Below are 56,713 nucleotides of genomic sequence, written 5' to 3' on the forward strand. Positions count from 1 at the left end.
ACCGTTCGGAGGCGCCAAGCTGATCGCATTCCCGCTGATCTGGCTGGCGCTGATTGTTTACACGACGTCTCTGTTTCGTCAAATTCGGCGCAAGCGGTGACTTGCAGCGGGGGGTCTCAGCCGCTATCCCGCGCCCATGTCGTCTGATTACAACCCGCCCAATGATCCGCTTGTGATCCTGCATCATGACCACGAACTTCTGTTCGTGGACAAGCCTTCGGGCCTGTTGTCGGTTCCGGGCAAGGGCGAACATCTGGCCGATTGCCTGATTGCCCGCGTTCAAGCGGTGTTTCCCGAAGCGCTTCTGGTGCATCGATTGGACCGCGATACCTCGGGCGTGATGGTCTTTGCACTGACACCCCACGCGCAACGGCATCTGGGGCTTCAGTTTGAAAAACGGCAAACCAAGAAAACCTATCTGGCGCGCGTCTTTGGACGGGTCGAAGGCCGCGAAGGCACCGTCGATCTGCCCCTGATCGTCGACTGGCCCAACCGGCCCAAGCAGCATGTAGATTTCGAGAACGGCAAGCCAGCCGTGACCGATTGGAAAGTGCTGAGATATGAAGAAAACGCCACCCGGATGCGGCTGTTTCCGCAGACCGGCCGCAGCCACCAATTGCGTGTGCATATGCTGGAATTGGGCCATCCCATTCTGGGCGATCCCTTCTATGCCGAGGGCCCGGCCCGTAATGCCCCACGCCTGATGCTACATGCCGAAAGTCTGCGTTTGCGTCACCCGGACGGTGGAAAAGGGATCACCATCAAGGCTAAATGCCCGTTTTGACCCGGGTGACCTAGGGGCAATGACCCTTGCCCGTCGGCGTTGATCCTGATTGATTGTAACGATCAGCGAGGAGCCCATCATGCATCAACCTGTCATCTCAGGAACGGGGGTTTTTACCCCTACGGTAACGATCACAAACGCCGAGCTTGTGGTCGCCTTCAACGCCTATGCCGACAAGTTCAATGCAGCGAACGCGGATGCGATTGCCGCGGGTGAAGTGGATGCGATGGGCCATTCTTCCGAGGACTTCATCGTCTCGGCTTCGGGCATTCATCAACGCTATGTGATGGACAAAACCGGCGTTTTGGATCCCGATGTAATGCATCCGATCCTGCGGGAACGGGCCGATGATGAGCCGGGGATCATGACCGAAATGGGCGTTGATGCTTGCCGCAAAGCACTTGCGCAGGCGGGGTGCGATGCCGGTGATGTCGATCTGGTGATCTGCGCCGCTTCGAACCACGAACGCGCTTATCCCGCAATTGCGATTGAGATCCAACAGGCCTTGGGCGCGGGTGGGTTTGCCTTTGACATGAACGTGGCCTGTTCATCGGCCACCTTTGGTATTCAGGCTGCTGCCGATATGATCCGGTCCGGGTCTGTCAAACGCGCATTGGTGGTGAACCCCGAGATCTGCTCGGCCCATTTGGAATGGCGCGACCGGGATTGCCATTTCATCTTCGGTGACGTTGCCACTGCGACCCTGATCGAACGCAAAGAGGACACACAAGGCGAGTGTTTCGAGATCTTGTCGACCCGTTGCCTGACGCAGTTTTCGAACAACATTCGTAACAACAATGGTTTCCTGCGCCGCACGCGTGAAGACTCTGCCGATCTGCCGGACAGGCGCGACATGCAATTCATGCAGAATGGACGCAAGGTGTTTAAAGAGGTTTTGCCGATTGTGTCGAAACACATCTTAGAGCACATCGCCGAAATCGGTGTGGGGCAGGATGATCTAAAGCGTCTGTGGCTGCATCAAGCGAACAAATCCATGAATGATTTCATCGGGAAAAAGGTGTTGGGGCGTACTCCTGAGGACGGCGAGCAACCCAACATTCTTCAGGATTATGCCAACACCTCGTCCGCCGGGTCGATCATTGCGTTCTCGAAATACTCGAGCGATCTGGCACCCGGAGATACCGGTGTGATTTGTTCTTTCGGGGCAGGCTATTCGGTCGGGTCAGTCGTGGTGCGTCGGGCCTAAAGACCGCGCCGTTAGCGCACGATGAACTCGGCATGAAGTGCGCCGGCCGCCTTGATGCTTTTCAAAATGTCGATCATGTCGCGCGGAGCGACGCCAAGTGCGTTTAGTCCGGCTAGCAACTCTGACAAGGACGCCCCGCCACTGACCTCGGCCAGCCCAATCCCTGGTTCTTCCTCGATTGCGGCATTGGTGCGCGGGACCACGATGGCTTCGCCTTCCGAAAACGGATTGGGTTGCACGACGATGGGTTGCTCTTGAATGCGCAGGGTCAGATTGCCCTGCGACACGGCCACCCGGCTGATCCGCACATCTTCGCCCATTACGATTGTACCGGACCGCTGATCGACCACCACCCTAGCGCGTCGTTCGGGTTCCACTCCGATATTCTCGATCGTACCCAATGCGTGCGCCGGAGAAATCGCGCGCGTGGCCGTGATGTCGACCACAACCGTTCCACTGTCCAGCATGCGCGACACGACCCGGCCATATTTTCCATTGATGGCGCGCTCGATCCGTTCAGCTGTTGTGAAATCCGGAGTGCGCAAGGCCAATCTGATGGATTTCAGCTTGGTGAAATCGAAGTCGATCTCACGCTCGACTCGCGCACCGCTGGGAATTACGCCGCTGGTCGGTACGCCTTTGGTCACCGATGCGCCGTCACCTTCCGCGCTTGCTCCGCCCGCAATGATCGTGCCTTGCCCAACGGCATAGATCTCGCCATCTGCTGCGTTTAGGGGGGTCATGATCAGCGTTCCGCCCAACAGACTTTTTGCGTCCCCAATCGCAGAGACCGTCACGTCAATCCGCGATCCTGCCCGTGCAAATGGGGGCAGCGAGGCAGTGACGAACACAGCCGCCACGTTCTTGGGGCGGAATTGTTCGCCCGTGATGTTCACACCCAGACGTTCCAGAATGTTCGACATGATATCTTCTGTGAAGGGCGCGTTCCGGATGCCGTCACCTGTGCCGTTTAACCCGACGACCAGCCCATAGCCCACAAGGTCATTGCCGCGCACACCATCAAATTCGACCAAATCCTTGATGCGGATCGAGTTCGCATGGGCGATGCTGGTCAGCGCGAACAACGCCATCAAGAACGCAAACAGGTGTCTCATCGCATGTAATCCGCGAAGCTGAGTTTCGACAGGCGCGCGGTGGTGACATAAAGCGCTTCCATCTGACCATAGAGCTCTTCTAGTCGCGCGGCGGTTTCGTACGGGTCAGCGGCGGTTAAATCGTTATACGAAAGCTCTAATACGTGTTGTTCAGCGGTGTTGTGTGCCACCGCGTTCTCAATTCGTGCCTCGACTGCGCCGACGCGTGCCTGCAACATCGTTGTTTGGTCAATCGCAGTTAGAAGACTGTTTGATGACATTTCGGCCAGCGCCTTCTGTTCGTCCAAGTTCCCGGCCAATGCACCTTCGGCCAGCACCATCGTTTTTGCCACTGCAGACAAAAGGTTGCGGATTTCGGTATCATTGGCGCGGACGGGCAACGTGGCAGTTTCGCCATTGCCCAGCCGGATTGGGCCGTTGCTTTCATCTGCCCCCAGATAGCCAAGCGTCTCGAACCCACCGCCGGACGTATTGAACCAGTCATCAATTGCGGTCGAGATACCCGCCGCCGTAACCTCGCTCGAGATTGCGGTCATCAGCTCTGTGATAATCGTTTGTACGTTCGCCAAAGCTGGCTGATCGGTGGCGGACCCTGCAAAGAGTGATCGCCCACCAGCATCCGCGTTGAGTTTCGAGATGATCGAACCGAGTTTCTGTTCGGCATCCAGCGCTGTGGTTTGCAACAGCGTCGTGTTGTTCGAGCTGCGCGCCGCGATTAGCCCGTTTGACAGCTCCTGCGCCTGAGTGTGGATCGTGGTTAAAGCGACCTGCGTGGTGCCCGCCATCAGCTGTGCTTCGTTGGTGGCCTGCGCGTGGGCGGACAGAAGCTTCAGGCTGTGCTCGAGGCCTGCGACCGCACCATACTCTCCGTTCGTGTTTGCACCCAGATCGGATTTCCGACCCGTGGACATTTCCGTGCTAAGCCGCGTCAGCTCCTGTCTAAGCTGGGTGTTTTGCCGCCTTGTCATGAAGGTGCTGGCCATATCTCCAAATGTTGAAATGCTCATATCAGCGCCCCTAGATGCCCAATAGAAGTTGCATCATTTCATCGGCGGCGGAGACGACTTGCGCATTTGCAGCGAAGGCTTGCTCGATCACCATCAGCTTTTGCATCTCTGCATCAGTATCAACGCCCTGTGCCAATTCCATCTGTCGCAAGCTGTCATTCTGGGCCGTGTCGAAGCTGAGCCGCGCCTGGGTCTGATCAAGGTTAACCGTAATTTTGTTCAATAGGTCGGCAGCAAGGCCAGAAGCTGAACGTGCAGCACCAGAAAACCCGCCCGAGGCAGCAACTTTGGGGGCTTCCAGAGCGTCGATCATTTCGCCAAGAAGAGTCGCATTTCCGACATTTCCGGGGACCGTCGCCCCCAGCCCGTCACGCAAACGCCAGAGCGCGCCAGCTTGAGTTGGATCCACCGCTGAATTCAGTGAGAGGCGCGTGCTGAGCGCGACCTCGTCAGATGGATCAAAGGCCGCGCCTGCATCGGTGAAAAGACCTGGTGTACCGGGCGCGCGAGTGGCGTCTAGTGCGGGGTCTTGGAACCGTTCAACCAGATCGCGTGCGAATGCGTCCAATTGTTCCTGTGCCATCACCGCCAATTCGTCGCGAACCTGAAAATGTGCGGCCAATGAACCGCCCGCGATCGCGTTTCGTTCGGTGCTTGTGTCGATAGGTTTCCCATTGATGGTTAGCCCAGAGAGCGCGCCGCTGCCCTGTGTCATCTCTGGCACGATCATGTTGACGGTCGAGAAACCAAGCTGTGCGGGTTGGCCGTCCAGAAGGATTGCCCCCCCGCTTGAGATCAGCGCCACCTGCCCACCGTCACGCGGAACTTGCTTGATCGGAATGATCGACGACAGTCCGTCGATCACCTGCTGCCGTTGATCCATCAGCCCTGAGGGGTCGGCTCCGCGTGCTGCTGCGACTTGGATCTTGGTATTCAGCTCATGGATGTCTTGCAGGCCCTGATTGAGCTGAGAGACCTCATCCGCGATGGCCCCGTCAGCATTCAGGCGTTCGGTTTGAATGTGATCCGAGGTGGCCTTTAGATGCGTCACGATATCACGCGCCGCATACAGGCTGGCATTCAGCGCGGCCTCGCTTTCCGGGCGTGCTGCGGCCTCGGTCAGGGCGGCTTCGAACTGGGCCATGCGACCGGAAAGTGAGCCGGGTTTATCCGGAGTTCCAACCACATTTTCCAAGCCGGCCAGAAAGCTGGATCGCGTGTTTCCATGCCCTAGGGCGGCATCCGACAGGCGACGATCCCCTAAAAGCTGTTCGTCCACGTGGCGGTGGATCCCATCGACCTTGACGCCGGATGACGTGCCGCCCAGCGTCCGCGATGACAGTTCCAAAGTACGAGCGCCATAGCCTTCGGTCATCGCATTTGCGACGTTGGACGACACCAGCTGGGCTGCGCGCGAATTTGCGTTCAGGCCGGTTAGTGCATTGTGAAGGGCGCCCGAAATGGTCATGAGAAGCTACTTTGCGATACCGGATCAGCGTTTGATGTTGGTGGTTTCTTGAAGCATCTCATCGACGGTCTGAATAACCTTCGCGTTCGAGCTATAGGCACGCTGCGTTTGGATCAGGTTGGTCAACTCACCTGCGACGTCGGTGGTCGATCCTTCGCGGGCAAAGCCGACGACTTCGCCTGTGGGACCGTCACCGGCATCCCACATGAAGAAGGATCCGCTTTCAGGCGACACCTGATAGGCTTGGTTCGAAATCGAGGTCAGGCCGTTGGGGTTTGATACATCCACCAGCGGCACCTGATAAATTGTGCGGATAAACCCGGTGTCATAGGTGGCTTTTAGGAAGCCGTGCTCGTCGATTTGGACCGCCGTAAGGTTGCCAACCGGAGAGCCGTTCTTGGTAATCGCGACCGGTGCAAAGCTGTCGGACAGCTGCGTCAGGCCATTGGGGTCACCGATCCCACCGATGGTCAGGGACAGGGGGCCGCCCGCAACGGTCAGATCCAATGTGCCGTCAGTCGCGTTGTAAGCGCCGCCAGACACAACAGAAACCGAGGCCAACGTACCGCCATCAGCGCGGCTGTCGTCAAATACCAGCGTATACTCGCCAATCACTGCCCCGCCCGAGGCGCTGTCGGTGATTTGCATGGTCCATGTGTTCGATGAACCGGTGCCGGGTACGGTGGGCGTAAAGCTGAAATCCAATGTCTCGGACGTGCCCAAGTTGCCGAAATACTCGACCGATAGAGGCAGAGCGGCGCCGCCGGCGCCAGCCTCGGTTTCGATCGCGGGCAGGTTAACGCCCAGCTTCATGCTGGTGGTTGGGTCACCTGCGGTTTGGTTGGCGTTGATGACGACAGGTTCAAGCCCGACGCCGGTATCGCGCGGATAGGTTCCGACATTGCCGTCGGCGTCTGCGGGCCAGCCTAACAGAACAAGCCCGGTTTCGGTTTTCAGAACGCCTTCGGAATCGGTGCGAAATGACCCGGTAGTGGTCATCATCATCGGTCGTTCGCCGGGGTTGGAATCGGCATAGACCTCTTGCGTGACAGGAAGCATACCGCGTCCGCCAACCGCAATGTCCATCGGGTTTGACGTCGAAATCAGTGGCCCGTGTTCGTCGATCAGACGCTGCGTCGTGGTGCGCACGCCCCCTGCTGAATAGGTTCCCGATCCGGCATTGCCACCGATCACAAGACTTTGGAAATCTGCCGTAGCCCGCTTGTACCCGAAGGTCGACGAGTTCGCGATGTTGTCCGAAATCGTCGCAAGTTTCGTGGCATGAGCATTCAGTCCGGCCACGCCGGCACTTAGAGAAGAGGAAATCGTCATGGTGCGCCTTTCTGCTGCATCTACCTCTGGTCGCAATCAGATTGGACCGGGCGTCCTTAACAGCCGCCTAATAGGCGCAATTTCCAAGGTAATTTCCTGTTGTGTGTTGATTTAACTACCTTTTTGAGCGCAGTAAGATCAGTTCAATCCGGTTGTTTCGCGCGGTCATCGCGTTCGTCACAGCCGGTTCACGGTCCGCATGGCCCGTTACGCGCTGCACTTTCTTGGGCGTTTCCGTTTGCGATTCGTACAGCATCCGCACCCGATCAGCGCGCGACGAGGACAGCTGCCATGCTGTGTTTTCCGCGATCACAACTGGCTGGGTTGCCACATGGCCGTCGATCGCGACGCCGTTTTTGGCCAGCTGGAAGACCTCGGCAATTGTTACTATGATCTCTTCCAAAAGCGGGGTTGGTGTGTCGGTTCCCGCGTGAAACAGGGGGGCGTGGTCTAACGCAAATACCTCGACCAGCAGGCCTTCATCCGTGACCTTGGTGACGATATGTCGCTGCAGTTGATCGCTGGCCATGCTTTCGCCCGAGTGGGCGAGAAGCATCGTCTCAACCTCTTTCAGCTTGGCAGTTTCCCTTTCCCCGTCAGCGCCCGCACCATCGGCCTGTTTGCCCCCCTGATCTTGGGCCGGATCCCGTGGCGTCCCGCCCGTACCGTTTTGAGACAGGCTTTCTTCGCTTAGCACGCTGTCGCCGCCGAACGAGCCACTGCCGCCGCCTGACACGCGAGTGATAGGGATTGTAGGGCTGAAATAATCCGCAATGCCCTTTCGCTGCTTTTCCGTGGTCGCGTTCAACAGCCACATCAGCAAGAAAAACGCCATCATCGCTGTCACGAAGTCAGCATAGGCCACTTTCCACGCGCCGCCATGGTGGCCATCTCCGCCACCCTTCTTGATCTTCTTAATAATTATCGGAGCTTGTTCATTAGAACGCATCCCACCACCTCATTTTTCACCCAAGGTCAGGGATAGCAGCCGCAAGTTTCCATCAGCTTAACTATTCAAATTGTTGCGATTTCATTACTTCGCATGTGAAGTATCGCTTTTTCTTGACTTCATTTCACATGCAACGATATTATTGATGTGCAACAGGACGGCCCGATTGGGCAATGAATGGATGGAATCATGAACAAGCACAGCCCGTCGCGCGAGATGCAGCGCGCGGTGTCAGCCGTTGGCACCGAGACCCATTACATGCCCGGTTGGGCCAATGATTTCGAGACCGAGGCCCTGCCCGGCGCTCTGCCCCAAGGCATGAACAGCCCGCAGAAATGCGAGTATGGTCTGTATGGAGAGCAGCTGTCCGGTACCGCCTTCACGGCCAACCCGCCCGAGAGGACGTGGTGTTACCGCATCCGCCCTTCTGTGAAGCATTCGTCTCGATATACCAAGATTGATGTGCCCTATTGGAAGTCCGCGCCTTGTGTAGATCCTGATGTGATCTCGCTCGGTCAGTATCGCTGGGATCCGGTGCCGACGACCGAGGGTCTGAACTGGATCACCGGCATGCGCACCATGACCACGGCGGGCGATGTGAACACGCAGGTTGGCATGGCCACCCACATCTATCTGGTCACCGTGTCGATGGTGGACGACTATTTCTTCTCGGCCGACAGCGAGCTTCTGGTCGTGCCGCAGGAAGGCAAGCTGCGCTTCTATACCGAATTGGGCATCATCGACCTTGCCCCGCAAGAGATCGGCATCATCCCGCGTGGCCTTGTCTATCGCGTTGAGCTTTTGGAAGGCCCCGCACGCGGTTTTGTTTGTGAGAACTACGGCCAGAAATTCGAGCTTCCGGGCCGCGGTCCGATCGGTGCGAACTGCATGGCCAACCCGCGGGATTTCAAAGCCCCTGTTGCAGCGTATGAAGACCGCGAAGTGCCCTCGACCATCACCATCAAATGGTGCGGTCAGTTCCATAAGACGGAAATCGGCCAGTCGCCGTTGGACGTGGTTGCATGGCACGGCAATTACGCGCCCTATAAGTACGACCTAACAACCTATTGCCCGGTCGGCGCGATCCTGTTTGACCACCCGGACCCGTCGATCTTCACCGTACTGACGGCGCCTTCGGGCCAGCCCGGCACCGCGAATATCGACTTCGTTCTGTTCCGCGAACGCTGGATGGTGGCCGAAAACACCTTCCGTCCGCCGTGGTATCACAAGAATATTATGTCCGAGCTGATGGGCAATATTTATGGCCAGTATGACGCCAAGCCGCAGGGCTTTGTCCCTGGTGGCGTGTCCTTGCACAACATGATGCTGCCGCATGGGCCGGATCGCGACGCGTTCGAGGGTGCCTCGAACTCGAACCTTGGGCCCGAGAAGTTGGACAACACCATGTCCTTCATGTTCGAGACCCGCTTCCCGCAGCACCTGACAGCCTTCGCCGCGAAAGAGGCGCCCTTGCAGGATGAGTACATCGACTGCTGGGAAAGCCTTGAGAAAAAGTTCGACGGGACGCCGGGTAAGAAATGATGAAGCTTTACGGCTACTGGCGGTCCACGGCGGCTTATCGCGTGCGGATTGCGCTGAACCTGAAAGGGCTAAGCGCGGAGCACGTGTCTGTTCATTTGGTGAAAGATGGCGGACAGCAGCACGCGGCGGATTATGTCGCTAAGAACCCGGCCCATCTGGTGCCCTCGCTGGAACTGGAGGACGGGACCGTTCTGACCCAGTCGCTGGCAATCATTGATTATCTCGAGGCGGCGCAGCCAGAGCCTGCATTGCTGCCTGCGGACCCGATCCAGCGCGCCAAGGTGCTGGCCGCCGCCCATGTCATCGCGATGGACATCCATCCGGTGAACAACCTGCGTGTGGCGGCACATCTGGGTGACACGTTCGGTGCGGATGCCGAGGCCAAGCGCCAATGGATGATCCACTGGATGGACACCGGCTTTGCCGCCCTTGAACAGATGGTCGAAAAGGACACGAAATTCGCCTTTGGCGACACTCCGTCTCTGGCGGATATCTGTCTGGTAGCGCAATACTATAACGCACGGCGTTGGGGGGTGGATCTGACCGCCTATCCGCGTCTGACTGAAATCGAAGAAACCTGTCTGGCCCTGCCTGCTTTCGCCGATGCGCGACCTGAAGCACAGCCGGATGCCGAATGAGGAACACATGAGCCAACTGAGAAAGTCATGGGTGGACAGCGCGAACTCCGCCGAGACCCCCTTTCCCCTGAACAACCTGCCATACGGCGTGTTCTCGACCGCGGATAGCGAGCCGCGCTGTGGCGTTGCCATCGGGGATATGATCCTTGATGTGACCACACTGGAAGATGAGTACTTTGAGTACGGCTCAGAGCCTGTATTTGCCTCCGGCATGTGGAACGAGTTCATGGAACTGGGGTCTGAGGTTTGGGCTGCGTTTCGCAGCAAACTGAATGAGATGCTTTCAGAAGGATCCCCCTATCAGAGTGAAATCGAAGAGCATCTGGTTCCGATGGCAGACGCCGAGCTTCTGATGCCCTTCGCTGTCTCGGAATACACTGACTTCTACGCCGGTCGTCAGCACGCCGCGAACATGGGTGCGATCCTGCGCGGTTCGCCCGATCTGCCGGCCAACTGGCTGCACATTCCGATCGGCTATAACGGTCGCGCTTCCTCGGTTGTCATTTCGGGCACGCCGATCCACCGCCCGAACGGTCAGCGCAAGGCACCCGACGCCGAGATGCCCAGTTTTGGCCCTTCGATGCGTCTGGATATCGAGCTGGAAATGGGTGCCATCGTTGGCAAACCGTCCGCGTTCGGCCAGCCGATCACCGTCGACGAAGCCGACGACATGATCTTTGGCTATGTGTTGCTGAACGACTGGTCCGCCCGCGACATCCAAGGTTGGGAATACCAGCCGCTTGGCCCGTTCCAAGGTAAGGCGTTTGGCACCTCGATTTCCCCTTGGATCGTGACTGCCGCCGCGCTGGAAGAGTTCCGCGCGCCCACGCCGGAACGCGAGAAGGAATTGCTGCCTTATCTGGATGGCACCAAGGACGGCCTCTATGACATCGAGCTTCAGGTGCTGATGCAGCCCGAGGGCGCCGACAAGGCCAGCGTCGTTGGCGAAACCAACTACACCCGTATGTATTACTCGGCCGCTGAACAGCTGTGCCACCACGCCATCGGCGGCTGCGCGATGAACGTGGGCGACCTGTTGGGATCGGGCACGATCTCGGGCCCGACCAAGACTGAATACGGATCGCTGATGGAAATGAGTTGGGCGGGCCGCGAGCCCTTCACGCTGGATACCGGGGAAACCCGCACGTTTATCGAGGACGGCGACACCCTGACCCTGCGCGGGGCCGCCAAGGGCGACGGTTTCCAGATCGGCTTTGGCGATTGCGTCGGGCAGATCCTGCCTTCCGTCAACTGGCCTAAGTAAGTGGGTGGCGGGGCATTATCCCCCTGCGGACTGCCATTCGAGGATTGCCTCGGATGGCGCCAGCAGCATGATGATGTTCAAGGCCAGCCCATCGCGGATCAAGAAGGTGGTCAGCACTTCAAAGCCCATGATGATCAGGATGCTGATCCAGACAGGCAAACGAAGCGCCAGCCAGAAGCCAAGGAACATGGCCGCCAGATCCGCGGCCGAGTTCACAACGCTGTCGCCCCAGTATTCGCCGGACACGGTAAACTCGCGATAGCGATTGATCACGGCTTCGGTGTTCTCGGCCACCTCCCACGCGCCTTCAACGATGGTGGACACCAGCAACCGCCAACCAAGGGCAAAGCGCCGCATCAAAAGGAAGGTCGCGCCGTAAAACAGGAAGCCGTGGATCAGGTGGCTGGGCGAATACCAGTCCAACAGATGCTGCGACCCCTGACCGCTGTCGTCCCCTGCATACCACAGAAGGGTATAGCCGCAGGGGCATGAGAAATTACGACCCATCGCCAGCAGGGTAACCAGCGTGGCGATGGTGACAAACAAAACGCCCCAATAGGGCAAGAAACGACGATCAAACATAAGGGCAAGGGATCACTATCCCGCGCGCTTGTCCAGAAAGGAAAACCGGACCATGGCAAAGGCATTTGCGTCGCAAGGCGACATGACCGAAAAGAAAATCACCTTCGACCAGATCGGCGAGGGGCTTTACGCCTTCACCGCCGAGGGCGACCCGAACTCGGGTGTGATCATTGGCGACGACAGCGTCATGATTGTCGAAGCTCAGGCCACCCCGCGTCTGGCGGGCAAAGTGATCGAGTGCGTACGCTCGGTGACTGACAAGCCGATCAGCCACGTGGTTCTGACCCACTATCACGCGGTGCGCGTGCTGGGCGCGTCGGCCTATGGTGCGGATCAGATCATCATGGGCGACCAAGCCCGTGCGATGGTTGTGGAGCGCGGTCAGGAAGACTGGGACAGCGAATTCCAACGTTTCCCGCGTCTGTTTGAAGGTCACGAGTCGATCCCTGGCCTGACCTATCCGACCACCACGTTCTCGGACGATATGACCGTCTATCTGGGCAACCGCCGTGTTGACCTGATGCATCTGGGCCGTGCCCACACCGCTGGCGACATCGTAATCCACGTGCCGGACCAGAACGTCATGTTCACCGGCGACATCGTGGAAGACCACTCGGCTTGTTACTGTGGCGACGGTCACTTCTCGGACTGGGGCGACACGCTGGACAACATCGCGTCCTTCGACGTGGATGCCATTGCACCGGGTCGTGGCGGAGCATTGATCGGCAAAGAGGCCGTGAACCGTGCCATCGAAAGCACTCGTGACTTTGTGGAAAGCACCTATCGACCAGCCGCCAAAGTGGCTGCACGTGGCGGGTCGCTGAAAGAAGCTTGGGATGCGGTCCGCGCCGAATGTGACCCTAAGTTTGCTGACTACGCGATTTACGAACACTGCCTGCCCTTCAACGTCGCCCGCGCCTATGACGAAGCCCGCGGCATCGACACCCCCCGCATCTGGACCGCCGAACGCGATCTGGAGATGTGGGCCGCCCTGCAGGGGTAAGACCTTTGGGGTTCGGCCGCGAGGGCCGGACCCCATACGAAAAACGCGCAGCTGGAGGAGCCCCCGATGTTCGACGATAGATACACGCTTGCCTACAAGCGCTATCCCTACAAGAAATCTGCTGATCAGGATGCGGCGTCGCCTGTACGTCATCCTGTAGTGGTGATGGGAGGAGGACCCGTCGGCGTGGCCACAGCATTGGACCTTGGCCGACAAGGCATTCCTACGTTGGTTCTGGACGACCATGAAGGTGTTGGTATGGGGTCGCGTGCGATTTGTTTCGCCAAACGCACCCTCGAGATCGCAGACCGTTATGGCTGCGGCAAGCCAATGGTTGAAAAGGGTGTCGTGTGGAACATCGGCAAGGTGTTTAACAAGGACGATCAGGTCTTTGAATTCAACCTTCTGCCCGAAGAAGGCCACGAATACCCTGCCTTTATCAACATGCAGCAGCCCTATTTTGAAAGCTTCCAGCTGGACCGCTTTGAAGAGCTACAAAAAGACGGCACGCCGATCGAGATCCGGGGCAAGAACCGGATCGATAGCGTCGAGATGCATGACGACTATGTTACGCTGAACATCACGACCCCAGATGGCCCCTATACGCTGGAGGCCGAATGGCTGATCGGCTGTGACGGCGCCTCGTCCCCCCTTCGCACGATGCTGGATCTGGATTTCACCGGGAAGGTCTTCCAGGACAGCTTCCTGATCGCTGACATCAAGATGAAGAACGACGATTTCCCGACCGAGCGTTGGTTCTGGTTTGAACCGACCCACGGTGGCGGCGCGTCGACCCTGTTGCACAAGCAGCCTGACGATGTCTGGCGTGTGGACTTCCAGATCGGCTGGGATGTCGACCGCAAAGAAGAGATGAAAGAGGAAAACATCCGCCGTCGTCTGGACGCCTTCCTTGGTGAAAACGTGCAGTACGACATGGTCTGGTCCTCGATCTACACCTTCCAGTGCAAACGCATGGACAGCTTCCGTCACGGCCGCGTGTTCTTTGCCGGTGACGCCGCACACCAAGTCTCGCCTTTTGGCGCCCGCGGGGCGAATTCCGGCATTCAGGACGTGGACAATCTGGGCTGGAAACTGGGCATGGTCATACGCGGTGAAGCGCCTGAAAGCCTGCTGGACAGCTATAACGATGAACGCATTCACGGCGCGGATGAGAACATTCTGAACTCGACTCGCTCGACCGATTTCATCACCCCGAAATCCGAGATGAGCCGCGTTTTGCGCGACGCCGTTCTGGACTTGTCAGAAAAGCACGAATTTGCTCGCCCGATGGTGAACTCGGGTCGTCTGTCGGTGCCTTGCACCTATGATGGCTCGCCGTTGAACTCGGCTGATGCGCTGGACGGTCCCGCCCGGTCGCGTCCCGGTTCGGTCTGCCCTGACGCGCCGGTCGGCGATGATTTTCTGCTGAACAAGTTGGGTGACAAATTTATCCTACTGACCATCGACACCGATGCGCCCAGTATGATCGAGGAAGCCGGAATTCAGGTCGAACGTCTGGCCCTGTCGACCGCTGACGACAAGACCGGTGCCTTGCGCGAGCGCTATCTGGGTGACAATGACAAAGCAGTCTACCTGATCCGTCCGGATCAGCACGTCGCCGCCCGTCGCCCCAGCTTTGATGAAAACCAGATCCGTGCCGCGATCCGTCGCGCCATCGGTAAGGAGTAAGCCCCATGACTGATCTGATCCTGACCCCGAATATCGACGGTGTTGACGATTTCTATGCCGAGCTTCTGGCTGCGCACGAAGGGTTGTCAAAGGAAGACAGCGACGCACTGAACGCGCGCCTTGTGTTGGTTCTGGCCAACCATGTCGGCGATCGCGAGGTGCTGAGCCAAGCGTTGAAAGCAGCCGAGAAATAGGGCTGACCACACAGGCTTAGCTGACGTAAGAAGGGCCCGTGCTGATTTGCACGGGCCCTTTCATGTTAATACGTGCTTCGGACTTAGCTGGGGTCTGCGGTCGTGCGCAGATACGGCAGTTTGATGTCGACTTCGCCAAACTTGGCCCTCGCCTCCTCATCGCTCAACGACAGGGCAACGATTACATCCTGACCTTTCACCCAGTTCGCCGGAGTGGCGATGGGGGTGTTATAGGTAGACTGCAACCCATCCAGTGCACGCAGGACTTCAGCGAAATTGCGGCCCACCGACATGGGGTAGGTCATGATTAGCTGTACTTTCTTGTCGGGCGAGACGATGAAAACCGAGCGGACCGACGCGCTGTCGGCGGCGGTGCGGCCATCGGGAAGGTAAGCTTCGGCAGGCAACATATCGAACAGTTTCGACACTTCCAGGTTTTCATCCGCGATGATCGGGAAGCCAGCTTTTGCGCCCGAATAGTCCTCAATATCGGCTTTCCATGACACGTGTTCTTCTGCGCTGTCGACTGAAAGGCCGATCACCTTGGTACCGCGTTTTTCCCATTCATCGGCAAGCTGTGCGACAGCACCAAACTCGGTCGTGCAGACAGGGGTGTAGTCTTTCGGGTGCGAGAACAGGATCGCCCAGCTGTCGCCAATCCAGTCATGAAATTTGATTTCCCCCTGATCCGTTTCAGCGGTGAAGTTCGGTACGATATCGTTGATGCGCAGTCCCATCTGGCTCTCTCCTGTAGGCAGCTTCTTCGTTCATCTACAGGGTATGCTTTTTACTTGGTTTTGAAACCCGGTGCGACAGTTTGCAACAGTGTTGATGTCCCTCAAATAATTTGATCAAATTATGATTCCACGGGTTGCGCTATCAACGTCTCGGTGCCACAGTGTCCGCAAATCCGTCCAAGGAGTCAGGAATATGATCGAGAAACGCGACTTTTACATCAACGGCAAATGGGTCGCCCCGGCTGCCGCGAACGATTGCAATGTGATTGACCCTTCGACGGAAGAGGTTTGTGCGGTGATCTCGCTTGGTGATCAGGCTGATACAGACGCTGCCGTTGCCGCTGCCAAGGAAGCCTTCAAGACTTGGGGCTTTTCATCCAAAGCCGAGCGGTTGGAGCTGATCGAAAGCATCTTTGACGCCTATAACAACCGCGCCGAAGATCTGGCCCAAGCCATGAGCCTTGAGATGGGGGCACCGATTGACCTGTCGCGCAGCTCGCAGGTGGGCGCTGGCAGCTGGCACATTAAAAACTTCATCCGTGCCTTCAAGGATTTCGAATTCGATAAGATGCTGAACGAGCGTGCCCCCAACGATCGTCTTCTGTACGAGCCCGTTGGCGTAACCGCGCTGATCACACCATGGAACTGGCCGATGAATCAGGTGACGCTGAAGGTTGTGGCCGCCGCCGCTGCAGGCTGCACCATGGTTTTGAAACCGTCCGAGGTTGCGCCGCTGTCCTCGATCATCTGGTCCGAGATCATGGATGAAGCCGGCACGCCCGCTGGCGTTTATAACATGGTTAATGGCGATGGCGTCGGCGTCGGCAGCCAGCTGACCTCGCATCCTGATGTGGATATGGTTAGCTTTACCGGCTCGACCCGCGCAGGTATCGCGATTTCGAAATCCGCCGCTGACACCATCAAGCGCGTGGCGCTTGAGCTGGGCGGCAAGGGCGCCAACATCCTGTTTGAAGATGCAGACGACAAAGCCGTGAAGCGTGGCGTGCTGCACATGATGCAGAACACCGGTCAAAGCTGTAATGCGCCCTCGCGTATGCTGGTCCAAAGCTCGATCTATGATCGCGTGGTCGAGGAAGCTGCCGAGGTTGCAGGCAAAGTTCAGATCGGCCCTGCGTCGGAAGAAGGCCGCCATATCGGCCCCGTCGTGAACGAGCTGCAGTGGAACAAGATCCAAGACTTGATCCAGAAGGGCATCGACGAAGGCGCGCGTTTGGTTGCGGGTGGCACCGGTCGTCCGGACGGTCTGAACAAGGGTTACTTCGTGAAGCCCACCGTCTTTGCGGACGTAACCAATGACATGACCATCGCGCGCGAAGAAATTTTCGGGCCGGTTCTGTCGATCATGAAGTTCGACACGGAAGAAGAAGCCGTCGATGTCGCCAATGATACCGTCTATGGCCTGACCAATTACATCCAGACCCAAGACGGTGCCCGCGCCAACCGTGTGGCCCGCCAGATGCGCTCGGGCATGGTCGAGATGAACGGCACCTCGCGCGCAGCAGGTTCGCCCTTTGGCGGCTACAAGCAGTCCGGCAACGGGCGCGAAGGTGGCATTCTGGGGATCGAGGACTTCCTGGAAGTCAAAGCCGTCTCGGGCTGGTCGAACGACTGATCCGAGTCACAGATTGAACACATGCACCCCCGGCTTGCCCGGGGGTGTTTTTTTGCCAGCTGGTTTGATCTCAATCATCGCTCAATGGCTCTGTGGCTGTTACATCATTGGTATGAATGCAAAACCCACTACGCGACGCAGGAAGGGGTAAATGACCGGTACGGTTATAAAACTGTTCGGCTATCTGGGCGGCACCGCCCGCGACCTTGCCCCGATCCTTCTGATCGTGGGTTTCTTTCAATTGTTCGTATTGAAGCAACCCATCGACAATCTGGGCCAGTTCGCGCTGGGCTTTCTGTTTGTTCTGCTGGGCCTGACGGTCTTTATCCGCGGGCTGGACATGGCGTTGTTTCCATTGGGCGAGGCACTGGCGAACGCACTGGCGCTGCGCGGCTCGCTTCCCTTGTTGGTCCTCTTCGCCTTCAGCCTTGGCTTTGGCACGACGGTTGCCGAGCCTGCCCTGATAGCCGTCGGAGCTGAAGCCGCGACCGTCATGTCCGAGGCCGGCGTAATCGGCCAAAGCGACGCCGAGCAGAGTTTCATGGCCACGGCACTGCGCTATACTGTGGCCGCATCGGTTGGTGCGTCCTTAGTCTTGGGCGTCTTTCGCATCCTGATGGGGTGGCCGATCCAGTGGTTGATCATTGGTGGATATATCTGCGTGGTCGTCCTGACCCCTATCGCCCCGCGCGAGATCGTGGGGATTGCCTACGACAGTGGGGGCGTCACAACCTCGACCATCACAGTGCCGCTTGTGACGGCGCTGGGCGTGGGTCTGGCATCGGTTATCAAGGGACGGAACCCGATGATTGACGGGTTCGGCCTGATCGCCTTTGCCTCGCTTATGCCGATCATCTTTGTGTTGCTGTTCGGATTGGTGGTGGCGACATGATCACGATCCTGACCGGCCTTCTTTGGACCTTCCTGAGCGTCGTGCACGACGTGCTGCCCATCGCGGCGGTGTTGTTGCTGTTTCAGTTGGTGATCCTGCGCAAGCCGATCCCGCACCCCCGGAAAGTCGCCGTGGGTATGTTCTATGTGCTCTTGGGCCTTGCTCTGTTCTTGTCAGGGCTGGAGCTTGCCTTGTTCCCACTGGGCCGCGAGATGGCCGCACAACTGACCGATCCCGCCTTTCTGGGGATCGAACCCGGCGCGGCGGTGGCGTGGCTGGACTATTACTGGGTTTACATTTTCGCCTTCGCCATCGGCTTTGCCACGACCATCGCCGAGCCGTCCCTGATTGCCGTCGCCCTGAAGGCGCAAGAGGCATCCGGGGGCGCGGTGAAGGCGAACGGGCTGCGGTTTGCTGTGGCGATTGGCGTGGCGATCAGCCTTGCGGTGGGGACGTTCCGCATCGTGACAGGCACGCCGCTCTATCAATACATGATCGTGGGCTATGTTATCGTCGTGATCCAGACGCTCATGGCCCCGCGCATGATCATCCCGCTGGCTTATGACAGCGGGGGGGTTACGACTTCGACCGTGACGGTGCCCTTGGTGGCCGCCCTTGGGCTGGGCCTTGCCAACACCGTTCCCGGTCGCAGCCCACTTTTGGATGGGTTTGGCTTGATCGCTCTGGCCAGCCTGTTTCCCATGATTACCGTGATGGGCTATGCCCAAATCAGCAACTGGCTGTCGCGCCGTAAGGCCGATTAGGACAGCCAAGGAGAAAACCATGAAGTTTAAACTGATCATTGTGATGACGCAGGATGAACTGACGGACACCGCCATTGAAGCGGCCCGCGAAAAGGGCGCTACTGGTTGCACCGTCATCACCTCGGCGCGGGGCGAAGGGTTGCATCCGACCAAGTCCTTTTTTGGTCTGACGGTGGCTGGGCAGCGGGATGTGATCTTGTTTCTGGTCGAAGAACACCACAGCCGCCTGATCCTAGAAACCATCGGTGCGGCCTGTCGGTTTGATGAAGATCCCGGCACAGGGGTCGCCTTTCAATTGGACATCGAAGACGCGATTGGTCTGTCTGGTCAGATCGCCTCGATCCAAAAGGAAATCACCAAGGAGGACTTGTGATGGACGAGAACAAAAAGAAAGTCCGCGATGTGATGCAGAGCACGATCCATATGATCAGTGGTCTGGCAACGGTGCGCGAAGCGGTGAACGAGATGCAGTCCAAGGGCGTTACTGCACTGGTGATCGAGCGGCGTCACGAGGATGATGAATACGGCATTGTCTCGATCGATATGATTGCTGAGCGCACGATCGCGCTGAACAAGTCGCTGGACCGCACGAATGTATACGAGGTGATGGATAAACCCGCCCTGACGGTGGCCGACCACATGGCTGTCAAATACGCGGTGCGCCTGCTGTCGCGTTTGGATCACCGACGCGCTTTGGTGATCGAAGATGGCACCGCCTGTGGGTTGGTCACGTTGCGCGATATGGTACTAAGTTATGCGTTACCCGAAGCGGAATGACTTGGTACGACCTAACAAAAAACGGCCGGCGTATTGCCGGCCGTTTCTGATTTAAGCTTTGACTAGCCTCAGTTCGAGGCAGCCATCAGCTTTTCGTTATGTTCGCGCAGAGTGTCGGATACAACTGCGTACCATTCGCCCGACTCGCGCATTTCATTCAGACCTTTGTTCAGCATCGACAAATATTGACGGCCAAATGGGTTCGAGCGGTGCGCGATAAAGCGCAGCGACTGGACGGTAGACACGAAGGGGTTTTCCACGATGTCATTCGGCGTCAGGCCCATCTCGACCAAAGTGTCCGACATCAGCTGAACTTCGAAGGTGGCGACGTCGGCAGTGCCATTCAGAACTGCGTCTACGCATTCACGCGCGGTGACGGGCTGCAACAGGGTCATGGTGCCCGGCGCTTGCAGACCATTGGCTTCCAGATCGGCCAGACCCCAGCCGGTCATCCGACAGACAGTCGAACCCTTCAGCTGCTCGTATGTGGTTGCCGACGCATATTCACTGTCCGGCAACGAATAGACACCAAACACGGTGTCATAGACCGGCACCGAGGAATCGAACTGGTTGCAGCGTACGGTGGTCTCTTCCGACCATTCATATGTGCGGTTGGTACAGTCGGGCATCACCCATGCCATCGAGATGTCGAACGCGCCCAAGGGCAGCAGAACTTCAAGGTGCGAGTTCCAGTCATCCACAAAGCTGACCGAGAAGTCGCGCGCATTGCCGCCACGTTGCAGCGACGTGGTTCCCAGACGGGTGATGAACCCGCCACCATTCAGCGATTCATCCGCAAAGGGCGCCCAGCCATTGCCGGTCACAAGCCGGATCGGTGGCTCATAGACGCTGGAGCGTTTGGTCTCGGCAAACCGGTTTTCTTCAGCAGCGATAATTTCCTGAGCAGAGCGGCCGTCGGGCAGGCTGCCATCCTCACAGGGTAGGGCCAGCACGAGACCCGGCTCAAGCGCGTTGGGGTTTGTGATCGCGTTGCGGTTGGCGTTGAAGATCGGCTGATAGTTCGACGTGCCATAGGCCGCAATGGCAATGGTTGCCAATGTGTCGCCATCCGACACGGTATAGTTGGTACAAGCCTGCTGGGCACTTGCGGCCCCCGCAGACAGAGCAAGCGCGGCGGTCGTGGCAATCGCCAGCTTCTTCGCAGTGAGTTTAAACATTTCCAAACCTCCAGATTTCTTCTTGGCCGGGTCGGGCCTTAGCTGTTTTCCATTTGATGACGCAGGGCGGTCGACACGATGTCGCGCCATTCGCCAGATTGCTGCATGATGTCGAGACCCCGGTTCAGGATCTCAAGAACGGCTTCGCCGTCGGGGTTGTCTACGTGGGTCATCACATTCAGACCCTTGATCGCCGCCAGATTGGGGTTCTCGATCAAAACACCTTCAAGGCCCAAACGATTGATAGCTTCGACCGCCAGATGGGCTTCGATGGCGACGATGTCGGCAGTGCCGTTGGCCACTGCGTCAAAGCAGTCATCGGGCGAGATCGGGCGCATCAGGGTGATCGCGGGCTCGTACAGGCCGACCGCATCCATATGAGTCAGCGACCAGCCCTCGGGGCGACAGATCGTAGTGCCTGCGAAATCCGCATGGCTTAACGATTCCTCATAGCCCGACCCGTCCTTGGCAAAGAACGTGTCTACAACTTCGTAGAAAGGGTTCGAGAAGTTATACGTTTCGCAGCGTTCGCGGTCGCTTTCCGACAGTGTGTCGGCAGCGTCGCAATCCGGACGAGACCACGGGAAGGTTGCGTCAAATGCCAGCGTTGGCATCAGAAGATCCAGATGCGAGGCCCAGTCGTTCACGAACTGGATCTTATAGGATTGCTCGGGCGCAGCGCGCAAAAGCGCGGTTTCCACCAGCTTGGTATAAAGGCCGCGATTGGGCAGGGCTTCGTCCGTGAAAGGCGCATAGTTGCCGCCGGTAATCAGCAGGATCTGGCGTTCATCCACTGGCGAGGCGCCGGGCTTTGCGGCGTCGCGGATCAGCGCGGCCCCTTCGGCGCGGGCGGCTTCGATTGCGGCGGCGGCGTCAGCATTCGCAGCGGCCACGGCCGCGGCGCTGGCTTTCTGAGCTTCCGCAATGGCAGCTTCGGCGCGGGCTTCGGCGGCGGCGATCAACTCGGCCGACATTTCACGCGCCATTTTCTCGGCTTCGGTTGTGGCCACGACCGTTTGACCTGCGACCGGCGTTGGGCAGGGGATCGACAGCGTGATCCCCAGTCGGATGATATTCGGATCTTTGCCGATCACATCCCTGTTGGCGTTATAGATCTGCCGAAAGTCCGAACTTCCGAACACGCGCAGCGAAATCTCGCGCAGACTGTCGCCCCGTTTGACCACATAGTCCGAGCATGCCTCTTGGGCGAAAGCGGAACCTGTCATGGCCGTCATGGCTAGACCGGATGCGAAGAAAAGGTTTCTCATAGTTCCTGTGGGTCCTTCGTTTAAATCATAAAGTCAGACGTTCACTGGGCGGATCACCGCGATTGTGATGTTGTCCTGATCGGGATGGGCTTTGGCGCGCAGTGCCTGCACCAGCGCGACAGCAAGGTCGCGGGCGGGCTGGTCTTTGTAAGCGTTGGCAAGGTCCTGGATTTCGTCGTCCTCGAGATACTGAAGCCCATCGCTCGCCGCCAAAACCACATCCCCCTTCGCCAGCTCGACCGGCGCTTCAGGGCAATCCAGCTTAGGCAGCGGCGCGCCCATGATGACGGATGTCAGCTGATTACGGTCGGGATGGTTGCGGGCCTCTTGATGGGTCAGGGTGCCATCGGACACCTGCGCGTCGATCATAGGCGCCATCGAGTGGTCTTCGTTGATCCGCATCATGAATCCGCTGCGACACAAGTAAAGCGGCGAATCCCCGACCGAGACCCAGCTTAGATTTTTGCCGCGCAGAAGGACGCCCAGAAGGGTCGACCCCATCCGCAGATCGGCGCCATTCTTGTCCAGATAGGTGGCGACGGCGTCATTTGTACGCAGGGCGACCTTGGTCAGGCACGCGGTAACTTGATCGGGCTCGCAATTGCCGCTTTCCAGAAGGCTGTCCAGCTCTGTCTGCCATGTGGCCTTCACAATGCCCGAAGCGACGTCCCCGGCCTCATGCCCGCCCATGCCGTCGGCGATAACGACATAGCCCGCATCTAGGGCGTCAAAGAAGCGCGCGGCAATGGCGTCTTCCTGCGTGTCGCGCCTGCCTTGATCGGCCACAAGGGCGATATCATATGCCGGATTGGCCAGCATAATCAGCTGTCCTGCCAGTCAAAGCTGTCATCGCAGAAGGCAACGAAGCGCAGGGTTGTGTCGCTGATCCGGATCGTGTCGCCATTGCTCAGCGGCACTGTGCTGAGAACTGGGCCACCGTTCAGTCGCACCAAATTGGCTTTACCGCCATGCCCCAAATAGCTGGTTCGATCTTCCGAGTTATAGGCCACCACTGCATGACCTGCGCGCGAGATGCCGTTGTCACCGAAATCAAGCTGGACGGCCTGATCATCATTGCGGCCGATCTGGGCCAGCCCTTCAATCAGTGGGAAACTGGTGCCGCGTCCCGGCCCTTCGGTGATGACCAGCCAGCCCACCGGGAACGAGGCTTGTGCCGGCATCGGCTTCGAAATCGGCGCGGCCTCAATGCTGTCTTGCACATGGGTGTCTGGGCGTTCAAAGCCAAGGAAAGTGGTTTTCACGCGCTCGCTGCGATCCGCTGCGGGGGCTGGGGTGGGAGTAGGCTCTGGTTCAGCCTCTGAGAGCGGCGCGGCTTCGGTTTCGGCCTCGGTTTCCACCGCAGGGGCCGGGGCTTCGACGGTTTCCGGTTCTGTGGGCTCTGCAATTTCAGCCGTTTCCAGCGGTTCGGCGCTGGGATAACGGCCGGGCAGTTCCTCGGCCAGGATCGTGTTCACAATCGCGTCCGAATCGTCATCTGCGTTGAGCACGTTTTCGACGGGCACAGGCTGATCGTCGGCAACCGGAACTTCTTCGACCTCAAGCGGGGCGATTTCTTCGGTTTGAATGTCTTCGGCGACAGGTTCGTCGTCAATCTCGTCTACGTCTTGATCCGCTTCCGAAGTCTCGTTCCCACCAGCCAACACCTGACGCAGGGCGTGCAGGTCAGCAATCGGTTCGTCCTCGGCGGTGTCGCATTCATCCTCGTGGGATGTGTCCTTGTTCGCGTGTTTCGCGCTTCCTTCAAGCAAGCGGCTGAGGGGGCTTTTGTATTTGAACATGGCAACGTCACCTTTCACTCTTTCACCGGGCAGACCCCGGCACATGATCGATCATTCCAGCCGGGCAAACTGCCCGGGCAGAGTAAGATTTTGGATACTGGGTTACTGGGTAAACACTGCGGCGGGTCCAACATCCGCCGGGCCATTCAGGCCCTCAGAGAACACATTCTGGCAGTCGGTTGGATGCGTGGCGTCAAGTTCCCCCTGCAAGTTGCATGGTGACCTGAACCTCGCCGCCATTGCGCAAGACGGTTAGGCGCGCTTGGGACACGCCATCGGCGACAAGGGTTTCAAGAATACGATCAAGGCTTTCCGCAGCGTCGATCGACTGTCCGGTGGTGCCTTCAGACAACAGGATGTCGCCCACGCGCAGATCGCCAACCGGATCGGCTGGCAAGCGGGTCACGCGAACGGCCCATTCGCCGTTATCCGCATTGCTGGCCGTCAGGCCGACACCGTTTTCCAGTCCGAAGATGCGAACCGCAGGCAAGGCCAACAATCCGTTCAAGGGGCGGGTGCTTCCGGTCGGGCGGTAACGTGCAGCGGCGCGGATAAAGCCATCAGGGTCGACTGTCACATCGTCCAGAATACGGGCTGCGAAGCTGGCGCTGTCAGACACCGGTTTACCATTGATCGTATAGATCACGGCCCCACGAGTGACCCAATCCCCAACGACAGACATGTCGCGGCTGGGGTCAACGCCGGTGATCGCAACAGCGCTGCCGGTGGACAGACGGCGGGTGCTGGTGGCAAAGGGGATTTCCACATCCCAATGGCCAAAGGCGACTTGCTGTTCCAGCAGATCGTCGGGCGCGACGGGGGCTGGTGCAAGGGTAGGTGCGGGGGCAGCGGCTTCTGTGACTTCGGCCACAACGGGTGCCGGGGTTTCAGGCTCTGAAACGATTTCAGCTTCAACAGCCGCTTCAGTTTCAACAACCGGTTCTGCTTCCGGCTGGGCCTCAGGAGTCGGGTTAGACGCGACCGGTAGAGGAGTGACTGCGGCCATCTCAACTGCCTCGTCACCGCCCGAACCACTGAAGGCAAAGTACCCACCTGCGCCAAGCAGAACCAATGCTACCAAGCCTGCGATGGCTTTGCCGCCTCCGCCAGAGTTGCTTTTGACAACTGTTACGGACGGGTTGTTTTCTGGCTTGGGTTGAGTAAGCCCTTCGGACTGTGCGGTCGTAACGACGTCATCTTCGCTGGCCAAAAGGGCAGTGACGATGGCTTCGGCGTTTTCGGAGTTGGTCTCGGGCTCTTTCGGGCGCTCTAACGCCACGATGACCGAGCTGGGGCGATATCCGAATTCTTCGAACACCACACCAGGGCCCCGGAACATCCGCAGCCATTCAAGCGCAGATTGAACGCGGTTGACGATGTGAACGTCCATTGCCTTGTCCAATGCCTCGAGGAAACCATCGGGATAGCCCTCGAACCTCCCCGCCAGCGGAACATAAGGATCTTCTGCACCACTGTTGAACGCATCCAGCCGCGATTTCCCGTCAATGGGACGCTCGCCGCTGATGGCGTGATACAGGGTTGCGGCCAGCACATACAGGTCACTTGTCGTGTCCTGATCAGCACCGCGTGCATAGAATTCATGCGGGGAATACCCGTCCTTGATCACCCGCAGGGTCAACAGCGCGGCCGACCGGTTTGCTGCCTGTTCGCGCGCGGCGCCAAAGTCGATAAGGATCGGTTCGCCGTGCTCGTCGATCAGGATGTTGTCGGGCGAGATATCGCGATGCAGCATCCCGTTGTCGTGGATGAAAGACACCGCCGACAGCATCTTTTCAGTAACCATAACGATGAAATCGGGCGTCACCGTGTTCCGTTTATCTTGAACATAATCAAGCAGATCGCCGCCCTTAATCAAATCCATCGCGATATAGGCGGTCTGGTTGTCTTCAAACACCTGATGCACGTTCACGATGTTTGGGTGCACCAGCCGCGCGTGGTTGCGGGCTTCTTGAATGAACAGCTCGATGATCGAGCGCAGGTCGTCATTGTAAGCAGGATCGGCGGCTTCAACCTGACTGCCAGCACGTTGACACAGGGCACCCGGGAAGCACTCTTTGATGACCACATTCCGGTCCAGACTGTCGCGCGCCAGATAGGTGATGCCGAAGCCACCGTTGTTCAGGAAACGCAGAATTTCGTACTGTCCGCGCAGCAATTTTTCACCGGGTTGCAAGGCTGCAATCTGGGGGGTGTTTAAGTCCTGTCCCGAAGCCTGATTTTGGCTCATCTTTGGTCTAACCTGCGTCAATTTTTCTGGCAGAAAGGGCGTCCATACTGAAGGACCAACACTACTGGGAACATACAACCCCTGATACGACTGGAAGTTAGACTTAGGAATTTGGACCAAACTGTGGCGGGCACATGACTTAGCTATGACTCATAGAGACAAAGCGCGCGATTGGTCCGCTTTGTTGCTCAAACGAAGAAGGTTGCTGGGGTATGTAACCATCTATATGTCGCGATTCCGGGGTGGTCTGCGCGAGTCGGTAGGTGTCACAGCACGCGTGCTGGGATGATTCTGCTTTTAGTTGATCTGGATCTTTTTGCAGATTCGACTAGGCCCGTGCCTGTTCCACAGCAGCCCGAGTGCCCGCCCAAGACAGGTTGTCGCTGAGTTGTTTCAGGATGTTCAATACGGCTTCCGAGGCATTCGGCGTGTCTTCAAATTGCATTAAGGTTAGCAGATCCGAGGCATTCTCGAACTCGCCCACGATCCATTCGGCCGAGGCGTCAATGCTGCGACCGGGTTCCAGTTTCTCGGTGAACTTGTCGACCAGCTCTTGGCACGTGCACAGGATGTCGGTGGGATCAAGATCAGAGTTGTCGCGCAGTTCAGCAATCAGGATACGCAGCGCGGCTTTCCAATCGTCCAGAATGGGGTTCTCCAGATCCGAGGTTTCCGCTGGCTCGGGCGCAGTCTTCGACGCAGGGGCCGTATCCGGTGCCGCTGAGTTTTCCGCAGCGCCCAAAGCGGCCAGTGCGGGGGTTAGTGTCGCCTCGATATCTGCCTTGGCTTTCTCAAGATCGCGCGACTTGCGCGCGGCTGCCAGATCCAACACACGCCGTGCCAGATCTTCACCACCACAAGCAGCCCAAAGATCGAAATCCGGCTCAGGCTCCTGGGCCATCGCTTCCACGGCGACGGGCGTGCCGATGGGAACCACCGCCTTAAACAGCCCTTTCGTGTCGTTTTCCAGTTTTGTGACTAATTGCGGTAGGGTTTCCTGAACGACCGGCAGGTCCGTGTGGGTGATCGCAAGTAGGCTATAATCTTGAAGATCGCCCGAGACCTGCGACCACAGGAAACGCTCGGTTTCACGCCACGCGTTTGTGCCGTTCGTGCACCATATTGCGCAATCTGCGAACTTCAAAAGCTCCAGCGTCTGCTTATAGCTTTCATCCAAAGCACCCGAGCCGGGCAGGTCGAACAGCACCAGCTCTTTCAGCGCGTCAGATGGCAACCCAACCGAGATGAAGTCGGGCGACCGTTCTGCCGCCGTTTCTAGATCAATCCCCTCAAGGACAATGGGTGTCTTGTCCCACCAGCCAATCGTGGTTTCGGGCAGGGGGGCGTATTTCACGATTACCAAGGGCAGTTTCAGATGCTGTGGACCCGTGGGTAAGATGTCGGTGCCGGCCAGCATGTTGGCCAGACTGGATTTGCCGGCCCCGAATTCACCTGCGAAGCCGATGGTGACGGCGCTGCTTAACTGGTCGATATGCCCCTGCGCCAGCGCCCGCATGTTTTCCAGCGGGGCCGAGCTTGGCGCAGATTTGGTTTTCGACAGAAACGCGCGCAGCTGTTCAAGGACCGCATCTGTTTGAGGAAAATTGATCACGTCACCGCCTCGAGTCGCTGTTCTTCAGGTTCGTCCCCTTCTTGGAACAACGCTTCCAGCTGATTTGCAAGCCTCTTAGCGTTTTCCAAGGCAGCAGACGCGTCAGGGCGAGAGGCAGTTTGGGCTGTATCAAGCTCGTTAAACCGGGTGGCCAGAACGGCCTGATGGTGATCCATCACCGTGTTCAGGCGCCCGGTTAGATCGGATTGGAACTGATCCACCAGATCGGTCGCGATGGCCAGAAACTCTCGCGTGATCATCTGTTCGGTACGAGCAACAACGGATTTCTTGTTCAAAAGGCGTGACAGCCACGACACGCGCAGCTCGACCGTGATACCGCGGGTCAGGGCGCTGGTGTCCGGGCGGTACCAACGCAGCGCGCTGCCGTCCACATTCAGGGGCGTGCTTTCGTCGCCATCGCCATTTTCTGCCAGTACAGCGTTCGACTGCATATCAATCATATAAAGCTGGTTCAGCATGTTTTGACGCTGTTCATGCGCAGCATCCAACAGTTGTTCGCGCAGGGTTTGGCGCAGCTTGGCAAAGTCCAGCTCGGTCGCGCCGCTGCTGTCTAGCAGGGGCGAGGCACCACCGCTGCCCTGAACCACACCGGGCACTTGTAACAGGACCGAAGTTTCAAGCCTCTGCCGCAGTTCTAAGACCGCTTCTACCACCTCGGCGGCCAGTTGGGTCTTGGCATCATTCACCATCTGGCTCAGATGCGCGCGGGTGTCGCCGTTGTCGTGCGCTGTGTCGATGTCGGCAGTGTCGCCATCCACCACTTTCAGATGCACGCGGCGGCGCTCCAGTTCGCTTGCGGCAAAGCTGCGCAGATGCTGCGCGGCGATCTGAATGCGTTCGGTGCGCGGACCGTCCGTGACCTCGTTGATCATATGTTTACGCAAATCCGGTAGGCCCGAGGCGATCATCGCTGCCAGCCGCAACGCGCTTTGGGATGCGTCTTCAGGCTGGTTTTGTTTCAAATACTCGATGCCTTCCAGAAAGCGCTGCATCTTCTGTGGATGCGCCTTCAGCCACGCCAAAATCTGATCGTGGTCGATTCCGGTCGCGTTCCCGGTCAGCGCATAATGCGCCCATTGCGCGCTGCCCATGATCACGGTCATCCGGGAACTGCCCAAGGCCCGCTCCAGCCCGGTGCGCACATCGGCGTGAACCTTCGCCGCGTCCTCGACGCCTTGGTTCAGCTCGTCCACGCGGTTTACGAAAACCACCATCTGCCCAAGCTCAAGCGCCTGCATCAGGCGCAGCAGCTTCAGATCCGCCTGCGACAGCGCCTGATGGGCAGACAAAACCACCACGAAGAAATCCGAGTTGCGCAGATACTGGTGCGAGATTTCTTCTCGGATCAGAAGTGGGTCGTTGATGCCCGGTGTGTCGGTGACGGTCAGCGGGAAGGGAAAGAGGCCCTGATCGAAATACAAGTCTGCCTTGCGCGTCAGGTCGCTGTAGTAGGGAGCCGAAGCGGTGTCGGCCTGATCTTCGGGGTCGGGGCCCGCGCTGACATAGCGAGCAAGTTCGTCCTGCGTTAGGTCCTCAAGGTCATGCGTCGTGCCCAGCAAATCCTCGTAGCGATCCCCCAGACGTGCCTTGGCACGAGACTTCATCGCCTCGATCTGGTCTTCGATGATCTGGCGTTTATATCCGTCCCCGGCATCTGGCAGCAGCGCACGGATCTCGTCACCTTCGGACAGAAGCGCCCGCCATTGGATGTGGTCAAAGAAATGAAACGCGCCACCCGTGGTGCGCCCCGAGGGATGTCCGAAATGCATGTCGGTGATCACGGTGGTCCACGGGTTAACGTCCGAGGGCAGGAAATTTGCCTGCCCCGTAAAGCCGTTGATCAAACGAGACTTGCCCGCCTTGATCTGTCCGACAAAAGCAATACCGGGGTTAAGTGCATTCAGGTCCGTCAAGATGCGCGAAATGAACGGCTGCGCTTCGTCGCTGGCCGTTTTAACCATTTCTTCGGCGATCCGAATTAACGCCTGTCGGCGAACCTCATCCATAAAATGACTTCCAACTCGCTTTAATTAAGTAAAATTTGAACCGACGACCAATCTTGTCGCCGTATGTTCACAGTATTCAGCTAATATTTCCCTGTGTTGTCAATGATTTCCACAGCTGCACAACGGAACCCAGCTTGCGCGTGTGATGCGCCGCCATGGTTGTCGCATCAGCATCGCGGCAGATCGTCAGGCTGGGCGCGTCTTGCCCTTGTGCGCGCATAATGACCAGCTGCGCGCCTGCCTTTGCGGTGTTGCTGTCAGCCTCCCACGCGGACAGGTCATCCATCATCTGCTGCACTGCATCCATGTTTTGCGTCAAAACGCTTTCCGGCCCGGTCGTGGTGCCGCTGCGATGCCCAACCAGAATTCGTTGGTCACTTATCCTCTGGGCTGTCTCGTAAAACTGCGCAGCCATGCCGCTGTCGGGCATGCCAGCCGCAAGGGGGGCAGAGGTTTCACCCACGGGGGCGGGCTTCGTCGAAGGCACGGGTTCCAGCGCGTCAATGGCGGCATCAACTTCGGACACAAGCACCCCCGTAGCCACAATGTCGTTTTCTTCGTCCGGCGGAGTGCTGAGAAGCTGAACACCGGTACCCGAGCATACCATGTTCAGGATCTGGGCCACATGCTCGGCCGTGGTTTCAGGCGGGGTCGCCTGTACCCCGTCCATCAACGCTTCAGGCATTCCCGAGACGCGGCCATCAACGACCGACAGGGTCACGGCGTCGTCCTGATCATTGGTGATCCGAATGACCCGAGGCAGGATCGTCGCGCGCATGCGATCCAAAGCTGCCCTGCTGCGGGTTTCTGCGCTGCCTTCGGTAAGAAGCACACTGGGGTCCAGACGGGGTTTGGTGCAGTCTACGACCTGTTCAAGCTGGGCGAGTATATCAACCTGTTTCACCAACTGCCCTGCCTATACCGCCGCCGCAATCATGTTCATTGTCGCTTCGGATTTGGTCAGGGCCAGCCCGACATTCGTATGATCATCCGAGACGAAACAGACCAAATGGTCCGGCTGGTCGGGGCGTCTGAGAAGCAGATACAGGCGGTTGCCGGAATAGATTGCAAACTCGCCAAATGCGGCACTTTCCGCCGCGCCATCGCCCGACAACAGCTGCTCGAACGCGCACACACCGCGCCCAAGGATCAGATTGGCGATCGAGGTCGACATGACTTCTAGCGCGGCCATGCTGTCGGCGTCGTGCCCCTGCATCCCCAGCAAAAACCCAGTCTGCATGTCAACATAGCCCGCCGCAACGCAGTTTGGGACGGCCAACATGGCTGCCGAAAGCGCATCGTCAAGCGACAGGGGCGCGCCGGTTAAACCGCTGGCGTGCGCCAATTGCATCACAGGACGTGCCAGACGGTATCGCCGTCCGTCGAAGCGTCGCTAAGAGATTGCAGTACGTCTTCGGAAAGTTTCGCGTGATGCTCGCGTGCGCGGTCGTCAAACTGCTTCAGAAATTCCTGAAACGCATCCATCAACGCCACCGGGTCCGAGACATCTTGAAGCGTCGCCAGATGCGCGGCCCATTCGTCTGCGGCACAAAGCGGAGCGGTTTCGAGCAAGCTGTAAAGCGGTTGGCTTTCGGCCTGAGCAGCGGGCGCGTCGTCGGCCTGAGCATCGTCCTTATCTGCGACAAGCTCGGCCACGGATGCAATCAGATTGGCGGCGTGAGTATCGTCGGCCGTATCCTCAGGCGTGTCTGTTTTATCCTCAAGCGGTTCGGCAGCGTCGATCGCCTCGCCCGAGGGCAGGTTAGTCTCAATATCCTCAAACGCGTCCGACGCGTCGTCCTGCGGGTCCGTCTCGGATACCTCTGGGGTATCAAACACCGATTTCAGACCTTGAACATCATGGTCGCCGTGGCCGTCCTGACGTATCTGCGCGCGCAGTTTGTTGGCTTCATGCGCTTGGATGCGTTCGCGGCGCGTGGACGTATCGCGCGGCTTGTCTTCCCGGCGTGGGCGAGCAGGGCGGATACGCACGACATTGTTGTTGTCGCCGTCTGTCGCCTCGGGCGCGGGGTCATCCACAACAGACATAACCGGCGGGTTCCAAACGCGGGTAGACGTCTCGGCCCCCAACTGTAACGCGTCAGAACTGGCTTCTTCGCTGTTGTTGTCTTTCTGATACCGCGCCAGCATCGTAGCACGGGCGTTCATGATGTCGGCGGTGATGGTTAGGAAGTTGTTTACCAACTTGCCGCCACCGCTTCCTGCCCAAAGATCGGCGTGTTCTTCACTGTCGCGTGCGCGAATGGCGTCGCGGGCCGAAATCATGATTGTCTTACGGAACAAATCACCCGTTTCGCGGTTGATCCGGCGCCGCACCTTGGCGCGATCCGTTTCGTTCAAAGCATCCGCCCGCGTCACCAGCAAAAGCGAATTCTGGCGCAGACGCTCAGGCAGCGACGCCCAGGTCGCGCGCTCCGTCTCGCGCCAGGCCTGCGTGGAATGGGTGCACCACAAAACGCCGTTGGCTTGACCCACAGCGCGCTGCCAAACATCGGCCGAGATTTTCGGGTCCGAGATGCCGGGCGTGTCGATCAGATCGACCGCTTCCAGAATGTCCGCCTCTAGATAGACTCGCACAAAATGCGCGCCCTGAACGCCAACCTCGGAGATCTGGTTCAGCTCGATCGGTTCGCGGCTGCCATCAAGTTTCTGCACATAGGCTGGTTTGTTCCCCCACGAAAACCAGATCGGAGGTAGCTGCGTCGCCGTCACCTGCGTCGGCAGGGTTTCGTGCTTCAGAAGAAAGTTCAAAAGCGTCGATTTGCCGGCGCTGAACTCTCCCATCAGGGCAAAGACCGGCTTGCGGTGCGACCAGCGCTTCAGGCGCTTCCATTGATCTGATGTGACGATGCGTGGGGTGTCTTGTTTAGTCATTCTTTCAAGCCGCCTCGGTGCCCAGATCTTTCAGGATATCACCCAGAATTTCATCCGGCGTTTTGGTGGATTTCAAACCCGCCGCTTTCAGTGCGTCCTCGCCAAGTTGCGCCTGCGCTGTTTCAGAGATTCCCAGCAGCGTTTCCTGTTGCTCGGTCATGAACTCGGACAGTGCGGCGCGGACGTTTTCCAGCACCGCTGCGATCTGGTTTTCTTCGATATCTTTCGTGATCGACGCAGCCTCGGACGCGACCAATCGTGTATAGTCCGCTGCATAGGATGCCACACCCTTGCGGCGTTGCCACCAGCGGCGCCACCACGTGCTTTGCAAGTCCAGCGCAATCGTGCGACCAATCGCCAACGGAGGCGGCACGTTCGGCACAATCGGGGGCTCGATTGTGAACTCGCCCAACTGCTGTCCCAGCAAATTGCGATACACCGCTTCGATGTCATGTGCGGCAGCTTCATAAAGTGCGCCGACTTCTTTGCGCATGGCGCGAGCAAAGTTGAAATAGGCGGATTTCTGAAGCGCACGGAACCCGGCCGGATCATACTGCCATGTGCCGTTTTCGCCATTTTTTTCAAGATGTTCGATCAGGGATGCCGTAGCGCGCTTTATGAAGTTTTCTTCCGTGCGGGCCAGTCGTTTCACGACGGCATCCCGCAGAGAATGGGTGATATCCGCCACACGGGTTTCATAATCTGCGGCCACGTTGCGAATAGCCTCTTCCGGCGTTTTCCCGTCCAGATCATAGACCATTGTGCCCGTGTCGGTCAGCGTCTTCGCGACCGATGTCGCGCGGATCTGGCTGGCCATGTTGCGCGCCCGGTTGCGCACTTTGTTGCACAGACGTGCGCCTGCACCTTCCGCTATTCGTTCGTTCATCGCCAGCAGCAGATCTGGCAGGCCCGAGAGCGCCCAGATCTTCTCAAGCGACATCCCGTCGTCATCAAACCCGGCGGCGGCATATAGCTTGTTCAGCGATTTCGCCGCGTCTTCGGTCATCAGATCCGAGTTGCCGGTCAAGGCGGCCTCGGCCCAGATGGCGCTGCCGAAAATGACGCTGGTGTCTGTTCCCATGCTGCTTTGCTTCAGCATGTCGTTCACGCGGTCGCGGATTTCCGGCACTTCGTTTACTGGGTCGTTCAGCTCGTCAATGCGGTTGATGAACAGGATGATCTGACGGTTTTCGAACTGCGAGATCATGCGCATCAACGCCAGATCCATCGTAGTTAGTGCTTGGCTGGCGGCCATCACGACCACGCAGACCTCGGACCCGCGCAGGCTGTGCAGGGTGATCTGCTCGCGCACCATGAATGTGTCGTTCACGCCCGGCGTGTCGCTCAGGTTAAGCGAGATCGGGTACTGCTGGATGTCCAGATACAGCTCGGCTGTTTTGGTCACATCCGCAAAACGCCCGCTGTCGGCGCTGATATCCGGATCGTCTTCGTCGCCCATGCAGACATAGCGCTGCACAAGATCTTCGTCGAAAGAGTCATAGGAATGGCTTTGGCCCATGATCAGATCGAAATGCTTGCCCAGCCGTTCTTCGGACCGGGCCTTCATGTTTTCGACCTGCTGGCGGATGTCGTCCATTTCGTCATCTGCGCCTGCACGATTGGCCAATTCCCCCAGACGTCCGCCCCCGGCTGTCAGGTTCTGCCACTCGTCATGATCAAAAAACGTAAACTTGGCTTTGGTGTCGCCTGGCGTGCGTGTGTTCACGTGCAGCGTCGTCGCGACCGAGGTCCATGGGTTTACATCCGACGGCAACAGCCCCGGACGCCCCGCCATAATGTTCACAAGCGTCGATTTGCCCGCTTTCACCTGACCCATAAAGGTCACATTGGCGGTGAAATCTTCCATACGCGTCTTCAGCTTCGCCAACCGGGCCGAGCTGCGCGCATCTGCAATCGCGGTCAGCTGGTCGATGGTCGCATTCAACCCACCAAACGCGTCGTTCAGCGGGTCCAGGGCTTCGTTCCCCGTGGCTAGAAGATGTATGTTGCGCGCCATGGTTTACCCCCCGGTGCCGCTTTTTATGATGCCTAAGTTCGAGGCCGAATACTGCTGACGCGTCGACACAGCCGACGGCGTGTCGATCAATTCGATCAGCTCAATTGCGTCCAGAACCAGCTCCATCTCAGGCACGTTCTGGCGGGTTGCCTCGTTCGGGACGTCTGCAAAGACGCTAATGGATTGAAAGCGCTGACCGTTCTCGTATTTGGCGATCTGTTCGCCATTCGGAAAGCCGTCTGCTTTGTTCTCGGGCAGCGCCATGGCTGGGTTGGCCAGCAAGAAATGGTCCCCACGCTGAGTGACCAGTGAAATGCCAAAGCCGACTTGCGGATACTGGGTGCTGAGATACTGCAACCGATCGCTGAGCCCACGGCGCATAATGAAGTGGGCGTTGGTTTGGATGTCGACGACATTGGATGAAGCGTGCACGATTTGGTCCTTGGCTTAAGGTAGAGTGGGATACCAGGTTGACCTTGAAAAATGAAAAGGTCGGGGAACTTGTTAGCGTACGACTTAACGAAGTTGACCCAGAACCGGGCGTTAATTGGACGCGATTGAGGGTTTTTTGTGCCGCAAATAAGGCGCAAATGAGGCGGTGCGAAAAAGCCTTTGTTTCCACCGTTAATGGAATGCGGCGTGTCACCAGAAGATTCAGAAATTTCTCGGAATTGCTGAATTATTGACCGAAATTACTGATCTTGGCCAACTTGTGACCATTGGTGGAATACAGACTTCGCCGCAAAGACGAATCGCCTGCGTGACGGTTCGAAGGCCGCCGCCTGCAGGAAAATCCCATGTGTCCTGCGACCGTCGAGGCATGGATTAGACTAGCGTATCTGGAAAGCCAAGCGGTTTTGAGCCCCTAATGGCTTAGTTAAGTCATCCAACTCTACACAACCCTGCGATGAAAAAACCTTCCAGTTTGATTTGTGACAAATTCTGCTTCCACGACGTCGGGTAAGGAGCAGGAAACCCCACCACTCGAGGCCCCATCATGATCAAGACGTTTTCTCTTTTGACAGCCCTGCTGCTCACCCCCACGCTGGCCATGGCCGAAGGCGATCCGGCAAAGGGCGCGAAGATGTATAACCGTTGCTCGTCGTGTCACGCCATCATCAGTCCGGACGGCGAGGTTCTGGTCAAAGGTGGCATCACCGGCCCGAACCTTTATGGTGTCGTTGGCCGTGTAGCCGGGGCCGAGAAAGATTATCGCTATGGCAGCGCACGGCTTCCGGTTGGGATGTTCACGGACGACATGATCCGTGCGGGTGAAGAAGGTCTGGTTTGGACCGCAGAGAACTTGATCGCGTACACCGCCGATCCCATCGGCTTCATCCGTACCTTTCTGAATGACCCTAAGGCGCGCCCGAACATGTCGGTCAAGCTGCGTAAAGGCGGGGACGACATCGTCGCCTATATCGCGACGATCTCACAGTAAAGCGGGCTGGTTCTTTGCGATTACCCGCAAAGCTATCCCAAAATAACAAAAGGCCCCGTGCAGGGCCTTTGTCGTTGGTCGGGCTGAGAGGATTCGAACCTCCGACCCCCTGCTCCCGAAGCAGGTGCGCTACCAGGCTGCGCTACAGCCCGACCGTGCCGCGCGAGATAACGCTTTGCCGGGCAAAGGGCAAGACCTGAATTGGGGTTTCGGGTCCGGCTTGCGGGTCAGCAGGTGGCATAAAAGACTGGGCAGATCATTGCGCGCGCTTGAAGGTCGCCGTAGCCACACCCATCGCGACAAGTGCACCGCCTCCGAAGCGGGAAAACCACGCCAATACGAAAGGTCTTGCGATTTTCTCGCGCATTTTGTCGGCGAGAAGCGCATATACTAGGGCGTTCAGTGCAGCGAGCCCGACAAATGTAGGTACCAAAATCGCGAATTGCGGGAAAAGCGGGCGGTCCAGCATGATAAATTGCGGCACGAACGCGATGAAGAACACGATCGATTTAGGGTTAAGGGCCGTGACAGCAGCTGCATGGCCGAAGACGCTTGATGCCTTGGGTTGCGCGATGGTGTCCAACGCACCAAGCGACGCCGAAGATGCGCTTCGGAACAACTTTACACCTAGATAAATCAGGTACGCCGCCCCGATCCATTTCAGGGCGGTAAAGAGCGTTGCCGAAGCAAGAACCAATGCCCCTAGGCCCGCAAGTGACAGGGACATGGCAATAAAGTCGCCCAATGCGACGCCACCCACAGTGGCCAGCGCCACTTTCTTTCCTTGGCTGATCGCATAGCTAAGGACCAGCAGAACGGTTGGTCCAGGGATCAGAAGAAGTGCGGACGAAGCCGCGACGAATGCCAGCCAGATCTGGAAGTCCATAAAAATGCCTTTCGATGCTTAGTAGAACAAAGCACCTGTTTTTTGCCGAGCGCAAGAAGAACCGTATCTGGCGTGGTTTTGGCGCGCCGTATCAACGCAGGGGTTGGGTCGGGTTCGGGCAAGAACCGGGAGGCAGGCGTATAAGAATAGGCCCCCGATATGGCATCGGGGGCCTTAAAAGATGGGCTGGTTGTGTCTTACAGGCTGGCGTCCAGCGCGGCGATAACGGCATCACCCATTTTGCTGGTCGATACCGGTTTCACACCTGCTTCGTTCAGCAGGTCGCCCGTGCGGACACCGTCGGCCAGAACCTTCTCGACAGCTGCTTCCAGACGGTCGGCCTCGACACCCATGTCAAAGCTGTAACGCAAGGCCATCGCGAAGCTGAGGATACAAGCGCAGGGGTTGGCTTTGCTTTCGCCTGCGATATCCGGGGCAGACCCGTGGACGGGTTCGTACATGGCTTTCGGGCGGCCGTTCTCCATCGGTGCACCCAAGCTGGCCGAGGGCAGCATACCCAGCGAGCCGGTCAGCATGGCGGCACAATCCGACAGGATGTCGCCGAACAGGTTGTCGGTATAGATCACGTCAAATTGCTTGGGCGCGCGGACCAGCTGCATGGCACCGTTGTCGGCATACATGTGGCTGAGTTCTACCTCGGGATAGTCGTTCGACACCTCGGTCACAACGTCGCGCCACAGAATACCCGATTCCATCACGTTGGCTTTTTCCATCGAGCACAGACGCTTGTCGCGCTTCATGGCCAGCTCAAACGCAGCGCGTGCGCCGCGTTCGATCTCGGCTTCGGTGTAGCGCTGGGTGTTCACGCCAACACGCTGTCCGTCGACTTCGGAAATGCCGCGCGGTTCACCGAAATACACGCCCGAGGTCAGCTCGCGCACGATCATGATGTCCAGACCCGAAACAATGTCCTTTTTCAGGGACGAGAAGTCGGCCAAGGCGTCAAAGCATTGCGCGGGGCGCAGGTTGGCAAACAGATCCATTTCTTTGCGCAGACGCAGAAGGCCGCGTTCCGGCTTCACCGAGAAGTCCAGATCGTCATACTGCGGACCACCTACGGCACCCAACAGAACGGCATCAACTTCCTGCGCCTTCGCCATGGTTTCGTCAGCCAGAGGCACGCCGTGTTTGTCATAGGCGGCACCACCCACCAGATCCTCGCTTACGTCGAAGGTCACGCCGCGTTTTGCGCCGATCCAGTCGATCACCTTGCGTACTTCAGCCATTACTTCCTGACCGATGCCGTCGCCGGGCAGAATAAGCAGAGAGGGGTTCGTCATGGGGGCATTCCTTGCACTGAATTCGTCGCAGATGGGGTAGCCTGCCCGCGCCGAAGGGTCAAGAAAACAAAGGCTCAAAACGTGATATCAACCCAGACAAGCCGGTGACGGGACGCGGTTTTGACCATTTGCGCAAACGGATCGCCGGGCAGGGGCCAGACCACGCCACTGTCCGTCACACGCAGGCGGGTGTCGGGCAGCACATAGCTGACACGCAGGTTGCCCGGTTTTTGGTCCGGCCAGTCCACTGTGTCCAGCGCCGGGTCGGCCCGATGGTCCATGTCTGCGGCGGCGGCTCCCCCGGCGCTTTGCGGGCGGGGGTCTTGGAGTTGCGGGTGAGCCGAAAGCGTTTGGATCGCCTCGTGGCGACCGTCTCCGTCAAGCGGGTCAAGATTGGCGTTTCCGGCAATTATCACAGGCGCGTCGGGCGCAGGCAAAGGCAGGTCGCCGTCCAGATACTTGGCCCAGAAGGTGATCTCGTCATGGTTGCGCCGCCCGTTCCGATCCTCGGGGCCGTCGAAAACGGGTGTGTTGGCGTGGAAAGTCAAAAGGTGAAACGACGGGGCATTCTCGGGCCGAATTTCGACATCCCAATGGGCCACACTGCTCAAGCGCTGGATTTCCAAAGCCTCGGGCGTGGGGAAAGGTATTTCATCCGCGCCGGGCAAAAGCGCGCCGGGGACATCCGCCCACAAAAGTTTCGAATCGCTCACAGCTCCTATCGACACGCGAGACAGCACCGCCATGCCGCCCTGACCGGAGTAACGACCAAAGCTCTGCGCGTCCTCGGGTTCATTCAGCCGCCCGTCGCCATCCAGATCAAACCCTGTGTCGATCCCGGTATTGGGGGCGGCGGCGAAACTGTGCGGCATTTCGTGACCGGCAGTTTTCAGAACATGCTGAAACGCCGCCAACGCATGTCCCTCGAGGTCATAGTCAAAACCCTGAAGCGCCAGCACGTCTGGCTTGGAGCGGGCAATCACTTGCGCCAACGCTTCGATCTGTGGATCGCCCTTCAAGATATCGCGCAGCAAAAGCCCCGGCCCCTTTTTGCGGATATCGGTGTGATATGACGCGATCCGCAGGGTCTCGGCCAGAGATGTGCAGGGAACAAGCGCCAGAAACAGCGCCAGTAGGGCGCGTGTCATGCGGTGACAAGCTGGCCGTTGCGGGCGGGGGATCCGCTGCGCTTGCGTTCGTCACTGATCACGCCAGCCACCCGCTGCATTGCAATGCCACGCATGAACAGGCTGGCAGGCAGGAAGGCCCACGCGGTGACGGTCCAGATCATGGTCTGCGTTTCGATCACTTCAAACGTATCAAACAGAGCTGCCGTTTCGACCACCAGCAAAGGAGTCAGGAAAGGCAGCGCAAAGCCAAGGAGGATATTCCAACGTGCATCGCGTCTTAGGCGCCGCACGATGTCACCGCCAGTGGTGGGGCTGAAGGTCGGAAGGTTGACCCACAGGTTAAAGCTTTCTTGCCGGTAAAACGGCCAGTTGGAGGCACGTAATGCGATCAGGAAAATCGCGATGGACAGAAGCGAGATCAAATAGCTCATCCCCGCAAAGGCGCGCAGTTGGACCAAATCCGCGAAGGGGGCATCCGCTGGCAGGATCGACACCACCGCGTGAACCGGGCTGTATGGGAAATCAATCGCCTGCCCGATCAGAATGCCAATTGAAGTCAGAAACTCGACCGTGATCGACGGATCGGTCTGGGACCGTGCGATGATCGACAGACTAATGACCGACGCAAACAGTGCCAAAAACCGAATCCGGTTGAACGGGCGGGCGTCGCGAAATTCGACAATGCTGGGATAAGTCGAGGCATATTCAAACGTTGTCAGCGCCGCAGCGGCCAAGGCAAGGATTGCCACGACCTGACCACCCTCGGCGCTTACTCCTGGAACCAGGACCGAAGGTGTTGCGATCAAAATCACCATAAGACAAGCGCGCACAATGGCGCCTATCAATCGTCTAACCAATGCCTCTTCCTCCGCTTTACGGACGGTGCGATGCGTGCCGCAACCTTGTTCCGCGCTTGCCCCTCGCCGGGTCAAATCTGGGTGGTTGGGCCAAGACTGCGCGGGAACAAGACGCGCCGCAAGACCATGCAAGGGATATGAGGAGAGAATACGCCAAAAACGGCAACAATGGTGCCAGAATGCACCAAATTGGCGGCAAAAAGGGGCTAATCGTCATGAAAAGCCCCCTTTAGTATCTATTAATTGGCGATTAAACCCAAGGACGTGCTGCCGAGGCTTGCGCCTCGAATGCGTCGATCGAGGCTTTTTTCTCCATCGTCAGGCCGATATCGTCCAGCCCTTCCAGCAAGCAATGCTTCTTGAACGCGTCCACGTCGAAGGCGATGGTTTCGCCGTCCGAGGTGGTGATTTCTTGCGCTTCCAGATCCACGGTCATGCGGGCGTTAGAGCCTTTTTCCGCGTCGGCCATCAACACATCAACTTGTTCCTGTGGCAAGACGATCGGCAAGATGCCGTTCTTGAAGCAGTTGTTGAAGAAGATGTCGGCAAAGCTGGTCGACACCACGCATTTGATGCCGAAGTCAGCAATCGCCCAAGGCGCGTGTTCACGCGAAGAACCACAGCCGAAATTGTCACCCGCGATCAGGATCTCGGCGTCGCGATATTGCGGTTTGTTCAGCACGAAATCCTCGATCTCGGTGCCGTCGCGGTTGTACCGCATCTCGTCAAACAGGTTCTTGCCGAAGCCTGTGCGTTGGATCGATTTCAGGAACACTTTCGGAATGATCATGTCCGTATCGATATTTACCAGCGGCATAGGGGCCGCGATCCCGTGCAGTTTTTCAAACTTTTCCATTTGATTTCTCCTGTGCCTTCTCAGGCAACAATTGCCATTTCCAAGCCCTGAGAGTCGTTTTGAGGGTTTCTTGGAAATGAGAGGTTTTGTTTGTTTTGGGTGCGCTCGGCAGACCACGTCAGCACCGCAGCATCCAAAAAGTCATCGATTGCAGCTCTGTTTTTCTCTGGCAGCGTCATGGCCAATGAACCGAGCGAGTAGCCAAGTTGTTCAAGGAGCTTGATCCTTTGAAAAGCTCCTTTGGCGCGTTTCTTGCTTGCAAAGACGTGTTCACCGGAAAGCAGTGAGAAGGACACTTCGGGATGCCCTTCCTTTATGCGATCTTGACCCAAAGATAGAACAGCCACATCCGCTTCGCGTATCTTGGGGAAAAGCGCCCAAGATTGCTTAGATAGACCAACACCAAGTACGCGACTGTTTGTTGAACTCGCACGCTCGTAAGTGTCTTCGTCAAGTGCTTGTCTGCAAGGCGTGTTGAAAACCGAGGACGATCTACCAACAAGCTGCTTTCGAGCCGACGTCTCGACATTGCGTGGTTTCGGACCGGAACTGAGCCCAATCGGAATATCTACGACCGCAAGATCGATGTGATTTTCCTCGATGAGCGAAGCCAGTGAACTGCGACAATCGATGCGCGCACTCGCGTATGCGCCGGAATCGACGATGACAGCCAACCAGCCATCCTTACAACCGTCGATTCCGGCCAAACGCATCAGATCAGCTCCCGAACGTCGGTCAGCTTGCCGGTCAGGGCAGCGGCGGCTGCCATTGCGGGCGACACCAAGTGGGTGCGGCCTTTATAGCCCTGACGACCCTCGAAGTTGCGGTTCGAGGTCGAGGCGCAGCGCTCGTTCTCAGCCAGCTGATCGGGGTTCATGGCAAGGCACATGGAACACCCTGCCAGACGCCATTCAAAACCGGCATCCTTGAAGATATCGGCCAAGCCTTCTTCTTCCGCCTGAGCGCGAACCAGACCCGAGCCGGGTACGATCATGGCGCGGAGGCCGTCCTTGATCTTCTTGCCCTTCACGACCTCGGCGACAGCGCGCAGATCTTCGATGCGGCCATTGGTGCAGGAGCCGATGAACACGGTGTCGATCTCGATATCCGACAGCTTCTGACCGGGGGTCAGGCCCATGTAGTCAAGCGAGCGTGCCGCCGCGTCGACCTTGCCGCCTTCGAAATCCGATGGGCTGGGAACAACAGCCGAAATCGGCAATACGTCCTCGGGCGAGGTGCCCCAGGTGACGACCGGCTCGATCTCTTCGCCTTTCAGGGTGACGACCTTGTCGAAATGCGCGCCTTCGTCGGTGTAGAGCGTCATCCAATAGTCCAAAGCCTGCTCGAACTGTGCGCCTTTCGGGGCGTGCGGGCGGCCTTTGACATATTCAAAGGTGGTCTCGTCCGGCGCAATCAGGCCAGCGCGTGCGCCGCCTTCGATGGCCATGTTGCAGACGGTCATACGGCCTTCCATCGACAGATCGCGGATTGCTTCACCGCAATATTCGATGACATAGCCAGTGCCGCCGCCGGTGCCGGTTTCGCCGATCACGGCCAGCGTGATGTCCTTGGCGGTCACGCCCGGCTTCAGCTTGCCGGTGATTTCCACTTTCATGTTCTTGGACTTCTTCTGGATCAGCGTTTGCGTTGCCAGAACGTGTTCCACTTCCGAGGTGCCGATCCCGTGGGCCAGCGCGCCAAACGCGCCGTGGGTTGCGGTGTGGCTGTCGCCGCAGACAACCGTCATACCGGGCAGGGTCCAGCCCTGTTCCGGGCCAACGATGTGCACGATGCCCTGACGGACGTCAGACACTGGATAGTAATGTACACCGAATTCTTTGGCGTTCTTGTCCAGCGCAGCCACCTGAATGCGGCTTTCTTCGGTCATCTGGGACGGATCTTCACGGCCAGCAGTGGTGGGCACGTTATGATCCGGAACGGCAATGGTTTTGTCTGGTGCGTGTACCTTGCGGCCCGCCATGCGCAGGCCTTCGAACGCCTGCGGGCTGGTTACTTCGTGAACCAGATGGCGGTCGATATAAAGCAGGCAGGTGCCGTCGTCAGCTTCGTGGGCTACGTGGGCATCCCAGATTTTATCATAGAGTGTCTTCGGGGCGGTCATATCGCTCTCCGTGGATGGTCATTGGGGTAGGGTGACAGGGATTGCTCGCCCGCGGAAGCGGGCGTCAAAGGCTTATAGGCAGGCAAGCACCGCGTTCTGGGCGCCGAAGAAGCGCCACGGCAAGAACGCGTGGTCATCCATGTCAAAAATCCGAGTCATGCTGGTCAGATAACCCTTCCCGCCCTTTAGGGCAAGGGGCGAGGCTCTGGACCTTCTGTATGGGACCATGCCATGCTGAGAAAAAAGGAGAGGGAATGGAGCAGGATCCCACAGCCGAAGTCAAACCGAGCGTGCCCCCAGAGCCGTCCGGGCCATCCCTGACCGAACAGCTTTGGTCGTTATGGGAAGACGGTGGTGACTTCGTCATCAGCCTTGGTCAGACATGGCGGTTGTATCAGGTTCTGATCATGCTGGGCCTTGCGGTGACTGCATATCTCATTTCCCAGTTCTTGCGCCCCCGCGTCGAAGCGTGGCTGCGGGCGCAGGAAGGCTGGTCCAAGCGCAAGCTGCGCTTCGCCATTCACCTTCGCAATCGCATTGCCATGATGCTCTATATCCTGCTGTCATGGGGCACCGTTTCGGTAATGCGCGAGGTCACATGGCCATCCCGCAGCTATCTGATCGCTCTGGTCGCTACGATGGTTACAGCCTGGCTTCTGGTCGGACTTGCTGCATTTGTCATTGAAAACCGCCCCCTGCGACGCATGGCGATGTGGGGCATGTGGATTTATGTGACGCTCTATTTCCTTGGCATCACGGAAGAAACTGCCAGCGTCTTAGACAATCTCGCGCTTGAGGTTGGGGACTTCCGCATCTCGCTTTGGACGATTCTCCGAGTGGCCGTGATCCTTGGCGTGTTGTTCGCGCTGGCCCGAATATTCAGCCGAGGCACTGCCGCGCGCATACAGGAAAACGAAGATATCTCGCCTTCGATGAAAGTGTTGGCCATCAAGTTTCTTCAGATGGGCTTGTATGGGGCGGCGTTCTTTATTGCATTGAAAGCGGTCGGCGTCGACCTGAACGGGCTTGCCTTCCTGTCTGGTGCGATCGGTCTGGGCCTTGGTTTCGGTCTGCAAAAGGTGGTGTCGAACCTTGTCTCAGGGGTGATCATCTTGTTGGACAAGTCGATCAAGCCCGGTGACGTAATCAGTCTGGGAGAAACATTCGGCTGGATCGAGCAATTGGGTGCACGGTACGTGTCGGTCGTTACGCGGGATGGGCGCGAATACCTGATCCCAAACGAAGATCTGATCACTGGTCAGGTGGTCAACTGGTCCCACACCAACGCCTTCGTGCGCTTGGATATCTTTTTTGGCACAGCCTATGACGACGATCCTCATCAGGTGCGCCGCATTGCGATTGAAGCCGCGCGCAGCGTGGACCGCGTGCTCAGCTTCCGCCCACCAGTCTGCCATATCGTCGGCTTTGGGGACAGCTCGGTCGACTATATCTTGCGCTTCTGGATCGACGATCCGTCCGGCGGGCTGACCAACATTCGCGGCAATGTGTATCTGGCTCTTTGGGATGCGTTCCAGGAACATGGCATCTCGATCCCGTTCCCGCAACGCGAGGTGCGGATGTTGGAGGATGCTGGCCCCAAAATCGACCCGTGACCTGTTTACACACCTTTCACGCGGGCTTGAAACAGTGTGGATTGAGCTTACGTGCTTGCGGTGTTACGATTCTCACATGCCCAGCACCGGGGCGGAACGGTGTGTCATGTTAGGAGGACAATGTCCTGTCTTTGCAAACAGAGGCTGCATCAGGCGCAGCCACAGGGGATCCCGAAATGACGGCAAACCCCGGAAAAACCACCAGCGAGCAGATGCTGGCCCTAGTCCTGAAGTCCCTTGAAGATGACAAAGCCGAAGACGTTGTGGTGATCAGCCTTAACGGCAAGTCGCAGATGGCCGATAACATGGTTGTGTGCTCGGGCCGTTCGACACGTCAAGTGGCCGCCATTTCCGAAAAGCTGACAGATAAGCTGAAGCAGGAAATGGGCGTCTTCTCGAAGATTGAAGGTAAGGGTCAGGGCGACTGGGTGCTGATCGATGCGGGCGACGTGATCGTTCACGTGTTCCGCCCGGAAGTGCGCGAGTTCTATCAGCTTGAAAAAATGTGGATGGAACCCGGCGCGGCCGACGCCGCGACCTGATCAGGGGGAGATGTAATGCGCGTGCATGTCTGCGCGGTCGGACGGCTGCGCAAATCGCCTGAACTTGAGCTGATCGACGACTATTCCACCCGGTTCGACCGGACCGGGCGGGCGCTGGGGCTTGGTCCTCTTTCCATACATGAGGTCGAAGACAAGAAGGGTGGCGGCATGTCTGCCGAAGCGCCCTTGTTGGAGCGTGCCATTCCCAAAGGTGCTTTAATCTGCACGATGGACGAGCGCGGTAAGGTCATGTCCTCGCCTGATTTTGCAAGCCTACTGGGCCGTTGGCGCGATGAAGGGCGTCAGGATGTCGCCTTTGTCATCGGTGGTGCTGACGGGATCGACCCATCCCTGCGCGCCAAATCTGATGCCAGCCTGTCCTTCGGTAAAATGGTCTGGCCCCACATGCTGGTTCGCGTGATGCTGTCCGAACAGCTCTATCGTGCGGCAAGCATTCTTGCGGGCAGCCCGTATCATAGGATTTAGAACTGCACCTCTACCGTTGCGCCCGCCCCTCTGACCCCATAGATAGAAGGCGAGCAGACAGAGGACCCCGCCATGACCACCCCCAAACCCGTTGTTTTGTGCATTCTGGATGGATGGGGCCTGCGCGAGGAGACTGCCAACAACGCCCCCGCCTTGGCGAAAACGCCGAATTTCGACCGGCTGATGGCGACCTGTCCCAACAATACCCTGATCACCCACGGCCCCGACGTGGGCCTGCCCACCGGCCAGATGGGCAACTCTGAAGTCGGCCACACCAATATCGGCGCAGGCCGTGTGGTGGCGATGGATCTGGGCCAGATTGATCTGGCGATCGAGGATGGCAGCTTCTTCAAGAACGAGGCGCTTCTGGAGTTTGCCGCGAAGGTCAAAGCCGCAGGCGGCACCGCCCATATCGCTGGGCTTGTCAGCCCGGGTGGCGTGCATAGCCATCAGGATCACTTGGTCGCCGCCGCGAAAGCGCTGACCGAGGCCGGTCTGACGGTTGCGATTCACGCCATCACCGACGGGCGCGATGTGGCCCCGCAATCCGCCCGCGAACAGTTGGCCGCGTTCCAGTCCGGCTTGCCGGATGGCGCGCGGATCGTCACCCTGTCGGGCCGCTATTTCGCAATGGATCGCGATAATAGGTGGGAGCGCGTGTCCCAAGCCTATGACGCTGTGATGCATGGGAAAGGCAGCTCATACGTGTCTGCGGACGCCGTCATCGAAGCAGCCTATGGCGCTGGCACCACGGACGAGTTCATCACGCCAGCCATCATAAGCGACTATTCCGGCCTGCAAGACGGCGACGGCCTTTTCTTCATCAACTTCCGCGCCGACCGCGCCCGCGAGATCCTTCGCGCCATAGGTGAACCGGGCTTTGACGAATTCGACGTGGGCAAGCGTCCGAACCTGTCCGCCCTTCTGGGCATGGTCGAATACTCGGACGCCCATAACGCCTATATGACCACCTGTTTCCCTAAGCGGGACATCGTGAACACGCTGGCCGAATGGGTTGCCAAGCACGGCAAAACCCAGTTCCACACTGCCGAGACCGAGAAATATCCGCATGTCACCTTCTTCCTGAACGGCGGCAAAGAAGCCCCCGTGGAAGGCGAGGTCCGCTACATGGCCGCCAGCCCCAAGGTCGCGACCTACGACCTCCAGCCCGAGATGTCCGCCCCCGATGTGACCGAACATTTCGTGCAGGCGATCCATGACGGCTATGACCTGATCGTCACCAACTTCGCCAATCCCGATATGGTCGGCCATACCGGGGACCTCGATGCGGCGATTGCGGCCTGTGAAGCGGTGGATGACGGCTTGGGGCAGGTAATCGCTGCGCTGGAAGAAGTCGGCGGCGCGATGATTGTCACCGCAGATCACGGCAACTGCGAAACTATGTGGGACGAGGCCACCAATGGCCCGCACACGGCGCACACAACGAATTTGGTGCCCGTGGTTTTGATGGGCGGGCCTGACGGGATTTCGCTTGCGCATGGGCGATTGGCCGATCTGGCCCCCACGCTGCTTCAGCTGATGGACCTTCCCAAACCAGCCGAGATGACCGGCGAAAGCCTGATCCGCCGGTGATCCTGCACCGCGCTCTCCGGCCCCTTTTGGCGGGCATTGCCTTGGCCGTCGCTGCCGGGCCTTTATCGGCGCAATCCGACCCGACCCTGACAGCCCGCGCGGCGATGGTCCAGCTTGAGATCGCAACCCAAGCCCTGCAAGACGCCGAGAAATCCGGCGACCGCATCGCTGCTCTGACCCAAACCGTCCAAGCGTACGAGGAAGGCCTGTCTGCCTTACGGGACGGGCTGCGCCGCATCAATCTGCGTGAAGCTGCGTTACAAACAGCATTTGACGCCGAAAGCGACCGTTTGGGCCAGCTTCTGGGCGTGTTGCAAACCATCGGCAAAGCGCCCGAGCCCGCGCTTTTGATCCACCCTTCTGGCCCCGTTGGCACCGCCCGGTCCGGCATGATCCTGTCCGAGGTCACGCCTGCCTTGCAAGCCCAAGCCGAAGACCTGCGCGCCCGTTTGGAAGAGCAGCGCACTCTGCGTGCGCTGCAGGAGAACGCCGTAGATACGTTGCAAACGGGTCTGACCGGGGTTCAGGCGGCGCGGTTCGAGCTGAGCCTTGCCATTGCGCGCCGCACCGAACTGCCCCGTCGGTTTGTCGCAGATGACGCGCGCATGAAAACCCTGTTGGAAAGCGCAGACACTCTGGCCAGCTTTGCCGAAGGGCTGATGTCAGATCCAAATGCCAGTGCCAGCGCTACCGCTTTGCCCGATTTCGCATCCGTGCGCGGACGGCTAGCAATGCCGGTTCTGGGCCGTGTGCTGCGCGGGTTTGGCGAGCGCGATGCGGCAGGCATCCAGCGCCCCGGCCTGATCGTTGCCACCCGCCCCTTGTCCATCGTGACAACCCCATGGCCCGCCACGATCCGTTACCTCGGCCCGCTTCTGGACTATGGCAATGTTGCCATTCTTGAACCCGGTGACGGCTATCTGATCGTTCTGGCAGGGCTGGGTCAGTTGTACGGAGACGTAGGTGAAGTGCTGGCCCAAGGCGCGCCTGTGGGGCTGATGGGCGGGGCCGATCCCGCTGAAACTTCACCTGATGATCAAGCGTTTTTGATCGCAGCTCAGGAAGGAACTGGCGCAGAGCGCTCGGAAACGCTTTATATAGAGCTTAGATATGACGGAAATCCCGTGGATCCCACGAATTGGTTCGCGGCAGGCAAGGATTGATGGAATGAAGAAACTCGTGATGGCCGCGCTGGGCGGAACCTTGGCAGGCGCCATTCTGACCACGCAGGTTGCCGGTCCCCTGATCGCGCAGGACGCCAGCGAAAACGCTTCGGTGTACGAGCAGCTGGATTTGTTCGGTGATATTTTCGAACGCATTCGCGCGCAATATGTTGAAGAGGTCGAACCCGGCGATCTAATCGAAGCCGCCATCGACGGCATGCTGTCCTCGCTTGATCCACATTCCAGCTATCTGTCGCCCAAGGATGCCGCAGATATGCGCGTGCAGACCCGTGGATCGTTCGGCGGGTTGGGCATCGAGGTGACGCAGGAAGAAGGCTTCGTGCGCGTCGTGTCGCCGATGGATGGCACCCCTGCAGACGATGCGGGCATGGCCACCGGCGACTATATCACTCACGTGGATGGCGAAAGCCTGCTGGGTCTGACGTTGGACGACGCCGTGAACCGGCTGCGTGGTCCGGTCGGGTCCGAGATCATCATCACCGTGGTGCGTGAAGGAGTGGACGAGCCCTTTGACGTTTCGATCATCCGCGACACGATCAAGCTGACTGCCGCGACAGCGCGCAGTGTCGGCAATACCATCGTATTGCGTGTCACAACCTTCAACGACCAGACCTATTCCAACATGGCAGAAGGTCTGACCCGCGAGGTCGAAGCCCTAGGTGGTTTCGATAATGTCGACGGTTTGGTTTTGGATCTGCGCAACAACCCTGGCGGCCTGCTAACCCAAGCCATCACCGTATCCGACGCTTTCTTAAATAGCGGCGAGATCGTATCGACCCGCGGTCGCAACCCGGAAGAAAGCGAACGTGTTAATGCTCAAGAAGGCGATCTGGCCGAAGGTAAACCCATTGTGGTGCTGATCAATGGCGGTTCTGCCTCGGCGTCCGAGATTGTGGCTGGTGCCCTTCAGGATCACCGCCGCGCTATTGTTGTGGGCACGAAAAGCTTCGGCAAAGGGTCGGTGCAGACGGTGATGCCGGTGGCGTCCGAAGGCGCGATGCGCCTGACCACTGCGCGCTATTATACACCCTCGGGTCGTTCCATTCAAGCGCTGGGCGTTTCGCCCGACATCGTGGTCGAACAACCCCCGCGTCAGCCCGAAAGCGAAGACGAGGACGAGGATAACGGCCGTCAGCGTAGCGAAGCTGATTTGCGTGGCAGCCTGAACAATGACAGCCTGTCCGAGGACGAACAGCGTCAGATCGAAGAAGAACGCGCGGCTGCCGAAGAGGCTGCCGAGCTGCGCGACGAGGATTTCCAACTGTCCTACGCCGTTGATCTGATTAAGGGCCTGTCCACCATCGCTTTGGCGGACTGATCATAGTCAAAGTCAGACAAAGGGCCGCCTTGGGGTGGCCCTTTTCCTTTGTGACCGCGCCCGCTAGGGTCGCAAAAAAAACGAGGCACCCATGACTCCCGAAGAGATCTCTAAACTTCCTTATCGCCCCTGCGTGGGTATCATGATCCTGAACGCCGATGGCAAAGCCTTTGTCGGCCAGCGTTTGGACGCGCCTAAACTGGGAACTCAAACCGCGTGGCAGATGCCTCAGGGTGGGGTGGATGATGGCGAAGCCCCCCGCGATGCGGCCTTGCGCGAGCTGTGGGAAGAAACCGGCATCACCTCGGACCTTGTGACTATCGAGGCCGAGCTAGATGATTGGCTTCCGTATGACCTGCCCCATGACATCGTGCCGAAGATCTGGAAGGGACGTTATCGCGGCCAGAAACAGCGCTGGTTCCTGTTACGCTTCCACGGCGACGACACACAGGTAAACATCGAAACGGATCACCCGGAATTCAGCCGTTGGCAATGGATGGCCACAAACGATGTCGTGGATAATATTGTTCCCTTCAAACGTGCACTCTATGCCAAGGTGATGGAAGGGTTTCAGGAGTATCTGTGATGCGCGTTTTGGCTTTGGCGGTTTTGATGGTGGTCCCAACAATGGCGTCGGCCCTATCCTGTCGGCCCTATAACGCCATCGCCGCCTATCACGACGCGGCCAAATCGGATGACGCCTATATCGTTGCCCACGGCACGCTGCGATTTGACGAAAGCAGGCTGCCCAAGGTGGATTGGGATAAGCAGGAAGACGTCAAACCGGACAATTTCTTGACCGGACGTATTGATGGACGAAGCTTGGCCCGCCCGGGGTTCACCGCCCAGTTCGTTCGCGATATCGACATCAACGTGCAATGCTATGGACCGTGGTGCCAACGCCTGACCAGCGGAGCAGACTATCTGCTCTTTTTGAAGAAGATCGGCGACGGCTATCTTCTGGAAACCAACCCCTGCGGCGGCTTTGCTTTCCAAGATCCAGACCCCGACACCCTGTCCAAGGTCAAAGACTGCCTGAATGGCAAACGCTGTGACCCAGATTTGCCCCGGCGCTAGAACGCTCGCGCTTTCACCCTTCGCAAACGCGCGAAACCCTCTATAAGGGCGGCAAATCCATGCTGCCCGGAGACTCCCATGTCCTTTGACCGTTCCATCAAGATCGCCCCGTCGATTCTTTCCGCTGATTTCGCCAACTTTGGTCAGGAAATCCAAGCCATCGAGGCGCAGGGCGCGGACTGGGTGCACGTAGACGTGATGGACGGCCATTTCGTGCCGAACCTGACCTTTGGCCCGCCCGCCGTGAAAGCCTTTCGCCCACATGTGAAGACCTTCATGGATGTGCATCTGATGATTGCGCCCGTCGATCCTTATATCGAAGCTTATGCCGAAGCTGGGGCAGATATGATCGTCGCCCATTACGAGGCCGGCCCCCACCCGCATCGCACCCTGCAAGCGATCAAAGCCACTGGCGCTAAGGCAGGCATCAGTCTGAACCCCGGCACACCGGCGTCCGTGATCGAACACCTTCTGCCGCTCTGCGACATGGTGCTTGTGATGAGCGTGAACCCCGGCTTTGGCGGGCAAAAGTTCATTCCGTCCTCGGTCGAGAAAGTGCGCCAAGTACGCGAAATGATCGGCGATCGCGAGATCCATATTCAGGTGGACGGCGGCGTTGATCCCACCACCGTTGGGCCTTTGGTTGCCGCCGGGGCCGATTGCTTCGTGGCCGGATCGGCTGTGTTCAAAGGTGGGTCGGTCGATAATCCGCAGGTCTATGGCGACAACATCCGCGCAATCCGTGCTGCAGCCGAAGCTGCGCAGTAGCGCCCAAAGGCGTTACAGATACTGATTTTGAGGGGCGTCTTGCTAGCAGGGCGCCCATTTGCGGCTTTAGGAACACATTTTCGCGCAACCTGCGCGGACACGACCCGTTCCGCAGAACGGGCCGTGCTACATTGAGCATAAATTTCCCAATGATTTGCCGGCGTTACCCCAACCGCTCGCAATAGTAAGTACCAGCACCCAAGGTGGTATCTGGACTTCGTTGTGCCCTCAACGGTGCAATGCGGGCTTGTGTCCTCAATTCTAAAGATTCATTCTTGAACGTACACGGTCGGGTCGATCGCCCTTGATGCCGAGATATTGTTTGCGAGTATTCAGATGGCGTCCGAGCCTTATAAAATATACAACCGATCACATTGTCTGACGGGCTTTAAGGCACTGGTCGAGGAATTGGGCGACGACGCCGTGGCCTTGGCGGCCGAGGCTGGTCTTCCTCTGCAATCCCTCAGCGATCCCCATACGATTGTGCAGCACAGCGCATTGGTCGGCGCGATGGAACTGGCTGCCGAGCGTCTGGATGCACCCACCTTTGGACTGACGCTGGCCGAACGCGACACGGTTTATAACGGGGCACTGGGGCCACATCTTTTGCTGGCACGGTTGGTCGATAACATCCGCGATTGGTTTGACATCGGGACGCGCTATTGGGTGTATCACTCGAACGCCACGACCTCGGCTTTGTTGATAGATGACGCGACGGATCAGGCCATCTTTCGCTATCTGGAATTGGCACCAGACAGCTAGTTGCCGCAATACACTGATTGCACCATGGCCATGTTGCTAAAGCTGGCCCGCGTTGGCACGGGTCAGTTGGATTTTCGGCCCAACCGCCTGCGCCTGCGCCGTGCGGCGCCTCCGGATACTACCGCTTTTGATGACTTCTTTGGATGCGAGATCCAGTTCGGGGCAGATTATGACGACATCGCTGTCGATATCAGCTTTCTAGAGACACCGACGCTTGGTGACCTTCGCGTGTTTCGCGGGGTTGTTGATCTGTATATGCGCATGTCCATGGCGCATGTTAGCGGGCAAAACCAGTCGCTTGATGTGGCGGTGAACCACGCCATTGCCGCCCTTTTGCCCACCAGCACCTGTTCATTCGAGGCTGTCGCCCGCGTCGTCGGCATGTCGCCCAAGAAACTGCAAAGACAGCTGGCGGGGCAGGGGACAAGCTATACGATTCTGCTGGACGACTATCGCGCGTCCATGGTGCGCAGCCTGCTGCGGGGTACCAATATTCCGGTTGAACAGATCGCCGGGTTGTTGGGCTATGCCGGTGCAGCGCCGTTCATCTATGCGTTCAATCGCTGGGCCGACACCTCGCCTCTGCGCTATCGCAAGGACTGCCGGCCGGACGTGTGATTTCTTCGGTCCATCCGCATCCAACCTCTAGCAGAACATATTCAAATATGTCTATGCTGCCCTCAGGAGAGATTTGGGAGATCCACGTACATGTTTCGCTATGCCGTAATGACTGCCTTGGCGGCGACCCCCGTTTTCGCAGACGAGGATATTGCCGATCAATATCCAGACTCGGTCCTTTACGAAAAGCCGGTCGAAGTGATCCCGGATGTCTGGTCTGCCATCGGCGCCACTGCGCCACCCACCTACGAGAATGTGGGTCACAACAACAACCTGAGCTTCATCGTGACCGGCGATGGCGTAATCGTGGTGAATGCTGGTGCGAATTTTAAGCTGGCCGAAGCACTGCACGCCGAAATTAAAGCCGTCACCGACCAGCCTGTGAAGCTGGTGATCAATGAAAACGGTCAAGGTCACGCAATGCTGGGCAACAACTATTGGATCGGTCAGGGGGTTGAAGTGCTGGCTCATGTGGACGCCGCCCACGAGTTTGAAGAGTACTCGGCTCAGGTTTTCGAAGGCATGAAGCGCTATGCGCAGGAAAACTGGGAAGGGACCGAGCCGATGGGCCCGACTCGCACCTTTGAGGAAAAAGAGGTGATCACGATGGGCGACAAAACCGTCGAGGTGCTCTATTCTGGCCCTGCCCACAGCCCCGGCGACATTCAGGTCTGGTTGCCCGAAGACAGCCTGATGATCGCGGGCGACATGGCCTTCCACAACCGTATCCCGCCGATCTTCGAAGACACTTGTACAAGCTGCTGGATCGAGACGTGGGAAACTGTGTTTGCCCCCATCGGCGCGACCTATGTGATCCCCGGCCACGGCTATCCCACCAATATGGCGCAGGTCGAGGACCACACGATCGGTTATCTGAAACATCTGCGCGGCGAGGTTGGAAAGCTGCTGGAAGCCGGTGGCACGCTGGACGAGGCTTACTACGTCGACCAATCGCCTTTCGCCCATCACGACACGTTTGAAGAACTTGCCACTAGAAACGCAGGTCAGGTCTTTGCCGAGATGGAGTTTGAATAAGGCGCGGTGGGAAAGGGGCTCTGCCCCTCGCGCTTACTGTTTGGGCTCCGCCCGTTCTCAGGCGAAACTGTCCTTCAGACAGTTTCCCGGAAGCCTTCGAACCCCCGGGATATTTCTGACAAGAAAATGCGGTGACGGTTTAAGAGGAAGGAGTCAGCTCGGCTAGCAAGTCGAGCGTGGCGAAACCGTCTGGCACTTTCCCAATCGCCGCTTGATAAGCGCGGAGTGCTGCACGGGTGTTCGGACCGGTGAAGCCATCGGTCCCTTGTGTGTCAAACCCGGCTTCGGTCAGGCGGGTCTGAAGCTCGGTCATCTGGCTGCGCGTCAGTGGGGACAGATTTTCGGGGCAACGCGTGATTCTGGCGCGAGATCCTGCAAGCCGATCCGACAGATGGCCGACTGCGATACCGTAAGCCTCGGCGCGATTATAGGTCAGGATCACGTGGAAATTGTGATTGACCACAAAGGCTGGCCCAGTCGCGCCTGACGGGCACAGCACCGACGCATCACCATAGTCCGGCAAGTTTGTGGTGTCTGTCGTGCGCACGCCCATTCCATTCAAATCGGCGATGGTCAGGCGATGCTCGGCTCCGGTCAGAGTGTAATCGAACCCTTCGGGAAGCACTGCTTCGATGCCCCAAGGTTGGCTTTCGCGCCAGTCATGCTGTGCCAGATAGTTGGCTATTGAGGCCAACCCGTCGGTCGGATCGTTCGACCAGATATCCGCCCGTCCGTCCGTGTCATGATCCACTGCGAAATTCAGAAAGCTTGACGGCATAAACTGCCCATGCCCCATTGCCCCAGCCCAGGACCCAACCATTGTTTCGGAGTCCGCGTGGCCCTGATCCATAATCGACAGGGCAGCAGTCAGTTCGGCTTCAAAGAAGGCAGCGCGATGGCCGTTATGGGCCAGATTGGCAAGCGCAGTAAGGACCGAATGATCGCCGCGGATCAGGCCGTAATTGGTCTCGATCCCCCAGATTGCCAGAATGACCTGCGGGTCCACGCGATATGCCGTGGCGACCTCATTCAGGATTTGCCGCTGGTTGCGGAACTTGGCGCGTCCTTTGCTGATTCGCTCGGACGTGACGCTGCGATCCAGATAGTCGGTGATGTTCAGTGCGAACTCTGCCTGATTAGACTGCTTTTCGTGAATGCTGGGATCCAGAACCAGAAAAGGCATCGCTTGTTGAAGCGATGCTTTTGAGATGCCTGCCTCGACGGCCTGCGCGATATAACCTTCCAGCCAGCGATTGAAATTAGCCTCTGCGTCCCCAAGTGGTTCCGTCACAATCGACCTCACGTCCCCATCCGGCGTCACCGCCGGGATCGTTTTACCTTTCGTTTAGTTTTGGCCGTCCGTTTGGCTTCGGTCATGGGTTTTCGACGGCCAGATTTCCCCCCTTTTCGCGCTGACGTACGGGGCAATTTTCGCCCTTCGACTTCCAACAGTTCCAGCGCCAGCCCACCCGTGGTTGGCACCGCTTCGGTCAGGCGCACGACAACACGCTGGCCCAGACCAAGGGTAAAGTTCGAACGCTCCCCGGTCAGGGTTTGCTCATCTGCATTGAAGCGGAAGAATTCGTTGCCCAGCGTGCTAAGAGGCACCAGCCCATCCGCTCCGCTTTCGTCCAGCTTTACGAACATGCCAAACCGGGCGATGCCGGATATGCGCCCCGTGAATTCGCCACCGATGCGCTCTGACAGGTACGCCGCCAGATAGCGGTCGGTCGTATCGCGTTCCGCCAGCATCGAGCGGCGTTCCGTTTCCGAGATATGCTGCGCCGTCGCCTCGAGCGTTTCCACATCCTGCGGCGACAGCCCATCATCCCCCCAGCCGTGGCCTGACACCAGCGCGCGGTGGACGATCAGGTCCGAATAGCGTCGAATGGGCGACGTGAAATGCGCATAGGATTTAAGCGACAGGCCGAAATGTCCGAAGTTCTGTGGGAAGTAATAGGCCTGTGTCATCGACCGCAGTGTCGAGATGTTGATCAGCTCGTCAAACTCGCTGCCTTCGGCTTGCGCCAGCAGGTTGTTCAAGTGGCGCGTCTGCAGAACCTGACCTTTGGCCAGCGTGAAGCCGGATGCCTGTGCGACCTCGCGCAGTGCTTCCAGTTTTTCGGGGCTGGGTTCTTCGTGGACGCGGAACAAAAGTGGGCGCTGCAGGCGCATCAGCTCTTCTGCGGCCGAGACATTGGCGAGGATCATGAACTCTTCGATCAGCTTGTGCGCGTCGAACCGTTCAGCAAAATCGATCGACGCGACCTTGCCGTCCTCGTCCAGCACGATCTTGCGCTCGGGCAGGTCCAGATCCAGCGGCTGGCGCGCCTCGCGCCCCAGCTTGGCAGCGCGATAGGCAGCATAAAGCGGCGTGATCACCTCGTCCATCAGGGGCGCGCATTTCTCGTTCGGCGCACCGTCTTGGGCGGCCTGAACTTCGGCATAGTTCAGTGAAGCGTGGGATTTCATCAGCCCACGAATGAAGCTGTGGCTTTTCTTG

Annotated in this window: 54 protein-coding genes, 1 tRNA gene and 1 pseudogene (2 of these 56 running past the window's edge); 27 read left to right on the top strand and 29 right to left on the bottom strand. The window is 58.3% G+C overall.

Annotated features, from left to right (window positions below):
• The 3 genes from rarD to ACXAH3_RS08700 all read left to right on the top strand — a co-directional run.
• Window positions 1-100, top strand: the 3' portion of a protein-coding gene (gene rarD / locus ACXAH3_RS08690) for an EamA family transporter RarD (RefSeq protein WP_474861679.1). 803 nt of this gene lie to the left of the window's left edge; the window shows 100 of its 903 coding nt (coding positions 804-903); its start codon lies beyond the left edge, outside the window; the stop codon is at window positions 98-100.
• Window positions 101-136: 36 nt separating this feature from the next.
• The gene (locus tag ACXAH3_RS08695; protein WP_474861680.1) at window positions 137-784 is read left to right on the top strand and encodes an RluA family pseudouridine synthase; all 648 of its coding nucleotides are present in this window, start codon (window positions 137-139) and stop codon (window positions 782-784) included.
• A 79-nt stretch (window positions 785-863) separates the two neighbouring features.
• Window positions 864-1,991, top strand: coding sequence for a beta-ketoacyl-ACP synthase III (locus ACXAH3_RS08700; RefSeq protein ID WP_474861681.1), 1,128 nt, complete (start codon window positions 864-866; stop codon window positions 1,989-1,991).
• An 11-nt stretch (window positions 1,992-2,002) separates the two neighbouring features.
• On the opposite strand, the gene ACXAH3_RS08705 is transcribed toward ACXAH3_RS08700, so the two are convergent.
• From ACXAH3_RS08705 to ACXAH3_RS08725, 5 genes are all read right to left on the bottom strand, one after another.
• Window positions 2,003-3,106, bottom strand: coding sequence for a flagellar basal body P-ring protein FlgI (locus tag ACXAH3_RS08705; protein ID WP_474861682.1), 1,104 nt, complete (start codon window positions 3,104-3,106; stop codon window positions 2,003-2,005).
• The gene (locus ACXAH3_RS08710; protein WP_474861683.1) at window positions 3,103-4,113 is read right to left on the bottom strand and encodes a flagellin; all 1,011 of its coding nucleotides are present in this window, start codon (window positions 4,111-4,113) and stop codon (window positions 3,103-3,105) included. The genes ACXAH3_RS08705 and ACXAH3_RS08710 overlap by 4 nt, the downstream gene beginning before the upstream one ends.
• A 10-nt stretch (window positions 4,114-4,123) precedes the next feature.
• Complete coding sequence (gene flgK, locus ACXAH3_RS08715; protein WP_474861684.1) at window positions 4,124-5,581, bottom strand: flagellar hook-associated protein FlgK; 1,458 nt, start codon at window positions 5,579-5,581, stop codon at window positions 4,124-4,126.
• Between the two features lie 24 nt (window positions 5,582-5,605).
• The gene (locus tag ACXAH3_RS08720; protein WP_474861685.1) at window positions 5,606-6,913 is read right to left on the bottom strand and encodes a flagellar hook protein FlgE; all 1,308 of its coding nucleotides are present in this window, start codon (window positions 6,911-6,913) and stop codon (window positions 5,606-5,608) included.
• Window positions 6,914-7,028: 115 nt separating this feature from the next.
• Window positions 7,029-7,862: a flagellar motor protein MotB gene (locus tag ACXAH3_RS08725; protein ID WP_474861686.1), complete on the bottom strand. Its 834-nt coding sequence runs from the start codon at window positions 7,860-7,862 to the stop codon at window positions 7,029-7,031.
• Window positions 7,863-8,051: 189 nt separating this feature from the next.
• On the opposite strand from ACXAH3_RS08725, the gene hmgA reads away from it, so the two are divergent.
• From hmgA to fahA, 3 genes are read left to right on the top strand one after another with little or no spacing between them, the layout of a single operon-like run.
• Window positions 8,052-9,404, top strand: coding sequence for a homogentisate 1,2-dioxygenase (hmgA, locus tag ACXAH3_RS08730; protein WP_474861687.1), 1,353 nt, complete (start codon window positions 8,052-8,054; stop codon window positions 9,402-9,404).
• Entirely contained in the window at window positions 9,401-10,042 is a 642-nt protein-coding gene (gene maiA, locus ACXAH3_RS08735) for a maleylacetoacetate isomerase (protein ID WP_474861688.1), read from the top strand. Before hmgA ends, maiA begins: the two co-directional genes overlap by 4 nt.
• A gap of 7 nt (window positions 10,043-10,049) precedes the next feature.
• The gene (gene fahA, locus ACXAH3_RS08740) at window positions 10,050-11,306 is read left to right on the top strand and encodes a fumarylacetoacetase (RefSeq protein ID WP_474861689.1); all 1,257 of its coding nucleotides are present in this window, start codon (window positions 10,050-10,052) and stop codon (window positions 11,304-11,306) included.
• Window positions 11,307-11,321: 15 nt separating this feature from the next.
• Here the strand turns inward: fahA and ACXAH3_RS08745 are convergent, their stop codons facing one another.
• Window positions 11,322-11,888: a DUF2585 family protein gene (locus tag ACXAH3_RS08745; RefSeq protein ID WP_474861690.1), complete on the bottom strand. Its 567-nt coding sequence runs from the start codon at window positions 11,886-11,888 to the stop codon at window positions 11,322-11,324.
• A 52-nt stretch (window positions 11,889-11,940) separates the two neighbouring features.
• Between ACXAH3_RS08745 and ACXAH3_RS08750 the strand changes: the two genes are divergently transcribed.
• From ACXAH3_RS08750 to ACXAH3_RS08760, 3 genes are all read left to right on the top strand, one after another.
• Window positions 11,941-12,891 carry an MBL fold metallo-hydrolase gene (locus ACXAH3_RS08750; protein ID WP_474861691.1) on the top strand — a complete coding sequence of 317 codons (951 nt, stop codon included), beginning with the start codon at window positions 11,941-11,943 and terminating at the stop codon, window positions 12,889-12,891.
• A 66-nt stretch (window positions 12,892-12,957) separates the two neighbouring features.
• On the top strand, window positions 12,958-14,580 hold the full coding sequence (locus tag ACXAH3_RS08755; protein WP_474861692.1) for an FAD-dependent oxidoreductase: 1,623 nt from the start codon (window positions 12,958-12,960) through the stop codon (window positions 14,578-14,580).
• A gap of 5 nt (window positions 14,581-14,585) precedes the next feature.
• Complete coding sequence (locus ACXAH3_RS08760; protein WP_424941518.1) at window positions 14,586-14,774, top strand: DUF2783 domain-containing protein; 189 nt, start codon at window positions 14,586-14,588, stop codon at window positions 14,772-14,774.
• 83 nt (window positions 14,775-14,857) lie between these two features.
• Here ACXAH3_RS08760 and ACXAH3_RS08765 read toward each other — a convergent pair whose 3' ends face one another.
• Window positions 14,858-15,511 carry a peroxiredoxin gene (locus ACXAH3_RS08765; RefSeq protein ID WP_474861693.1) on the bottom strand — a complete coding sequence of 218 codons (654 nt, stop codon included), beginning with the start codon at window positions 15,509-15,511 and terminating at the stop codon, window positions 14,858-14,860.
• Window positions 15,512-15,704: 193 nt separating this feature from the next.
• Between ACXAH3_RS08765 and ACXAH3_RS08770 the strand changes: the two genes are divergently transcribed.
• The 5 genes from ACXAH3_RS08770 to ACXAH3_RS08790 all read left to right on the top strand — a co-directional run bounded on the left by ACXAH3_RS08770 (window position 15,705) and on the right by ACXAH3_RS08790 (window position 19,577).
• A complete protein-coding gene (locus ACXAH3_RS08770; RefSeq protein WP_474861694.1) occupies window positions 15,705-17,144 on the top strand; it encodes an aldehyde dehydrogenase family protein in 1,440 nt (479 codons plus the stop codon).
• A gap of 151 nt (window positions 17,145-17,295) precedes the next feature.
• Window positions 17,296-18,036, top strand: a complete 741-nt coding sequence (locus tag ACXAH3_RS08775; protein WP_474861695.1) for a DUF1538 family protein — start codon at window positions 17,296-17,298, stop codon at window positions 18,034-18,036.
• Entirely contained in the window at window positions 18,033-18,800 is a 768-nt protein-coding gene (locus ACXAH3_RS08780; RefSeq protein WP_474861696.1) for a DUF1538 domain-containing protein, read from the top strand. Before ACXAH3_RS08775 ends, ACXAH3_RS08780 begins: the two co-directional genes overlap by 4 nt.
• Window positions 18,801-18,819: 19 nt before the next feature.
• On the top strand, window positions 18,820-19,173 hold the full coding sequence (locus ACXAH3_RS08785; RefSeq protein ID WP_474861697.1) for a P-II family nitrogen regulator: 354 nt from the start codon (window positions 18,820-18,822) through the stop codon (window positions 19,171-19,173).
• The gene (locus ACXAH3_RS08790) at window positions 19,173-19,577 is read left to right on the top strand and encodes a CBS domain-containing protein (protein WP_474861698.1); all 405 of its coding nucleotides are present in this window, start codon (window positions 19,173-19,175) and stop codon (window positions 19,575-19,577) included. Before ACXAH3_RS08785 ends, ACXAH3_RS08790 begins: the two co-directional genes overlap by 1 nt.
• Window positions 19,578-19,645: 68 nt before the next feature.
• Here ACXAH3_RS08790 and ACXAH3_RS08795 read toward each other — a convergent pair whose 3' ends face one another.
• From ACXAH3_RS08795 to ACXAH3_RS08850, 12 genes are all read right to left on the bottom strand, one after another.
• Window positions 19,646-20,755 (bottom strand): peptidoglycan-binding protein LysM, encoded by a 1,110-nt coding sequence (locus tag ACXAH3_RS08795; RefSeq protein ID WP_474861699.1) that lies wholly within the window; start codon window positions 20,753-20,755, stop codon window positions 19,646-19,648.
• 38 nt (window positions 20,756-20,793) lie between these two features.
• Complete coding sequence (locus tag ACXAH3_RS08800; RefSeq protein ID WP_474861700.1) at window positions 20,794-22,023, bottom strand: peptidoglycan-binding protein LysM; 1,230 nt, start codon at window positions 22,021-22,023, stop codon at window positions 20,794-20,796.
• A 33-nt stretch (window positions 22,024-22,056) separates the two neighbouring features.
• The gene (locus tag ACXAH3_RS08805; protein WP_474861701.1) at window positions 22,057-22,842 is read right to left on the bottom strand and encodes a PP2C family protein-serine/threonine phosphatase; all 786 of its coding nucleotides are present in this window, start codon (window positions 22,840-22,842) and stop codon (window positions 22,057-22,059) included.
• A gap of 2 nt (window positions 22,843-22,844) precedes the next feature.
• Window positions 22,845-23,822: an FHA domain-containing protein gene (locus tag ACXAH3_RS08810; protein ID WP_474861702.1), complete on the bottom strand. Its 978-nt coding sequence runs from the start codon at window positions 23,820-23,822 to the stop codon at window positions 22,845-22,847.
• Window positions 23,823-24,015: 193 nt separating this feature from the next.
• Entirely contained in the window at window positions 24,016-26,070 is a 2,055-nt protein-coding gene (locus tag ACXAH3_RS08815; RefSeq protein WP_474861703.1) for a serine/threonine-protein kinase, read from the bottom strand.
• Between the two features lie 328 nt (window positions 26,071-26,398).
• A complete protein-coding gene (locus ACXAH3_RS08820) occupies window positions 26,399-27,682 on the bottom strand; it encodes a dynamin family protein (RefSeq protein ID WP_474861704.1) in 1,284 nt (427 codons plus the stop codon).
• Window positions 27,679-29,709 carry a dynamin family protein gene (locus ACXAH3_RS08825; protein ID WP_474861705.1) on the bottom strand — a complete coding sequence of 677 codons (2,031 nt, stop codon included), beginning with the start codon at window positions 29,707-29,709 and terminating at the stop codon, window positions 27,679-27,681. The genes ACXAH3_RS08820 and ACXAH3_RS08825 overlap by 4 nt, the downstream gene beginning before the upstream one ends.
• A gap of 76 nt (window positions 29,710-29,785) precedes the next feature.
• On the bottom strand, window positions 29,786-30,613 hold the full coding sequence (locus ACXAH3_RS08830) for a hypothetical protein (protein WP_474861706.1): 828 nt from the start codon (window positions 30,611-30,613) through the stop codon (window positions 29,786-29,788).
• Window positions 30,614-30,625: 12 nt separating this feature from the next.
• Window positions 30,626-31,060, bottom strand: a complete 435-nt coding sequence (locus tag ACXAH3_RS08835) for a hypothetical protein (RefSeq protein ID WP_474861707.1) — start codon at window positions 31,058-31,060, stop codon at window positions 30,626-30,628.
• On the bottom strand, window positions 31,060-32,604 hold the full coding sequence (locus ACXAH3_RS08840) for a dynamin family protein (RefSeq protein ID WP_474861708.1): 1,545 nt from the start codon (window positions 32,602-32,604) through the stop codon (window positions 31,060-31,062). Before ACXAH3_RS08840 ends, ACXAH3_RS08835 begins: the two co-directional genes overlap by 1 nt.
• Before the next feature lie 4 nt (window positions 32,605-32,608).
• A complete protein-coding gene (locus ACXAH3_RS08845) occupies window positions 32,609-34,621 on the bottom strand; it encodes a dynamin family protein (RefSeq protein ID WP_474861709.1) in 2,013 nt (670 codons plus the stop codon).
• 3 nt (window positions 34,622-34,624) lie between these two features.
• Window positions 34,625-35,053: a hypothetical protein gene (locus ACXAH3_RS08850; RefSeq protein ID WP_474861710.1), complete on the bottom strand. Its 429-nt coding sequence runs from the start codon at window positions 35,051-35,053 to the stop codon at window positions 34,625-34,627.
• A gap of 565 nt (window positions 35,054-35,618) precedes the next feature.
• Here ACXAH3_RS08850 and ACXAH3_RS08855 point away from each other — a divergent pair.
• Window positions 35,619-36,062: a c-type cytochrome gene (locus ACXAH3_RS08855; protein WP_474861711.1), complete on the top strand. Its 444-nt coding sequence runs from the start codon at window positions 35,619-35,621 to the stop codon at window positions 36,060-36,062.
• A 75-nt stretch (window positions 36,063-36,137) separates the two neighbouring features.
• On the opposite strand, the gene ACXAH3_RS08860 is transcribed toward ACXAH3_RS08855, so the two are convergent.
• The 8 genes from ACXAH3_RS08860 to leuC form a co-directional block, all read right to left on the bottom strand.
• Window positions 36,138-36,214: transfer RNA gene (locus tag ACXAH3_RS08860), tRNA-Pro, on the bottom strand.
• Window positions 36,215-36,318: 104 nt separating this feature from the next.
• Entirely contained in the window at window positions 36,319-36,948 is a 630-nt protein-coding gene (locus tag ACXAH3_RS08865; protein ID WP_474861712.1) for a LysE family translocator, read from the bottom strand.
• Between the two features lie 197 nt (window positions 36,949-37,145).
• Complete coding sequence (gene leuB, locus ACXAH3_RS08870; protein WP_474861713.1) at window positions 37,146-38,249, bottom strand: 3-isopropylmalate dehydrogenase; 1,104 nt, start codon at window positions 38,247-38,249, stop codon at window positions 37,146-37,148.
• Window positions 38,250-38,323: 74 nt separating this feature from the next.
• A complete protein-coding gene (locus ACXAH3_RS08875) occupies window positions 38,324-39,397 on the bottom strand; it encodes an endonuclease/exonuclease/phosphatase family protein (RefSeq protein ID WP_474861714.1) in 1,074 nt (357 codons plus the stop codon).
• Complete coding sequence (locus ACXAH3_RS08880) at window positions 39,394-40,209, bottom strand: hypothetical protein (RefSeq protein WP_474861715.1); 816 nt, start codon at window positions 40,207-40,209, stop codon at window positions 39,394-39,396. The genes ACXAH3_RS08875 and ACXAH3_RS08880 overlap by 4 nt, the downstream gene beginning before the upstream one ends.
• A gap of 277 nt (window positions 40,210-40,486) precedes the next feature.
• Window positions 40,487-41,092 carry a 3-isopropylmalate dehydratase small subunit gene (gene leuD / locus ACXAH3_RS08885; protein ID WP_474861716.1) on the bottom strand — a complete coding sequence of 202 codons (606 nt, stop codon included), beginning with the start codon at window positions 41,090-41,092 and terminating at the stop codon, window positions 40,487-40,489.
• Between the two features lie 20 nt (window positions 41,093-41,112).
• A complete protein-coding gene (locus tag ACXAH3_RS08890) occupies window positions 41,113-41,805 on the bottom strand; it encodes a DUF429 domain-containing protein (RefSeq protein ID WP_474861717.1) in 693 nt (230 codons plus the stop codon).
• Window positions 41,805-43,214 carry a 3-isopropylmalate dehydratase large subunit gene (gene leuC / locus ACXAH3_RS08895; protein ID WP_474861718.1) on the bottom strand — a complete coding sequence of 470 codons (1,410 nt, stop codon included), beginning with the start codon at window positions 43,212-43,214 and terminating at the stop codon, window positions 41,805-41,807. The genes ACXAH3_RS08890 and leuC overlap by 1 nt, the downstream gene beginning before the upstream one ends.
• Window positions 43,215-43,468: 254 nt before the next feature.
• Here leuC and ACXAH3_RS08900 point away from each other — a divergent pair, with 254 nt between their 5' ends.
• The 12 genes and pseudogenes from ACXAH3_RS08900 to ACXAH3_RS08955 all read left to right on the top strand — a co-directional run bounded on the left by ACXAH3_RS08900 (window position 43,469) and on the right by ACXAH3_RS08955 (window position 54,210).
• The gene (locus ACXAH3_RS08900) at window positions 43,469-44,827 is read left to right on the top strand and encodes a mechanosensitive ion channel family protein (protein ID WP_474861719.1); all 1,359 of its coding nucleotides are present in this window, start codon (window positions 43,469-43,471) and stop codon (window positions 44,825-44,827) included.
• A gap of 176 nt (window positions 44,828-45,003) precedes the next feature.
• The gene (rsfS, locus tag ACXAH3_RS08905) at window positions 45,004-45,369 is read left to right on the top strand and encodes a ribosome silencing factor (protein WP_474861720.1); all 366 of its coding nucleotides are present in this window, start codon (window positions 45,004-45,006) and stop codon (window positions 45,367-45,369) included.
• A 15-nt stretch (window positions 45,370-45,384) separates the two neighbouring features.
• Window positions 45,385-45,855 (top strand): 23S rRNA (pseudouridine(1915)-N(3))-methyltransferase RlmH, encoded by a 471-nt coding sequence (gene rlmH, locus ACXAH3_RS08910; protein WP_474861721.1) that lies wholly within the window; start codon window positions 45,385-45,387, stop codon window positions 45,853-45,855.
• 72 nt (window positions 45,856-45,927) lie between these two features.
• Complete coding sequence (gene gpmI / locus ACXAH3_RS08915; protein ID WP_474861722.1) at window positions 45,928-47,448, top strand: 2,3-bisphosphoglycerate-independent phosphoglycerate mutase; 1,521 nt, start codon at window positions 45,928-45,930, stop codon at window positions 47,446-47,448.
• Window positions 47,445-48,611, top strand: a complete 1,167-nt coding sequence (locus tag ACXAH3_RS08920) for a murein hydrolase activator EnvC family protein (RefSeq protein WP_474861723.1) — start codon at window positions 47,445-47,447, stop codon at window positions 48,609-48,611. Before gpmI ends, ACXAH3_RS08920 begins: the two co-directional genes overlap by 4 nt.
• A 4-nt stretch (window positions 48,612-48,615) precedes the next feature.
• On the top strand, window positions 48,616-49,950 hold the full coding sequence (locus ACXAH3_RS08925) for a S41 family peptidase (protein WP_474861724.1): 1,335 nt from the start codon (window positions 48,616-48,618) through the stop codon (window positions 49,948-49,950).
• Window positions 49,951-50,041: 91 nt separating this feature from the next.
• Window positions 50,042-50,536, top strand: a complete 495-nt coding sequence (locus ACXAH3_RS08930) for an RNA pyrophosphohydrolase (RefSeq protein ID WP_474861725.1) — start codon at window positions 50,042-50,044, stop codon at window positions 50,534-50,536.
• Window positions 50,536-51,027, top strand: a complete 492-nt coding sequence (locus ACXAH3_RS08935; protein ID WP_474861726.1) for a hypothetical protein — start codon at window positions 50,536-50,538, stop codon at window positions 51,025-51,027. The genes ACXAH3_RS08930 and ACXAH3_RS08935 overlap by 1 nt, the downstream gene beginning before the upstream one ends.
• Before the next feature lie 78 nt (window positions 51,028-51,105).
• On the top strand, window positions 51,106-51,795 hold the full coding sequence (rpe, locus tag ACXAH3_RS08940; RefSeq protein ID WP_474861727.1) for a ribulose-phosphate 3-epimerase: 690 nt from the start codon (window positions 51,106-51,108) through the stop codon (window positions 51,793-51,795).
• A gap of 336 nt (window positions 51,796-52,131) precedes the next feature.
• Window positions 52,132-52,755 (top strand): annotated as a pseudogene (locus ACXAH3_RS08945) (AraC family transcriptional regulator ligand-binding domain-containing protein); the annotation flags it as partial.
• Window positions 52,756-52,824: 69 nt separating this feature from the next.
• Entirely contained in the window at window positions 52,825-53,175 is a 351-nt protein-coding gene (locus ACXAH3_RS08950; protein ID WP_474861815.1) for a helix-turn-helix transcriptional regulator, read from the top strand.
• 90 nt (window positions 53,176-53,265) lie between these two features.
• Window positions 53,266-54,210: an MBL fold metallo-hydrolase gene (locus ACXAH3_RS08955; RefSeq protein ID WP_474861728.1), complete on the top strand. Its 945-nt coding sequence runs from the start codon at window positions 53,266-53,268 to the stop codon at window positions 54,208-54,210.
• 139 nt (window positions 54,211-54,349) lie between these two features.
• On the opposite strand, the gene ACXAH3_RS08960 is transcribed toward ACXAH3_RS08955, so the two are convergent.
• Both ACXAH3_RS08960 and rnr read right to left on the bottom strand, forming a co-directional pair.
• Window positions 54,350-55,501 (bottom strand): lytic murein transglycosylase, encoded by a 1,152-nt coding sequence (locus tag ACXAH3_RS08960; RefSeq protein ID WP_474861729.1) that lies wholly within the window; start codon window positions 55,499-55,501, stop codon window positions 54,350-54,352.
• A gap of 26 nt (window positions 55,502-55,527) precedes the next feature.
• Window positions 55,528-56,713 carry the 3' portion of a ribonuclease R gene (gene rnr / locus ACXAH3_RS08965; RefSeq protein WP_474861730.1) on the bottom strand. The gene runs 1,070 nt beyond the window's last position, so the window shows 1,186 of its 2,256 coding nt (coding positions 1,071-2,256); its start codon lies off the right edge, out of view; its stop codon occupies window positions 55,528-55,530.

This window comes from Aliiroseovarius sp. ABM4_368, from assembly GCF_056161205.1.

Excerpts from the sequence above, each read along its gene's own strand:
- rsfS (WP_474861720.1), top strand. The coding sequence starts at position 45,004 with ATGACGGCAAACCCCGGAAAAACCACCAGCGAGCAGATGCTGGCCCTA.
- ACXAH3_RS08795 (WP_474861699.1), bottom strand. The coding sequence starts at position 20,755 with ATGTTTAAACTCACTGCGAAGAAGCTGGCGATTGCCACGACCGCCGCG.
- ACXAH3_RS08835 (WP_474861707.1), bottom strand. The coding sequence starts at position 31,060 with ATGCAATTGGCGCACGCCAGCGGTTTAACCGGCGCGCCCCTGTCGCTT.
- ACXAH3_RS08810 (WP_474861702.1), bottom strand. The coding sequence starts at position 23,822 with ATGTTCAAATACAAAAGCCCCCTCAGCCGCTTGCTTGAAGGAAGCGCG.
- ACXAH3_RS08790 (WP_474861698.1), top strand. The coding sequence starts at position 19,173 with ATGGACGAGAACAAAAAGAAAGTCCGCGATGTGATGCAGAGCACGATC.
- ACXAH3_RS08865 (WP_474861712.1), bottom strand. The coding sequence starts at position 36,948 with ATGGACTTCCAGATCTGGCTGGCATTCGTCGCGGCTTCGTCCGCACTT.
- ACXAH3_RS08845 (WP_474861709.1), bottom strand. The coding sequence starts at position 34,621 with ATGGCGCGCAACATACATCTTCTAGCCACGGGGAACGAAGCCCTGGAC.
- leuC (WP_474861718.1), bottom strand. The coding sequence starts at position 43,214 with ATGACCGCCCCGAAGACACTCTATGATAAAATCTGGGATGCCCACGTA.
- ACXAH3_RS08935 (WP_474861726.1), top strand. The coding sequence starts at position 50,536 with ATGCGCGTTTTGGCTTTGGCGGTTTTGATGGTGGTCCCAACAATGGCG.
- ACXAH3_RS08750 (WP_474861691.1), top strand. The coding sequence starts at position 11,941 with ATGGCAAAGGCATTTGCGTCGCAAGGCGACATGACCGAAAAGAAAATC.
- ACXAH3_RS08705 (WP_474861682.1), bottom strand. The coding sequence starts at position 3,106 with ATGAGACACCTGTTTGCGTTCTTGATGGCGTTGTTCGCGCTGACCAGC.
- ACXAH3_RS08755 (WP_474861692.1), top strand. The coding sequence starts at position 12,958 with ATGTTCGACGATAGATACACGCTTGCCTACAAGCGCTATCCCTACAAG.
- ACXAH3_RS08765 (WP_474861693.1), bottom strand. The coding sequence starts at position 15,511 with ATGGGACTGCGCATCAACGATATCGTACCGAACTTCACCGCTGAAACG.
- maiA (WP_474861688.1), top strand. The coding sequence starts at position 9,401 with ATGATGAAGCTTTACGGCTACTGGCGGTCCACGGCGGCTTATCGCGTG.
- ACXAH3_RS08890 (WP_474861717.1), bottom strand. The coding sequence starts at position 41,805 with ATGCGTTTGGCCGGAATCGACGGTTGTAAGGATGGCTGGTTGGCTGTC.
- ACXAH3_RS08930 (WP_474861725.1), top strand. The coding sequence starts at position 50,042 with ATGACTCCCGAAGAGATCTCTAAACTTCCTTATCGCCCCTGCGTGGGT.
- ACXAH3_RS08770 (WP_474861694.1), top strand. The coding sequence starts at position 15,705 with ATGATCGAGAAACGCGACTTTTACATCAACGGCAAATGGGTCGCCCCG.
- leuD (WP_474861716.1), bottom strand. The coding sequence starts at position 41,092 with ATGGAAAAGTTTGAAAAACTGCACGGGATCGCGGCCCCTATGCCGCTG.
- flgK (WP_474861684.1), bottom strand. The coding sequence starts at position 5,581 with ATGACCATTTCGGGCGCCCTTCACAATGCACTAACCGGCCTGAACGCA.
- ACXAH3_RS08955 (WP_474861728.1), top strand. The coding sequence starts at position 53,266 with ATGTTTCGCTATGCCGTAATGACTGCCTTGGCGGCGACCCCCGTTTTC.
- ACXAH3_RS08925 (WP_474861724.1), top strand. The coding sequence starts at position 48,616 with ATGAAGAAACTCGTGATGGCCGCGCTGGGCGGAACCTTGGCAGGCGCC.
- leuB (WP_474861713.1), bottom strand. The coding sequence starts at position 38,249 with ATGACGAACCCCTCTCTGCTTATTCTGCCCGGCGACGGCATCGGTCAG.
- ACXAH3_RS08800 (WP_474861700.1), bottom strand. The coding sequence starts at position 22,023 with ATGAGAAACCTTTTCTTCGCATCCGGTCTAGCCATGACGGCCATGACA.
- ACXAH3_RS08875 (WP_474861714.1), bottom strand. The coding sequence starts at position 39,397 with ATGACACGCGCCCTACTGGCGCTGTTTCTGGCGCTTGTTCCCTGCACA.
- ACXAH3_RS08785 (WP_474861697.1), top strand. The coding sequence starts at position 18,820 with ATGAAGTTTAAACTGATCATTGTGATGACGCAGGATGAACTGACGGAC.
- ACXAH3_RS08745 (WP_474861690.1), bottom strand. The coding sequence starts at position 11,888 with ATGTTTGATCGTCGTTTCTTGCCCTATTGGGGCGTTTTGTTTGTCACC.
- ACXAH3_RS08695 (WP_474861680.1), top strand. The coding sequence starts at position 137 with ATGTCGTCTGATTACAACCCGCCCAATGATCCGCTTGTGATCCTGCAT.
- ACXAH3_RS08780 (WP_474861696.1), top strand. The coding sequence starts at position 18,033 with ATGATCACGATCCTGACCGGCCTTCTTTGGACCTTCCTGAGCGTCGTG.
- ACXAH3_RS08855 (WP_474861711.1), top strand. The coding sequence starts at position 35,619 with ATGATCAAGACGTTTTCTCTTTTGACAGCCCTGCTGCTCACCCCCACG.
- ACXAH3_RS08760 (WP_424941518.1), top strand. The coding sequence starts at position 14,586 with ATGACTGATCTGATCCTGACCCCGAATATCGACGGTGTTGACGATTTC.
- ACXAH3_RS08775 (WP_474861695.1), top strand. The coding sequence starts at position 17,296 with ATGACCGGTACGGTTATAAAACTGTTCGGCTATCTGGGCGGCACCGCC.
- ACXAH3_RS08825 (WP_474861705.1), bottom strand. The coding sequence starts at position 29,709 with ATGGATGAGGTTCGCCGACAGGCGTTAATTCGGATCGCCGAAGAAATG.
- ACXAH3_RS08700 (WP_474861681.1), top strand. The coding sequence starts at position 864 with ATGCATCAACCTGTCATCTCAGGAACGGGGGTTTTTACCCCTACGGTA.
- ACXAH3_RS08805 (WP_474861701.1), bottom strand. The coding sequence starts at position 22,842 with ATGCTGGCCAATCCGGCATATGATATCGCCCTTGTGGCCGATCAAGGC.
- ACXAH3_RS08725 (WP_474861686.1), bottom strand. The coding sequence starts at position 7,862 with ATGCGTTCTAATGAACAAGCTCCGATAATTATTAAGAAGATCAAGAAG.
- rlmH (WP_474861721.1), top strand. The coding sequence starts at position 45,385 with ATGCGCGTGCATGTCTGCGCGGTCGGACGGCTGCGCAAATCGCCTGAA.
- rpe (WP_474861727.1), top strand. The coding sequence starts at position 51,106 with ATGTCCTTTGACCGTTCCATCAAGATCGCCCCGTCGATTCTTTCCGCT.
- fahA (WP_474861689.1), top strand. The coding sequence starts at position 10,050 with ATGAGCCAACTGAGAAAGTCATGGGTGGACAGCGCGAACTCCGCCGAG.
- gpmI (WP_474861722.1), top strand. The coding sequence starts at position 45,928 with ATGACCACCCCCAAACCCGTTGTTTTGTGCATTCTGGATGGATGGGGC.
- hmgA (WP_474861687.1), top strand. The coding sequence starts at position 8,052 with ATGAACAAGCACAGCCCGTCGCGCGAGATGCAGCGCGCGGTGTCAGCC.
- ACXAH3_RS08710 (WP_474861683.1), bottom strand. The coding sequence starts at position 4,113 with ATGAGCATTTCAACATTTGGAGATATGGCCAGCACCTTCATGACAAGG.
- ACXAH3_RS08950 (WP_474861815.1), top strand. The coding sequence starts at position 52,825 with ATGGCGCATGTTAGCGGGCAAAACCAGTCGCTTGATGTGGCGGTGAAC.
- ACXAH3_RS08720 (WP_474861685.1), bottom strand. The coding sequence starts at position 6,913 with ATGACGATTTCCTCTTCTCTAAGTGCCGGCGTGGCCGGACTGAATGCT.
- ACXAH3_RS08815 (WP_474861703.1), bottom strand. The coding sequence starts at position 26,070 with ATGAGCCAAAATCAGGCTTCGGGACAGGACTTAAACACCCCCCAGATT.
- ACXAH3_RS08900 (WP_474861719.1), top strand. The coding sequence starts at position 43,469 with ATGGAGCAGGATCCCACAGCCGAAGTCAAACCGAGCGTGCCCCCAGAG.
- ACXAH3_RS08840 (WP_474861708.1), bottom strand. The coding sequence starts at position 32,604 with ATGACTAAACAAGACACCCCACGCATCGTCACATCAGATCAATGGAAG.